Raw genomic sequence first — 52,388 nt, 5'->3', positions numbered from 1 at the left:
GCCGACATCGAGGTGCCAAACCTCGAACCTATCTACCTCATCGCATCCTGGGGCTGTAGTCGGTCCCAAGGGTTGGGCTGTTCGCCCATTAAAGCGGTACGCGAGCTGGGTTCAGAACGTCGTGAGACAGTTCGGTCCCTATCCGTCGCGGGCGCAGGAAATTTGAGAGGAGCTGTCCTTAGTACGAGAGGACCGGGATGGACACACCGCTGGTGTACCAGTTGTTCTGCCAAGAGCATCGCTGGGTAGCTATGTGTGGCCGGGATAAGTGCTGAAAGCATCTAAGCACGAAGCCCCCCTCAAGATGAGATTTCCCATTGCGCAAGCAAGTAAGATCCCTCAAAGACGATGAGGTAGATAGGTTCGGGGTGGAAGCGTGGCGACACGTGCAGCTGACGAATACTAATCGATCGAGGACTTAACCAATAACTGAAATGCGTTTCCATAATTCAATGTCGATTTATCCAGTTTTGAGCGAACAAGCTCAAACCAGTCCAGTGATGATGGCAAAGAGGCCACACCCGTTCCCATCCCGAACACGGAAGTTAAGCTCTTTTGCGCCGATGGTAGTTGGGGGGTTCCCCCTGTGAGAGTAGGACGTCGCTGGGCAAGTTGAAAGGCCGTTACCGGTTCATTCCGGTAACGGCCTTTTTTGTATGAAATCATTTTTATTTTTTCTGAAACAAGGTCTATTCCCTCTTGCATTCGCACTTTGATTGACCTAATATGAAATTTAATTGCGAAGGAAAGGGTGCAGAAATTGGATATTAACCCATGGTTGATGGTTATAATAATATTTTCTATCAATATTGTCTATGTCACGTTCTTTACAGTGCGGATGATTATGACATTGAAAGGCTTCCGCTATATGGCGGCGTTTGTCAGCATGATTGAAGTAGTTATCTATATAGTAGGTCTAGGTCTTGTGCTGGATAATTTAGATCAAATTCAAAATCTGATTGCTTATGCGATCGGCTATGGCTCTGGAGTTGTTATCGGTTCCAAAATTGAGGAGAAGATGGCGCTCGGCTATATAACAGTTAATGTTATTAGTAACGATGAAAGTGACGAGCTTCCCCAGAAGTTGCGTGAAAAAGGCTATGGAGTAACTGATTGGGAGGCAAATGGGAGAGATGGTGGACGTCAAGCCATGCAGATTTTGACTCCTCGGAAATGGGAATTGAAATTATATAAAACTATTCAGGAAATCGATCCAAAAGCTTTTATTATAGCCTATGAACCAAAAACAATTCATGGTGGATTCTGGGTAAAACAAGTGAAAAGAGGTAGATTATTTAAATGAGTAAAAAGACAATCTGGTTCGAAGTACAGGAAGATGAAACGATGGAAGACTGCCTGAACCGTATGGAACAAGAGGGGTACATGGCTGTTGGACGAAAAGAAGAGCCCTTATTTGAAGAAATTAATGGAGCGCCCGTACCTGTTCGCCAGATTATTAAGTTTAAAGGGAATAAAATCGAAAACTAGCAGAAGATGAGTAAAAAACACGAACGTTAAAAGGTGTGTTTTGGTTATTGTTCGACTTTACCATTGACGCATATGAATCATCTTGTTATGATTAATAAGGAAACCCCATATATGCAGAGGAATCGGCCTCTGCGTCTCTACCAGGACACCGTAAATGTCCGGACTATGCGGGAAAGCAACTTATGGTACTTATAACGGAGGATGTGCTTTTTTATGCCATCACGTATGTTTTCGTTGAATCAAAGTCCTTAAGTAAACTGCTTTTCACGTCATGTGAGCAGTTTATTTGAGGGCTTTTTACTTTTGAAAGAGAGGTTATTGAATGAATCCGCGAATCGGCATCATTATGGGAAGCTCGAGTGACTGGGAAACGATGAAACACGCTTGCGACGTGCTGGATGAATTAGAGATTGGTTATGAAAAAAAAGTGATATCAGCCCATCGGACTCCTGATTTAATGTTCAGTTATGCGGAGGAGGCACGTGCTAAGGGCTTGCATGTCATTATTGCAGGGGCTGGCGGTGCTGCTCATTTACCAGGGATGGTGGCAGCGAAGACTACCTTGCCGGTCATCGGTGTTCCGGTTCAGTCAAAAGCATTGAATGGAATGGATTCTTTATTGTCAATCGTTCAAATGCCTGGCGGTGTGCCAGTTGCAACTGTGGCAATTGGGAAAGCCGGTGCAGTCAATGCCGGACTTTTGGCTGCTCAAATTCTAGGGACGGTTGATCACGATGCAGCGGAAGCTTTGGAAGAACGACGCAAACGGACTGCAGAAACTGTTTTGGAAAGTTCGGGTGATTTGGTGTGACGAGAACAATTTTACCTGGTCAAACTATCGGGATTATCGGTGGAGGACAATTAGGCCGCATGATGGCGTTAGCTGCTAAGGAGGCAGGTTTTAAAATTGCTGTCTTAGACCCAGGCATGGACTCACCAACTGGGCAAGTTGCGGATATCCAAATTGTTGCTCCATTTAACGATTCGCAAGCTTTGGAAGAATTAGCGGAAGTGAGCGATGTCATCACATACGAGTTTGAAAATATTGATGTAGACGGGCTTCGCCACCTAGCTGAAATCACTTATGTACCACAAGGGGCTGAGCTGATTGGGGTCACGCAAAACCGGATTCTTGAAAAGCAGGCGATCCGTGAGGCTGGAGTTCCCGTAGCGAATTATATAGAAGCTTCTTCGTTCGACGAATTGCAAAAGCAGATCGCTCATTTGGAGTATCCCTTTGTCGTTAAAACGGCTAGAGGTGGTTATGACGGAAAAGGCCAGCAAATGGTAGAGAGTGAAAAGCAATTGGCAGCAGCTGAATCCTTATTTCAAAACGGAGATTGTGTAGCGGAAGCGTTTATAGATTTTACGATGGAAATATCTGTTGTGATTCAGCGCAATACACTAGGTGAAACGGCTATATTGCCAATAGGAGAAAATGTCCATAAAAACCATATATTGCATCAAACAATAGTTCCGGCACGTGTTAGCGAAGAAACGTTAACGAAGGCAAAAATTGCAGCAGAGGCGATAGCTGAGCATCTGCAAATGATCGGGACTTTGGCTGTCGAAATGTTTGTGCTGCCGAATGGGGAAATTCTGGTGAATGAATTGGCTCCACGCCCTCATAATTCGGGACATTATTCAATAGAAGCAACGAACATCTCGCAGTTTCATCAGCACATCCGCGCTATTTGCGGCTGGCCATTACGTGAACCGAAGCTGTGGAGCCCTGCTGTGATGGTGAATGTGTTAGGTGAACATGTAGCGCAGCTGACGACGAAAATCGCGCATTACCCGGACTGGTCAATTCATCTATACGGCAAAGACGAAGCGAAGCATAAACGCAAGATGGGGCATGTGACCATTTTGACAGAAGACATAAATCAGACATTACAAGAAATCGACGCATCCGGCATTTGGCCGGAATAATTGGAGGATATAGATTATGATCGCACGTTATACACGCCCGGAGATGGGTGCCATTTGGACAGAAGAAAACAAATACCAAGCATGGTTGGAAGTAGAAATCCTTGCATGTGAAGCTTGGGCAGAAATCGGCGATATCCCAAAAGAAGACGTGGCGAAAATCCGTGAGAATGCTGGTTTTTCTGTAGACCGCATCTTAGAAATTGAAGAAGAAACTCGTCACGACGTAGTGGCTTTTACTCGTGCTGTTTCAGAAACACTTGGGGAAGAGCGCAAATGGGTTCATTACGGATTGACCTCGACGGATGTTGTCGATACGGCGCTTTCCTATCTATTAAAGCAAGCGAACGAAATCCTGCGCAAAGATTTAACGAACTTTATTGATATTTTAGCGGTGAAAGCAAAAGAACATAAAATGACAGTGATGATGGGCCGCACACACGGTGTCCACGCAGAGCCGACAACATTTGGATTGAAATTGGCACTTTGGCACGAAGAAATGAAGCGTAACCTGGAGCGTTTTGAAGCGGCAGCAAAATCGATTGAAACTGGTAAAATGTCCGGTGCGGTTGGAACGTATGCAAATATCGATCCTTTCGTTGAAGAATATGTCTGCAAGAACTTAGGCATTGCTGCATCGCGGATTTCCACACAAACTTTGCAGCGTGACCGTCATGCGCAATATATGAGCACACTCGCATTAATCGCGTCATCGGTCGAAAAATTCGCGACGGAAATCCGCGGCTTGCAAAAGTCCGAAACACGCGAAGTGGAAGAGTTTTTCGCCAAAGGGCAGAAAGGATCTTCCGCAATGCCTCATAAACGTAATCCAATCGGTTCTGAAAATATGACTGGCCTCGCGCGTCTTATTCGCGGCTATATGATGACTGCTTATGAGAACGTATCGCTATGGCACGAACGCGATATCTCGCATTCCTCTGCAGAGCGCGTCATCTTGCCAGATGCGACGATTGCCTTGAACTATATGCTCAACCGCTTTGGTAATATCGTCAAAAACTTGACGGTGTTCCCAGAAAATATGAAGCGCAATATGGATTCGACTTTAGGATTGATCTACTCACAGCGTGTACTTTTGACATTGATCGATAAAGGCATGGCTCGCGAAGCGGCATACGATACGGTACAGCCTTGCGCGATGGAAGCATGGGAAACGCAGACGTCTTTCCGTAAAGTCGTCGAAGCGAATGACACGATCACATCACAGCTAACGAAAGAAGAGCTGGATGATTGCTTTGATTACAACCACCACTTGCAGCAAGTCGATATGATCTTCAACCGTCTCGAATTAAATTAAACGGAGGCATCAATCATGGAAAAAGCTCAGCTATTGTACGAAGGAAAAGCGAAGCGTCTGTATAAAACGGACGAGCAAGGCATTCTTTGGGTGGAATACAAAGATTCCGCCACTGCGTTCAACGGAGAGAAGAAAGAAGAGATTTCAGGCAAAGGGCGCTTGAACAATCAAATCACCTCTTTGCTGTTTGAGAAATTAAAAGCAAATAGCATCGCTTCCCATTTTGTGAAGCAGTTGTCTGATAGCGAGCAATTGGTGCGCGAAGTGAGCATCGTACCTATCGAAGTCGTCGTCCGCAATATCGTCGCCGGCAGCATGGCGAAACGCCTTGGGCTCGATGAAGGCAAAGAGATCGAAAAGCCAGTCGTCGAGTTTTACTTGAAAGACGATGAGCTTGGCGATCCGCTGATTACGGATGATCATGTCGCCATGCTTCAGCTTGCGACAGAGCAGGAAGTGGCGGTCTTGAAAGATAATGCGCGGAAGATCAATGATGTATTGATCGGCTTTTTCCAGGAAATCGGTGTCGATTTGGTCGATTTCAAGATTGAATTTGGCCGTGATGAAAACGGTGAAATCCTGTTGGCAGATGAAATTTCCCCCGATACGTGCCGCCTATGGGATAAGGAAACGAAACAGAAACTCGATAAAGACGTATTTCGCCGGAACCTCGGCAATTTGACGGATGCTTATGAACTCATTTTATCTCGACTGGGAGGACAAAACTGATGAAAAAAGTAAAAGTGTATGTGACATTGCGTGAAAGTGTACTCGACCCACAAGGATCTGCTGTGATGGGATCGCTCCATAAAATGGGCTATGACGAGGTCCAGGATGTCCGGATCGGCAAATATTTGGAACTGGTCATTGGAGACAGTGAACGTGATGTAGATGCTTTGGTCGATGAATTGTGCAACCGGCTGCTTGCGAATACAGTGATTGAAGATTACAGGTACGAAATCGAGGAGGTTGTCTCGCAATGAAATTCGCAGTGATTGTTTTCCCAGGGTCGAATTGTGACTTAGACATGTATCACGCCATCAAGGATGAACTTGGAGAAGAAGCGGAATATGTCTGGCATGATACGCACGACTTAAGCGGTTATGACGGAATCTTGCTTCCAGGTGGTTTCTCATACGGGGATTATTTGCGCGCAGGAGCGATTGCCCGTTTTTCAGGTGTCATGGACGAAGTACGCAAAGCGGCGGAAGCCGGCAAACCGGTTCTCGGCATCTGCAACGGGTTCCAAATTCTAACGGAAGCAGGATTGCTTCCGGGAATGCTTATGCGAAATAAGAATTTGAAATTCACTTGCGGAACCGTCAGTTTGAAAGTCGAGAACGCCCATACTTTATTCACGAATGAATATAAAGAAGGCGAAGAAATCCGCATTCCGGTCGCACACGGGGAAGGCAATTATTATTGCGACGATGCGACGTACCAGCATTTGAAGGACAATAACCAAATCGTTTTCACATACGCAGAGGATTTCAACGGCAGCCGTAATAATATTGCGGGTATCATCAACGAACGCGGCAATGTGCTCGGCATGATGCCGCATCCGGAGCGCGCCGTTTCCGACTTGATCGGCGGAACGGACGGCTTGCCATTATTCAGATCAATCGTTAAACAGTGGAGGGAATCGCATGTCAGTCACGCTTGAGCCGAACACACAGCAGATTAAAGAGCAGCAGCTTTATAAGCAAATGGGTTTATCGGATGCTGAATTCAAAATGGTCGAAGATATTCTCGGCAGAACGCCGAATTACACCGAGACAGGTTTGTTCTCTGTTATGTGGTCTGAACATTGTTCCTATAAAAACTCCAAACCGGTCCTATCGAAATTCCCCACCAAAGGCGACCACGTGTTGCAGGGCCCAGGAGAAGGCGCAGGCATCGTCGATATCGGCGACGGCCAGGCAGCTGTATTCAAAATGGAATCCCATAACCATCCGTCGGCCATTGAACCTTACCAAGGAGCAGCGACAGGCGTCGGCGGCATCATCCGCGACGTGTTCTCGATGGGCGCTCGTCCGATCGCGCTGTTGAACTCGCTGCGATTCGGCGAACTTGAAACACCGCGCGTCAAATATTTGTTCGAGGAAGTGGTCGCAGGCATCGCCGGCTACGGCAATTGCATCGGCATTCCGACGGTCGGAGGCGAAGTGCAGTTTGATGCATCGTATGATGGCAACCCGCTTGTCAATGCGATGTGCGTCGGCTTAATCGACCATAAAGATATCCAAAAAGGCGTCGCTAAAGGAACTGGCAACCCGGTCATGTACGTAGGCGCAAAAACAGGCCGCGACGGCATTCACGGTGCGACCTTCGCTTCAGAAGAGTTGACGGACGCATCCGATGAAAAACGCCCGGCTGTTCAAGTGGGTGACCCGTTCATGGAGAAATTGCTTCTTGAGGCATGCCTGGAACTCGTGAAATCCGATGCACTCATTGGCATACAGGATATGGGTGCTGCAGGACTCACTTCATCTTCAGCGGAAATGGCGTCAAAAGCCGGATCTGGAATCGAGATGGATTTGGATCATGTCCCGCAACGTGAAACTGGCATGACGGCTTATGAAATGATGCTATCGGAATCCCAGGAACGTATGCTGATCGTTGTCAAACAAGGGCGCGAACCGGAAATCGTCGAGCTGTTCGAAAAATACGGCCTTGATGCCGTGACAGTCGGACGGGTAACGGACGATTCCACATTGCGCTTGAAGCATAAAGGCGAAATCGTTGCAGAAGTGCCGGTCGACGCACTGGCAGAAGATGCGCCAGTCTATCACCAAAAATCGAGCGTGCCGGAATATTACCGCGAATTCCAAAGCTTGCCGAACGAAGAGCCGGAAGTGGAAGACCATCAGGCGACGTTGGTTTCATTATTAAAGCAGCCGACTATCGCTTCGAAAGAATGGATTTATAATCAATACGATCACCAAGTGCGTACTAGCACAGTCGTCTCGCCTGGCTCTGACGCTGCGGTAATCCGTGTGCGCGGAACGAATAAAGGCCTTGCGATGACAACGGATTGCAACTCCCGTTATATTTACCTTGACCCAGAAACAGGCGGCAAGATTGCTGTCGCAGAAGCGGCGCGTAACGTCATCGTCTCAGGCGGGCGCCCGCTTGCGATCACCGATTGCCTGAACTTCGGCAACCCGGAAAAACCTGAGATTTTCTGGCAGCTTGAAAAAGCGGCTGACGGCATGTCGGCAGCTTGCCTTCAATTGAACGCACCAGTTATTGGCGGAAACGTCTCTTTATATAATGAAACAAACGGCACAGCGATTTACCCGACGCCGACAATCGGACTTGTCGGGCTGGTCGAAGATTTGAAGCATGTCACGACGCAAGATGCGAAAAAGCAAGGCGATTTCGTCTATCTTGTCGGCGGCAGCATGACAGAATTCGGCGGCAGCGAATTGCAGAAAATGGTAGAAGGCCGTATTTTCGGAAAAGCGCCATCTATCGATTTGGACGTCGAAGCACAACGCCAATCCGCTATCCTTTCTGCCATTCAGCAAGGTTTAGTTCAGTCGGCTCATGACGTAGCGGAAGGCGGCGTCGCTGTCGCTTTGGCTGAGAAGACTTTCGGCAACGGGCTTGGCGTAGACGTAAGCCTTGCCGGTTCTAAGACAACCGCTTTATTCAGTGAAACACAATCGCGCTTTTTGCTGACGGTGTCGCCTGAACAGGCACAAGCGTTCGAGGAAACGGTGAAAGATGCACGGAAAATCGGTGAAGTCACGGGTGATCACATGATCGTCAAAGGGGAAGATGGAGCCGTATGGATCGATGAATCGGTCGAAACGCTCCGCTCCGCCTGGAAAGGGGCTATACCATGCTTGCTGAAATCAGAGGCTTAAACGAAGAATGCGGGATTTTTGGCATTTGGGGCCACACCAACGCAGCGCAACTTACGTATTATGGGCTTCATGCTTTGCAACACCGCGGCCAAGAAGGCGCAGGAATCGTTTCGACTGATGGAGAAGCTTTACGCGCTTTAAAAGGCGAAGGCATGGTCAGTGAAGTGTTCACTCCCGAGAAATTGGAGCAGATTACCGGTACTGCAGCAATTGGTCATGTCCGCTATGCAACAGCAGGCGGCAGCGGCATCGAAAATGTCCAGCCTTTGCTGTTCAACTCGACAACCGGCAGCCTGGCGATTTCGCATAACGGCAATTTGGTCAACGCAACTCAATTAAAAGGGCATTTGGAGCGTCAAGGAAGCATTTTCCAAACGACTTCCGATACAGAAGTGCTTGCGCATTTGATCAAACGCAGCGGTTACGAAAGCTTTGAAGAAAAAGCGAAAAACGCCTTGTCTTTGTTAAAAGGGGCATTTGCGTGTTTAGTTCTGACAGAAGAGGCCATGTTTGTGGCACTCGACCCGAACGGATTACGCCCTTTGTCAGTAGGGAAAATGGGAGATGCGTGGATAGTTGCTTCTGAAACTTGCGCATTCGATATTGTCGGTGCGGAACTTGTCCATTCGGTAGAACCTGGGGAATTCCTCATTGTGAATGATGACGGCATGCGCAAGGAACGTTTTGCTTATCCAGAAGAGCGTTCCATTTGCACGATGGAGTACGTCTATTTTTCCCGTCCGGACTCGGATATTGATGGCATCAATATCCACTCGGCAAGAAAACGGCTTGGCAAGCAATTGGCGAAAGAAGTTCACATCGATGCGGACGTCGTCACGGGTGTTCCTGATTCGAGTATCTCTGCCGCAATTGGCTTTTCCGAACAAAGTGGCATCCCGTACGAGCTCGGGCTCATCAAAAATCGCTATGTTGGCCGAACGTTCATCCAACCTTCACAGGAAATGCGGGAACGCGGCGTTAAGATGAAATTGTCTCCGGTCCGCCAAGTGGTCAAAGGCAAACGCGTTGTCATGGTGGACGACTCGATTGTTCGTGGAACGACTTCCCGGCGTATCGTCGCTTTGCTGAAAGAAGCGGGAGCGACGGAAGTTCATGTTGTGATTAGTTCGCCGCCGATCAAGAATCCTTGTTTTTATGGCATTGATATTAGCACATCGGGTGAATTGATTGCTGCGAATAATACAGTGGAAGAGATGCGCGAAATCATCGGAGCGGATTCACTGACATTTTTGTCGGTTGACGGGATGGTACAAAACATCGGCCGCACGGATCCAGGTTCGAAATGCGGCCATTGCCTGGCATGTTTCACTGGCGAATACCCAACAAATATCTATCCAGATACCGTGTTACCGCACGAAAAAGAAAAAGTGAAATAGGGGGAACCGAAGTGTCTAAAGCGTATGAAAAAGCAGGCGTCAATATCGAAGCAGGCTATGAGGCCGTCAAGCGGATGAAATCTCATGTTGAACGTACCGCACGTACCGGAATGCTCGGTGCATTTGGCGGATTCGGCGGCATGTTCGATTTGTCCGAGCTGAATTTGAAACAACCGGTTCTCGTCTCCGGAACAGACGGTGTCGGCACGAAGCTGAAACTGGCCTTTATGGCGGATAAGCACGATACGATCGGCATCGATTGTGTGGCGATGTGCGTCAACGATATCGTCGCACAAGGTGCGGAACCTTTGTTTTTCCTCGATTATATTGCTTGCGGCAAAGCGGTTCCCGAAAAAATTGAACAAATCGTCAAAGGTGTTGCGGATGGCTGCGTGGATGCAGGCGCCGCATTGATTGGCGGCGAAACCGCTGAAATGCCCGGGCTTTACGATGAGAATGAATATGACATTGCCGGCTTTGCGGTCGGCGCTGCTGAAAAAACGGATATCGTGACAGGCGAGCGCATCCAAGCGGGTGATGTGCTAGTTGGCCTCGCTTCAAGCGGCATCCACTCGAATGGCTATTCACTTGTGCGCCATATTTTATTCGGCGACCAGGAAGGTTCTTTGGATGAGAAAGTGGCGGGCTTTGAAGAGCTCGGCACGCTCGAAACCTTGCTGCTCGAGCCGACTAAAATCTACGCCAAGACGGTTCAGTCCATCCGCACGCAAGCTGACGTCCACGGCATGGCACATATTACGGGCGGCGGATTTATCGAAAACTTGCCGCGCATGATGCCTGATGGGCTAGGCGTTGAGGTCGAGCTTGGCTCTTGGCCGGTGCTTCCGGTGTTTGAGCTTTTGAAAACAAAAGGTGAACTGGCAGACCGTGATTTGTATTCAGTGTTCAATATGGGTATCGGATTTGCAGTGGCCGTTTCTGAAGCGGATGCTGGGGCAACGATTCAGGCAGCAGAAGCGAGCGGTGACAAGGCCTATGTGATCGGCCGCGTGACAGAAATAGAGGGTGTCCAGTTCCAAGGCAGTCAGGACGGGACTTTACATGAAAAATAGAACAAAAATGGCCGTTTTCGCTTCTGGAAACGGCTCTAATTTTCAAGCGCTTTACGAAGCAACTCAAGACGGAAGACTCGATGCGGACATCGTTTTGGTCGTGGCGGATAAACCGTCTGCGTTTGTATTGGAACGGGCAAAGCAGGCAGGAGTGCCGGCGTTGTCTTTTACACCGCGTGATTATGCGTCTAAACAGGCATATGAGTCGATGCTGGTGGAAAAATTAAAGGGAGCGGGTGTCGAGTGGCTCGTACTGGCCGGATTTATGCGGTTGATTGGCCCGGTTTTACTCGCTGCTTATGAAAACCGCATCGTTAATATCCATCCATCGGTGCTGCCAGCGTTTCCTGGAAAAGATGCCATCGGCCAGACGCTTAATGCAGGCGCGCAAGATGCGGGAGTCACCGTGCATTTTGTCGATGAAGGGATGGACACGGGAGCGATCATCGCACAGCGTTCGTTTGCGGTAGACGGTGCGGACCGTGAGACAGTAGAACGCAAAATCCATGAAATCGAACACCAATTATACCCTGAGAGTTTGAAGCAATTATTCAGCCGGCAGCAGTCGGTCTAGGAGGTCCATGAATGAAAAGAAGAGCATTGATGAGCGTATCGGACAAATCCGGCATTTTGGAGTTTGCCCGTGAATTAGTGAAGATGGATGTGGAAATCTTGTCGACAGGCGGCACGCGCAAGCATTTGGAAGACAATGGCGTTCCGACGACGGCAGTCGACGAAGTGACCGGATTCCCTGAAATTTTAGGTGGACGCGTGAAAACTTTGCATCCGCTGATCCATGGCGGTTTGCTCGCGAAACACGACGATAGCGAACACCAGCAGCAAATGAACGATAACGGCATCGCACCGATCGAATTTGTCTGCGTCAATTTGTACCCATTCCGCGAAACGATTTCAAAACCGGATGTGACAGTTGATGATGCCATTGAAAACATCGATATCGGCGGCCCGACGATGTTGCGTTCGGCGGCGAAAAACCACGCTTACGTGACGGTTATCGTCGATTCCGTTGATTACGAAGCGGTACTTGCAGAACTGCGCGAGGAGCAAACAACGAGCCCTGAGCTGCGCCGGAAACTCGCAGCGAAAGTATTCCGCCATACTGCGGCGTATGATGCGTATATTTCCAATTACTTAACGGAGCTGACGGATGAACAGTATCCGGAACAATTGACCCTTACATATGAATTGTCCCAAGCGCTGCGCTACGGGGAAAACCCGCACCAAAAAGCAGCGTTCTACAAGAGTGCGCTCGGTTCAGATTTCTCGATCGCACATGCTATGCAATTGCACGGCAAAGAGCTTTCCTATAACAATATCCAAGATGCTAACGCCGCACTTCAAATCATCAAGGAATTTACGATGCCGGCAAGTGTCGCGGTGAAGCATATGAACCCGTGCGGCGTCGGGACCGGTGCTACTCTTTTCGAATCGTTCAAAAAAGCGTATGAAGCGGATTCGACCTCCATTTTCGGCGGCATTGTCGCCTTGAACCGTGAAGTCGACCTCGAGACAGCTGAGCAATTGTCGCAGATCTTCCTCGAGATCGTCATCGCACCGGCATTTACAGAAGAGGCACTCGAAGAACTCGGCAAAAAGAAAAACATCCGCTTGTTGACGGTGCCGTTTGAAACAGAACGCCGCGACAAATGGAATACAGTGACTGTCGAAGGCGGCTTGCTCGTCCAGGAGCCGGATGCATTCGGCTATGAAGATGCAGATATCCGCGTCGTAACAGAAAGACAACCAACAGAACAAGAACTCAAAGCCTTGAAACTAGGCTGGAGCGTTGTGAAACATGTTAAATCTAATGCGATTGTCGTGTGCGACGAGTCGATGACTTTAGGCGTAGGCGCAGGGCAAATGAACCGCGTTGGGGCAGCCGCCATTGCACTTGAGCAGGCAGCTGAAAAAGCGCAAGGCGCAGCGATGGCATCGGATGCTTTCTTCCCGATGTCCGATACGGTGGAAGCCGCAGCGAAAGCCGGCATCAAAGCGATCATCCAGCCGGGCGGTTCGAAAAAAGATCAGGAGTCGATTAATGCGGCGAACGCGCACGGCATCGCGATGGTCTTTACAGGCGTCCGCCATTTCAAACATTAATCGGAGGTGCACGGCTATGAACGTATTGGTTATCGGTAAAGGCGGGCGCGAACACGCGCTTGCCCATCAATTCGCCATCTCGCCATCGGTCGCGAAAGTTTATGTGGCGCCTGGCAATGACGGCATGGAACAAGACGCACAGATCGTAGACATAAACGAGACGGATTTCGCAGCTTTGGCAGCGTTCGCTAAAGACAATGATATCGCCTTTACATTCGTCGGGCCTGAACAGCCGCTTTCAGAAGGCATCGTCGATTTCTTTGAAGCACGCGGCTTGAAGATCTTCGGTCCCGATAAAGCAGCTGCGCGCATCGAAGGCAGCAAAGCGTTCGCTAAGGAATTGATGAAGAAATACGCGATTCCGACCGCAGCTTATGAAAGTTTTATAAATACAGAAGAAGCTATAACATATATCAAGCAGCAAGGAGCGCCGATTGTCATCAAAGCTGATGGGCTCGCTGCTGGGAAAGGCGTTGTCGTCGCCCAAAGTGAACAGGAAGCAATCGATGTGGTAAAGGATATGCTGGATGGCCAGAAATTTGGCGACTCGGGATCGACCGTCGTCATCGAGGAATTTTTGGACGGGGAAGAATTTTCCTTTATGTCCTTCGTCCAGGATGGCAAGATCTATCCGATGGTCATCTCACAAGACCATAAGCGCGCGTTTGATGGCGATAAGGGGCCGAACACCGGTGGCATGGGTGCGTACTCGCCAGTGCCGCAGATTTCGGAATCGGTCGTGGATGAGACTTTCGCAAAAATCGTGCGCCCTACGGTAGAAGCGATGAGTAGTGAAGGCACTCCGTTCAATGGCATTTTATACGCTGGCATCATCTTGACGGCTAGTGGCCCAAAAGTAATCGAATTCAATGCGCGTTTTGGCGATCCCGAAACGCAAGTGGTCTTGCCTCGCCTTAAGACCGACCTTGGCGCATTTATCGCGGCCATTTTGGATGGAGGGGAAATGGAACTCGAATGGGACGTGCGCACTGTACTCGGCGTGGTCATTGCAGCGGACGGTTATCCGGGAACTGTGGAAAAAGGCGCGGTCTTGCCGGAGCTTGCGCAATTGCAGGGAGTGGCGGTGACTCATGCCGGCACGAAGCGTTCAGAAGGCCGCTTTACAGCAAACGGCGGCCGTGTATTGCTTGTCGCAGGCAGCGGAGAGACATTGGCAGACGCTCAAAAAACCGTCTATCAAGCACTCGGGAAATTGGAGTGGGACGGGTTATTTTACCGCACAGATATCGGTTGGCGTGCAATTTAAGTGAATAATTGTTATAATAGAATGGCACAATTTCATCGTGGAACTGTGTCATTTTATTTATGCAGCATCGCGCTGCAGAGGATTTTCAAAAGCCCACTTTTACCTCTTTTACTAAACTCCAATTTTTACCCATCAGTACCTCGGAACCAACAAAACCAGCAGGGCATTCAAACTCGGAAGGAGCAAAAATGATGAACTGGTATGAAAAACTGAATCAATATTTCCCAGTGGAGGAAATGAAATCGAAAGAACATATGGACACATTGCTGAAGGAAAAAGGCAGTGTCTACTACAAAGACGAGGGGCCGTATCACGTCTTGATGTATGCGGAATTCCCAAGCTTTTCGTTCGTCGACTATTTGTTTGTGTCAAAAGAATCGCGTGGCATGGGCATCGGCAAGAAAACTTTGCAAATGCTCAAGGATAAGGACAAGCCGATCATTTTGGAAGTCGAACCGGTCGATTACGAAGACACGGATTCCGAAAAACGCTTGCGCTTTTATGCACGTGAAGGTTTCGAACATGCCTCGTCAATCGGCTACTGCCGCCGTTCGCTAGCGACTGGCGAAGAAAACTCGATGGAAATTCTTTACTGGGCGCCGAACGGTGAAACCGAAGAAGAGATTTTCGAAGCAATGCAAAAAATGTATGAAGACATCCATACGTACAAAGACGAGCATTTTTACGGCGAGTCGTATGATCCGGTTTCGGACGTATTGACGAGAAAAGAGCAAGATCAGCAGGATATTCTGAAGCCTTTCAGCGATCCGGTCAATAAATAAACAAAAATCCACGTCACTGAGACGTGGATTTTTTATGTCCGATTCCGCATAAGAGGGGTACGTTTTCACGTCATTCTCTGTAAAAAAATGCATAATTATGCTAGTATACGATATATGGATATTGAATAGAGAGCAGGTGCCTTCGGATGGTAAACCCTTTATGGAGAAATACAGAAATACGGAAACAATTGAAGATTGTATCGAAAGAATTGTCCCCGGATCTTGTGCTGACGAATGCCACATATCTGCACGGGATATTTAAAAAATGGATGAATGGAAACATATGGATCAACGGAGACCGTATCATCTACGCAGGGCAAGACATGCCGAAAATCGATGATTCGACGGAAGTGGTAGATGTCAGCGGCAAGTGGATCGTGCCTGGCTATATCGAGCCGCATGTCCATCCTTATCAACTCTACAATCCCCAGCAATTCGCTGATTATGCTGCACAAGGTGGAACTACCGGGTTCATCTCAGACAACTTGCCATTATTTTTATCATTAGAAAACGAGAAAGCGTTTACATTGCTTGACCGCATGGCAGAGCTGCCGTTCACGTTTTATTGGTGGACGCGATTCGACTCTCAGACGGAACTTGTCGGGGAAGACCAAAAATTCACGTCGAAAGCGGTCGGCGAGTGGCTGGAGCGTCCGGATGTTATCCTTGGCGGTGAATTGACGGGCTGGCCGAAACTATTGGCTGGCGATGACCAGATGCTTTATTGGATCCAAAAAGCGAAAATCAGCTTGAAAAAGATTGAAGGACATTTCCCGGGAGCTTCAGAAAAGACTCTGGCGCGCATGAAGCTGCTGGGCGCTGACGGGGACCATGAAGCGATGACCGTCGACGAAGTGGAAATGCGTTTATTGCATGGCTATGGCGTAACACTGCGACATTCCTCGATTCGCCCGGATTTGCCGAAACTCTTGTCAGGGATTGTCGAGCGGGAATTGAATGTGTTCGATAAACTGATGATGACAACAGATGGCTCGACGCCGGTGTTCCATAAAGACGGCGTGATGGATTTGTGCATCCAAATCGCGCTTGACGCAGGCGTTCCGGCGATCGATGCCTATATGATGGCTTCTTATAATGTGGCACGCTATTACAACTTGACGAGCTTGCATGGCTTGATCGCGACGGGGCGCTATGCGAATTTGAACATCCTCGATTCGATCGACAACCCGGTACCAAGCGGCGTCATTTCAAAAGGGGTTTGGCTCAAGCGCGATGGGCAGAAAGTACGTTCGCTCGATAATGTGGATTGGTCGGTGCTGCCGGAATTGAACCTTGAGTTCGATTTGAGCGATGACGATTTCCAGTTCTCGATGCCTTTTGGCGTGGAAATGGTTAACGATGTCATCACCAAGCCGTATTCCGTGAGTGTCGATACGAACGTCGAACGCTTATCGAAAGAACATGGCGAAAGCTTTCTTATGCTCCTCGATAAAAATGGCAAATGGCGTGTCAATACTTTGGTCAAAGGCTTTGCGACCGAAGTCGATGGATTTGCTTCATCCTATACGAATACGGGAGACATCGTCTTGATCGGCAAAAGCCGAAAAGACATGTGGAAAGCGTTTGAAGAGGTGAAGCGCCTCAAGGGCGGTATCGTCTTGGTTGAAGGCGGCGAGACGATTTGTGAATTGCCGTTGCCTATTGGCGGCATCATGTCCGATTTGCCGATGGAGCCGTTGATGGAACAGGAAACTGCGTTGAAGAAGGCATTGAAAGAGCGCGGCTATGAACATGGCGACGCTGTTTATACATTATTGTTCTTGATGGCGACCCATTTGCCGTACGTCCGCATTACCCAAAAAGGGATATACGATGTGATGAATAAAACCATCTTATTCCCGGCATTCATGAGGTGACAGGGATGAAAAAATGGCTGATCTTGCTTGCTTTGCTGCTTGTTGCAGCTGTCTTGGTTTTTTGGCTGATCGGAAGGGAACAAGCGGGAGAGCAGGAAACGCCCGAAAATCCAGCAATCCCGGAGGCGCCTGAAGTGCCAGAGGAAGTGCTCACCACAGCCCCGTTCACAGGCATGCAAGAAGACGGGCCATACGACAGGCGGGCAGTGATGGCAGTCATCAATAATCATCCGGCGGCCCGGCCGCAAACGGGTTTGATAGAAGCTGATATGGTATTTGAGTTGATTGCTGAATACAATATCACGCGATTTTTGGCGCTTTATCAAAGCGAGTTTCCCGTGAACATCGGGCCTGTCCGCAGCGCGCGCGATTATTTTGTCGAATTAGCAGACGCATACGATGCGTTTTTCATCGCCCATGGCTACAGTCCGGAAGCAAAGCAATTGCTTGATTCGGGAGTGGTCGACCATATCAATGGCATGCAATATGACGGAACTTTGTTCAAGCGTTCATTGGACCGTGTGGCGCCTCACAATTCCTATATCACTTATGAAAATGTCGAACTTGCGATGGAGATGACTGGCGCTTCATCCAATTACCGTATGAAAGCACCTTATACTTTCTCTGCACCGGGCAGTAATGATAAACTAGGAGAACAAGCTGCTTCTATAGAAGTAACCTACGGTGGGGATCCGCTTTTTGCGAGCGCCTATACTTACGATGCTGAGTCGCAGCTTTACAGCCGGTCATCGGGCGGAACCGCGACTGCAGATAAGGAAACTTCACAGCGTATCGAAGTCGCTAATGTGCTGGTCATTGAAACTGCCCATGAAACAATCGATGCTAAAGGCCGCCAAGAGATCGATCTGACATCAGGCGGGCGAGCATTGTTGTTCCGTGATGGCCGTGTGCAGGAAATCATGTGGCGCGAAGAAGGTGGCATGCTTGTGCCAGTCGCAGTAAATGAGATAGCTGATTTGACGCAAGGAAAAACCTGGGTCCATATTATTCCGGATTCACCGGGAATTGGCCAGGCGGTTCAGTATAGCCCGTAACAGCGGGAACAATCGAAGAGCAATGAAAGGACGTTGAATGTGCATGCAAGTTGATAAGATAAGAGGACCGCAGACCGATCAATTGATCGAAGCGGTACTGGCATTGGAAAATAAAGAACAAGCCTATCGTTTTTTTGATGATTTGTGCACGATCAGCGAGATCCAATCGTTATCGCAGCGCTTTGAAGTGGCGCATATGCTGCGCTTGAAAAAGACCTACGAAAAAATCAAGAACGAAACGGGTGCGAGCACAGCGACGATTTCCCGCGTGCGCCGCTGCCTCAACTACGGCAATGATGCTTATGAGGAAATGCTTGATGTGCTCTATCCGGAAGAAAAACAAGTAGAACTACCAAAAGACTGACCAGCGAAAGCCGCTGGTCAGTTTTTTTATGCGCTAATTCGCTCATTTGTGGATGGATGGGAACGGAGTGTTGGCTGATCTTTTGTTATAATGGAAAGATGAAAACAAAAGTACAGTTAGGAGAATACCTGTGGACTTTCAAACATGGCGCCATGTCTTTAAATTAGACCCTGCAAAAGAAATTTCAGCTGGACATTTGGAACGAATTTGCGAATCCGGGACTGATGCCATCTTGATTGGCGGAAGTGATGATGTCACACTCGACAATGTCTTAGAATTGATGGCTCGCGTGCGTCGCTATTCGGTGCCGGTGGCGCTCGAAGTGTCGACGGTCGAATCGGTGACGCCAGGGTTTGATTATTATTTCATCCCGACGGTGCTCAATAGCAACGATCCGAAATGGATCAAAGGCCTCCATCACGAGGCGATCCGTGAATACGGCGAGATTATGGACTGGACGGAAATCGTGCCGGAAGGCTATTGCATTTTGAATCCAGACTGCAAAGCGGCAAGCTTAACCGGGGCGGATGCATCCTTGACAGAAGAGGATGTGCTCGGATATGCGCGCATGGCGGAGCATTTTTTCAAGCTGCCGATCTTTTATCTGGAGTACAGCGGCATGTTTGGCAATCCGGAACTTGTCCGGAAAGCCGCATCGGTGCTGTCTAATACACGGTTATTTTACGGCGGCGGCATCGATTCAGCGGAGCGCGCCAAGGAAATGGCAGGCATCAGCGACACGATCGTTGTCGGTAATATCATATACGAAGATCTAAACAAAGCGCTTGCGACCGTCAAGGCAGTTGCGGAAACGGCTGAGCAATCGTTATAATAAAAGGAACAAACGTTCGAGGTGGTGCACAATGGAATTAATCACAAAAAATCTGTTGCGGGGAATGAACCCCGAGCAGGAAGAAGCAGTCAAAACAACAGAAGGCCCGCTATTGATCATGGCCGGTGCGGGATCTGGGAAAACACGTGTGCTGACACATCGCATTGCATACTTGGTGCTGGAAAAACAAGTCTATCCGTCCAATATCCTGGCGATTACGTTCACTAATAAAGCGGCACGTGAAATGCGTAATCGAATCGATGGGCTGCTTGGCCACGGGACCGGCGACCGCATGTGGGTATCGACCTTCCACTCGATGTGTGTGCGCATCTTGCGCCGCAATATCGACCGGCTGGGCTTTTCGAAAAGCTTCTCGATTTTGGATACGACCGACCAATTGACGGTCATCAAAAATGTCTTGAAGCAGCAAAACCTGGATCCGAAAAAATACGAACCACGAACGATGCTGAACGCTATTTCTTCATCAAAAAATGAATGCATTGACGCGGAAACCTTCGCGGCCAATGCCAATCAATTTAACCCATATGAAAAAACGGTTGCGGAAGTGTTCACAGGCTACCAGAAGCGATTGCAGAAAAACCAATCGCTCGATTTCGATGATTTGATCATGATGACCTTGAGACTCTTTGAAACCGTACCGGATGTGCTGGAATATTATCAGGATAAATTTCATTATATCCATGTGGATGAGTATCAGGATACGAATAATGCCCAATATCAACTGGTGCAGCTAATGGCGAAGAAATTCAAGAACATTTGCGTTGTCGGCGATTCCGATCAGTCGATCTACCGCTGGCGCGGGGCGGATATTACCAATATCCTGTCGTTCGAAAAGGATTATCCGGATGCCAAAGTAATTATGCTCGAACAAAATTACCGTTCGACCAAACGCATTTTGAAGGCGGCAAACGACGTCATCCAGAAAAATACGAGCCGCTACCCGAAAGAATTGCGTACCGATAATGACGAAGGGCCTGCGATTACGCTCCATAAAGCAGGCGATGAGCGCCAGGAAGCCCAGTACATCGTCCAGACCATCCAAAACCTCATGCAGGAAGAAGGATACAAAACCTCTGATTTCGCCATTCTTTATCGGACCAATGCCCAATCGCGTATTCTAGAGGAAATGTTCGTCAAATCGAATATGAGCTATACAATCGTCGGCGGCACGAAATTCTATGACCGCAAGGAAATCAAGGACTTGCTCGCGTATTTGCGCTTGATTGCCAATAACGAAGATGACTTGTCGCTCGCGCGCATCATCAATGAACCGAAACGGGGCATTGGTGCAACGTCATTTGAGAAAATGGCGCGTTTTGCGATCGAACAGGACCGCACCATCATGGATTCCTTGCAGGAAGCGGATTTCATGGGCTTGACGGCGAAAACCGCACAGACTGCGCTTGAATTCCGGGCAATGATCGCCGGATTCACCGAAATGCAGGAATTTTTGTCGGTGACGGAATTGGTGGAAGAAGTGCTGAAGAAATCCGGCTATCGCCAGATGCTCCAAAATGACAAGACCATTGAAGGCGAAAGCCGCCTCGAAAACTTGGATGAATTCCTGACAGTGACGCAAGCGTTTGAAAAACAAAGCGACGATAAGTCATTAGTGGCGTTCTTGACCGATTTGGCTTTGATCGCGGACATCGATTCATTGGATGAGGAAGAAGAACAAGGCGATGGCCCGATCATCCTCATGACGATGCACGCAGCGAAAGGCCTGGAATTCCCGGTCGTGTTCATCGCGGGGCTGGAAGAAAACGTCTTTCCGCATTCGCGTTCGAATAATGACGAGGAAGAATTGGAAGAAGAACGGCGCTTGGCGTATGTTGGCATCACGCGCGCCGAGAAACGGCTGTATTTGACGCATGCTTCGTCACGGACGATTTTCGGCAAGAGCAATTTCAATATGCCGTCGCGCTTTATTTCCGAAATTTCGGAAGAGCTGATCGAACAAACCATTGCCAACCACCGTGCAGGCGCAGCGACAAGCTATAAGCAGGCGCCGAGACGAAAAGCGGTCATGAAGCCCTCTTACCAGCAATCCGGCGGCGACCGCTTAGGCTGGAAAACAGGCGACCGCGCGAAGCATAAAAAATGGGGCACAGGCACTGTCGTCAATGTCAAAGGCGACGGCGAACAAACAGAACTCGATATCGCCTTCCCGAGCCCGACAGGCATCAAACGCCTGCTCGCAAAATTTGCGCCGATCGAAAAAGAATGATCTGGAGGAACTTGAATGGACCGCATCAAAGCTGAAGAACGTGTAACCGAATTGAATGAATTGCTCCGGAACTACGGGCATGCCTATTATGTGCTCGATAAGCCAAGCGTGCCGGATGCCGTGTACGATCAATTGCTCAACGAATTGATCGAACTGGAAAATTTATATCCCGACTTGATTTTCCCGGACTCCCCAACACAGCGGGTCGGCGGGACACCCTTGTCGAATTTCGAGAAAGTCCGCCACGAGCGGCCGATGCTCAGTTTGTCGAATGTCTTCAATGAAGAAGATTTGCGTGATTTCGATAAACGTGTGCGCGGCGGTGCCGGGGACTCGGTGGAGTATGTGTGCGAACTGAAGATTGACGGCCTGGCCGTTTCGCTTCATTACGAGAACGGCAAATTCGTGCGCGGCTTGACGCGCGGCGACGGCCGTGTCGGGGAAGACATTACGGTCAACCTGCGCACAGTCCGCTCGATTCCGCTGAAATTAAAAGAGCCGGTGTCGATCGAAGTGCGCGGCGAAGTGTTCATGCCGAAAAAATCATTCCATGCACTTAACGAAGATCGCGAAGAGCGGGGCGAAGAATTATTCGCCAACCCGCGAAATGCCGCAACCGGTTCTTTGCGCCAATTGGATTCGAAAATTGCCGCCAAGCGCAATTTGGATGTCTTCATCTATGGCATTGGCGGAGACGGGGAAACTTACGGCTTAAACAACCATGACGAGTCGCTTCAATATTTGACGGATCTCGGTTTTAAAACGAACGGCGAGCGGAAAGTTTGCCGCTCGGTGGAAGAAGTGCTTGCATACATTGAACAGTGGACGGACGGGCGCAACCAGTTGAGCTATGAAATCGATGGCATCGTCATCAAAGTCAACCGCTTTCTCCATCAGCAAGATCTCGGATTTACGGCGAAAAGCCCGAAATGGGCAACCGCCTATAAATTCCCGGCAGAAGAAGTGATGACGACCGTACGTGATATCGAGCTGAGTATCGGCCGAACCGGCGTCGTCACGCCGACAGCCATTTTGGAACCGGTAGCAGTTGCGGGCACTACAGTGCAGCGTGCATCCCTCCATAATGAAGACTTGATTCGGGAGCGCGACATCCGCATCAATGATAAAGTCATCATCCGAAAAGCGGGTGATATCATTCCCGAAGTCGTCAAAGCGCTGATCGAAATGCGTTCCGGCGATGAACAGCCGTTTGAAATGCCGACCGAATGTCCAGCATGCGCAAGTGAACTGGTGCGCATTGAAGGGGAAGTGGCGCTGCGCTGCGTCAACCCGAAATGCCCGGCGCAAATCGTCGAAGGCATGATCCACTTTGTTTCGCGCAATGCGATGAACGTCGACGGCCTCGGCGAGAAAGTGATCGAGCAATTATATCGAGAAGGGCTTATCCAGGATATTTCGGACCTCTATGCTTTGACGAAAGAGCAATTGATGACTCTTGAGCGCATGGGCGATAAATCCGCGACCAACCTGATCGAGGCGATCGAAGCCTCCAAGAGCAATTCGATGGAACGGCTGTTATTCGGCCTCGGCATCCGCCACGTCGGTGAACGCGGTGCGCGCATCCTGTCGGAACATTTCGGCTCGTTGGATCAGTTGATGCAGGCAAGCCTGGAACAATTGATTGCCATCCATGAAATCGGCGATAAAATGGCAGATGCCGTCGTGACGTATTTTGAAAAAGAAGAAGTTTTGGCACTTGTGGAACGTTTACGCGAGCGCGGCGTCAATCTATCCTATACAGGTACGATCATTCGCGTGGAAGAAGGTGCCAATGCGTTTGCCGGCAAAAAAATCGTGCTGACCGGGAAATTGGAAAACATGACCCGCCAGGAAGCCGGCGCTCGGATCGAAGCGCTCGGCGGCAAATTGACAGGCAGCATCAGTAAGAAAACCGATTTGCTGATCGCCGGCGAAGAAGCCGGTTCCAAGCTCGACAAGGCACAAGATCTCGGCGTGGAAGTGTGGAATGAAGAACGCCTGCTTATGGAATTGAACGAATAAGGAGATTAGCATATGAAACGCATTTGGTGGATTCCGATCAGCATATTGCTGCTTTCGGGATGTGTCCCTTCCGGAAATGACGAGGCGGAAGTGATCAACACAGAACAAGAAGAGGCGGAAACAGCGATCATCCCGAGCATGCAATTGGATGATCAATATTACCGGACGCTGTTGCCTTATAAGCAAAGCGCCACCCGCGGAAAAATCGTCAGCCGCCTGAATTCGCGCTATGACATCAAAGAAGCGGAGCACGGCCTATTGCGCCTGTCACAGCAGCAGTTCTCACCGGATGATTATTATTTCCAGGAAGGCCAAAAAATCACCGATGAAGAAGCTTCGCTGTGGCTCCAACGCGAAAGCAAAGATAATCCTCAAGGGCTAAACCCGGAGGATGGCCGCAGCCAAGCGGAGACCGACGGGGGCGAACGCCCGCAACCGGAACTGCTGGCGCATATCCTTGAGCAAAATTACCTGGTCAAAACCGAGGAAGACAAAATCCGTCTCGGTGGGGTGTCCATCGGGCTTGCCATGAATACGGTATATTATAGTTCGACAGATAACATCCCTTATGAGGAGTCTATCCCCCAGGAACAAATCGTGTCAGAGGGCAAGCGGATGGCTGATGAAATTGTCAAGCGCTTAAGGGAGAAAGAAGGAATGGCGGATGTGCCGATCCTCGTCGCTTTATTTGCGCAAAATAGCCGCAACGCGATGACGCCCGGCACGTATTTCTCTTATGGCGCTTCCCCGAAAGGCGAGACGGAAGTGGCGAACTGGAATGATGTCGACGAAGAGTATGTCGTATTCCCGACTTCCGGGACGGACGAGCAATACCGGGATATTGATACGGCATTTCGCAATTTCAAGCAAGATGTCGAATTGTACTTCTCGAATTTCACTAGCGTCATCGGCAAAGGCTTTTATCAAAGCGGCCAATTGCAGGAGATGAAAATCGAAATCCCGATCCAGTTTTATGGCTCGGCTGAAGTGATCGGCTTTACGCAATATGTCACCGGCCTGATCTTGGATCATTTCCCGGACGATATCCAGATTGAAGTGAACGTCACGTCGACCAATGGCGCGGAAGCACTCATTTTACGGAAAGCCGGGGAAACGGAACCGGTTGTCCATATTTACGAGTAAGTGTGCAATTTAAAGGGGCAGCCAGCTGGCTGTCTCTATTCATTTTTTTAGAAAAATGGTATGATAGACCGTATGTTTATTGAATCCGGAGGTGTAGAAAATGGCGAAAATGACAAAAGAAGAAGTAATCGAAGTGGCCCACTTGGCGCGTTTAGCAATTACCGATGAGGAAGCTGTGCATTTTGCGGATCAATTGGAAGCGATCACCAATGCGATGGAATTGCTCAATGAATTGGATACGGAAAATGTAGAACCGACAACACATGTATTGCCGCTGGTCAATGTGATGCGCGAAGACAAGTCGATCGAAGGCTTGCCGCGTGAAACAGTAATGAAAAACGTAAAAGAGCACGAAGGCGGACAAGTGCGTGTGCCAACGATTCTAGACTGATTGTGAGGAGGAGAACAGATGAAGTTAGCTGATAAAACTGCAAACGAATTGCAGGAATTACTACATAGTAAAGAATTGTCGATTGCGGATTTGACGGAAGCGACATTCAAGCGCATCAAGGAATTGGACCCGAAAGTAGATGCCTTTTTAGCTTTGAATGAAGAGCAGGCGACAAAACAAGCGGCTGAAATGGACCAAGCGGATACGGGGGAACGCAGCCCACTTTTCGGACTGCCGATCGGCGTGAAGGATAATATCGTCACGGAAGGATTGGAGACGACAGCATCAAGCTTGATCCTGAAAGGCTTTAACCCGATCTACAATGCAACGGTTGTGGATAAATTGCGCGCAGCCGGCATGGTCATTGTCGGGAAATTGAATATGGATGAATTCGCCATGGGTTCTTCCAATGAAAACTCTTATTATAAAAATACGAAAAACCCATGGAACCTGGAAACCGTTCCAGGCGGTTCGTCGGGCGGTTCAGCTGCGGCTGTAGCAGCAGGCGAAGTTCCATTCACACTCGGTTCCGATACAGGCGGATCGATCCGTCAGCCGGCTGCTTTTTGCGGCGTCGTCGGCATGAAGCCGACATACGGGCGTGTTTCCCGTTTCGGGTTGATCGCTTATGCGTCATCATTCGACCAGATCGGTCCGATCACGCGCACTGTCAAAGACAATGCTTTGTTGTTGAACGCTATTTCCGGGCACGATGAAAAAGATTCAACGTCTGCTAACGTTGAAGTGCCTGACTTCACAGCGGCACTGACTGGCGATATCCAAGGCCTTCGCATCGGCGTGCCGAAAGAATATTTCGCAGAAGGCGTCAGCGAAGCATCGAAACAAGCTGTGAAAGATGCGTTAAAAGTATTGGAAGAACAAGGCGCAACATGGGAAGAGATTTCCTTGCCGCACTCCAAATACGCGCTTTCCACTTATTACATCTTGGCTTCATCTGAAGCATCGTCCAACTTGTCCCGTTTCGACGGCATCCGCTACGGCTACCGTACAGAAAAAGCCGGCAGCTTGCTTGAGTTCTATATGAACACGCGCTCTGAAGGCTTTGGCGACGAAGTGAAGCGCCGCATCATGCTCGGAACTTACGCACTCAGCTCCGGCTATTACGACGCTTACTATAAAAAAGCGCAAAAAGTGCGTACTTTGATCAAACAGGATTTCGATAAAGCCTTCGAAAACTTCGATGTTATCGTCGGGCCGACAACGCCGACGCCGGCATTCAAGATTGGTGAAATTATCGATGACCCGTTGACGATGTATGCAAACGACATCTTGACGATTCCTGTCAACCTAGCAGGCGTTCCAGCCATCTCTGTCCCTTGCGGATTTGACAACGGCTTGCCGCTGGGCTTGCAGATTATCGGCAATTATTTCGATGAAGAAACCGTCTACCGCGTCGCGGATGCCTATGAGCAGGCGACCGGATTCCATAAAGAAACACCGCAAACATGGGAGGGAGCCGCACAATGAATTTCGAAACGATTATCGGGCTTGAAGTCCACGTCGAACTGAAGACGGAATCCAAAATGTTCTCACCTTCCCCGGCACATTTTGGTGCTGAACCAAATACCAACACGAACGTCATCGACCTTGGCTACCCTGGGGTCTTGCCTGTCGTCAATAAAACGGCTGTCGATTGGGCGATGAAAGCGGCACTGGCTTTAAACTGCGAGATTACGCGCCACACCAAATTCGACCGCAAAAACTATTTCTATCCGGATAACCCGAAAGCTTACCAAATTTCCCAGTTTGATCAGCCGATCGGCGAACACGGCTGGCTAGAAATCGAAGTGAACGGCGAGAAAAAACGCATCGGCATTACGCGTCTTCATATGGAAGAAGATGCCGGCAAGTTGACACATACGGGCAATGGCCATTCTCTTGTCGATTTTAACCGCCAAGGCACGCCATTGATCGAAATCGTTTCGGAGCCGGACATCCGCACGCCGGAAGAAGCGTATGCGTATTTGGAGAAAATCAAATCGATCATCCAATACACAGGCGTTTCCGATGTGCGCATGGAAGAAGGCTCGCTACGCTGCGACGCGAATATCTCCTTGCGCCCATACGGCCGTGATGAATTCGGCACAAAAACTGAGCTGAAGAACTTGAACTCGTTCAACTTCGTTAAAAAAGGCTTGGAGCACGAACAGATCCGCCAAGAGCAAGTATTGCTTGCAGGCGGCATCATCGAGCAGGAAACACGCCGCTATGATGAATCAACTGGCAAAACCTTGCTGATGCGCATCAAGGAAGGTTCGGATGATTACCGTTACTTCCCGGAACCGGACCTGGTTGATATCGTCATCGACGATGCATGGCTCGAGCGCGTGCGCGCAGAAATCCCTGAACTTCCGGATGCCCGCAAAGCCCGCTACGTATCAGAACTTGGCTTGTCGTCTTACGATGCCATGGTATTGACTTTGCAGAAGCCGATTTCCGATTTCTTCGAAGCGACTGTCAAAGCTGGAGCCGATGCGAAACTGGCATCGAACTGGCTGATGGGCGAAGTGTCCGCTTACCTCAATGCACAGAATAAAGAGCTAGAGGATACGGAACTGACGCCAGAAGGACTTGCCGGCATGATCAAATTGATCGGCGAAGGCACGATTTCTTCGAAAATCGCCAAAAAAGTCTTTAAAGAATTGATCGAAAAAGGCGGCGACGCGAACAAGATCGTCAAAGCACAAGGCTTGGTGCAGATCTCGGACGAAAAGGTATTGCTCGAGTACGTCACCAATACTTTGGATGCCAATCCGCAGTCGATCGAAGATTATAAGAACGGGAAAGACCGCGCAATCGGCTTCCTCGTCGGGCAAATCATGAAAGCGACAAAAGGGCAGGCCAACCCGCCGCTCTTAAACAAAATCCTCCTAGAGGAAATCGCGAAACGTTAATCAAAAAAAGGATGGCTCACTCAGCCATCCTTTTTTTGTGGTTTATTTTAGTGAAGTGGATTCGGGAAGTTCGAAGTTTAATGAGGAATATTATTGATTAAGATTCCGCTTTAAGGGGACGCTTTCCGGAGGGCTAAACCCTTGTGCTCCCACATCTGCATACAGATGCGTCGCAAATGAATGGACTCGGTTCACCTCGCTCATTCATTCATTGAGCCGCTTCGATCGCTATGCAAAACCAGGCCTGCTCAACTCTCACGATGTTCGAGCTTCGCAAACGAATCCGCTTAATGCCTTTCGCGTATTCGCTTGCAGGGTCTCAATTGTCTCGCTAATCCTCCCGGAGTCGCCCCTTTCCGCTCCATCTCCAGGTATAGAATGGAAAAAATGTTTTCTGCATTGAAATTATATGAACAGTTTTGATATGTTCTATAAATGAGTGGAAAAGATGAATCATCCTTAATATTAAGTCTAGCTAGGCGTCTTCACCAATGGATGCTGACAATCAACAGCGATACTTGCTCGCACACAACATCCAATGAAATCTAAAAGCCGAACCGCGCACAAGGGCGAGCCGAAGCAATGAGACAAGCGTTCTTCTTGGCTTATTGCAAGAGGCCAGCCCAAAGCGGGAGGCGGCTGCTTTACGATGAAATAATCAATGGACGATTCATTTCGCTATCAAGTCCAGCTAAGCGTCGACACTAGCGGATAAACACGATCAACAGCGATACTTCCTCGCACACAACATCCAATGAAATCCAAAAGCCGAACCGCGCACAAGGGCGAGCCGAAGCAATGAGACAAGTGTTCTTCTTGGCTTATTGCAAGAGGCCAGCCCCAAGCGGTAGGCGGCTATCTCGTGATGAAATATACTATGGATTATTCATTTCGCTCACTTGTCCAACTCAAGTCTCGACATTCTGTTCCGAAAACAGCAGATAGCAAAGAAATGTAGCGTTAATTGGAACAATTCCATAGCTTTTTGCTTAAAAGTTTGCCGCAAAGGGAAAAGAACAGGTAAACTGTTTTGTAAGGAGACGTGATAGAATGATGACGGAACTGGAATATTTTGAGCACGCCATCACGCTAGAGAAATATATGGCGCAGATGGAATCCAATCAGGAAAAAACTTACGCAATCTATGAAAAATTCGAACTGCCGGACGATCCGGAATTTATCGATATGCTGAAACAGCAGGAATTGAATATCTTGGCGATTACCGAAGATTGGTGCGGTGATGCGATGATGGTCAACCCGATTCTCCGGAAGTTGGCGGAAGCAGCGGATATGGAAGTCCGCTGCGTTTACCGCGACGATAATCCGGAGCTGATGGACCGCTATTTGACGAACGGAGGCAAATCGATTCCGAAATATATTTTCCTTTCAGAGAATGGAGAAGTGAAGGGATCTTGGGGGCCGCGTTCGCCGAGAGTTCAGCAGATGGTCGACGAAAAGAAAGCGAAACTTCCTGAAAAAGAAGATCATCAATACGAATTGCATTGGAAAACCACCATTGGGGAAATATCGGACCGTTTCACGTCCGATCCAGAGCTCTGGCAAGATACGTACGAAGACATTCGCAAGAGCTTGCAAAAAAGTTTGGCGTAACACTATACAGACAGTTGGCTGCAGAATGCCCGTCCGCGGGAACTTTCTGCAGCCCTGTCATGTCCTGTTTCTATAGAATGGTCCAGAAAGGCTGAATCCGATGAAACGAGCACGCATAATTTATAACCCGACATCCGGCAGGGAACTGTTCCGCCGCCACTTACCGGAAGTGTTGGAAAAAATGGAGATTGCAGGATACGAAACGTCCTGCCATGCAACCACATGTGAGGGGGACGCTGTGAAAGCGGCAGAGCATGCGGTCGAGCGCAAATTTGATCTGGTGGTAGCAGTCGGTGGGGACGGGACACTTAATGAAGTCGTTTCCGGCATCGCCAAATATCCCGAACGACCGAAAGTGGGCCTGATTCCTATGGGCACAACCAATGACTTTGCACGGGCTGTGCGCATTCCACGCGACATCAACCGAGCTGTCGATATCATCATCAAAGGCGAATCGATTCCTGTCGATATCGGGGTTATGAACGATGACCGCTATTTCGTCAATATTGCCGGGGGCGGGCGCTTGACGGAGTTGACATATGAAGTTCCGAGCAAGCTCAAAACGGTGCTTGGCCAGTTGGCGTATTATTTGAAAGGCATCGAGATGATTCCTTCGATTCGCTCTTCCCGTGTCCGCATCGAATACGATGGGCAAGTGTTTGACGACAAAGCAATGATGTTTTTAATCGGCTTGACCAATTCCGTCGGCGGTTTTGAAAAATTGGCGCCGGACGCCAGCATCAACGACGGCAAATTCACCTTGCTCATCCTGAAGGAATTGAATATGGCGGAATTTATCCGTGTGGCATCACTTGCGCTTCGCGGAGAGCATTTATCCGACCCGCATGTGTTGTATGTAAAAGCGAGCAAGATTTCGGTGACTTCCAATGAACGCGTATTGTTGAACCTAGATGGCGAGTTCGGCGGCATTTTGCCGGCTACCTTCGAAAATCTGGAGCGCCATATTGAAATGTTCGTGCCGCTGGAGTACATCAAAGAAAAAGACCGCAAATAAAAAGCGAACCGCTCAACCCGGATGGGGATGAGTGGTTCGCTTTTTTTGAATAGATCAGTATTCCAGCAATTCGATGGCTTCGTCCTGGTCAGCTGCAAGTTTCGGCAAGCCTTCAATTGGCTCCCAGCGGTACTGTACGACAAGGCCATTATCGCGCCCCTTGCTTTTGATGGTATGTTCGAATTGGTCGATTTTTTCGCCGGTGTATTCAAAATGGAAGATGTTGCGCTCGTACGCTTTGTCTTTATGCGCCGGGTAGTAATTGTATTTGTGGATTTTCCCGACGAATTCCAGCACATCGCGCGGCAGGCCGGTCTCTTCTTTTACTTCGCGGTATAGGGCATCAATCAATAATTCGTCTTCCCCAATCGTTCCGCCGGGCACTTGCAGTCCAACTTCGGGTTCGCCTTTATACTCGAATACGAGCAATTCTCGGTTGTGTTCTTCGCCTCTAGTGATATAGGCAAATACCTTTCTGCTTGTTTCCATATGAATCATCCTTTTCTTTTGTTCATTATAGAATACTAAAAATTCAGCAAAATTTCAATGGAGATGTTTTCATTTTGTCACAGCTTATTCAAACATCGCGCGGAATCGGATGCCTCGCAGAAGTTTATAGGGGGGGCTTTGAGGTACAATAAGACATATAACGGGCAGTACAATTGCCCAAGTAAAGGGGACGAGAAATTTGGGATTTGAAGATACGGCCTTAATGAGCCGGATACTGACCTTGATGACCCTATCTTTCCACATCATTTACGCGACGATCGGTGTAGGGGTCCCGCTCATGATCATGATCGCCCAATGGGTCGGGATCAGAAAAAAAGACGAACATTACATTCTCCTAGCACGGCGCTGGGCGAGAGGATTTGTTATCACGGTAGCGGTCGGGGTCGTAACCGGCACCGCAATCGGGCTGCAATTATCATTATTGTGGCCGAACTTTATGCAAATGGCAGGGAACGTCATTGCGCTTCCGCTGTTCATGGAAGTCTTCGCGTTTTTCTTTGAAGCGATTTTCCTCGGAATCTATTTGTATACGTGGGACCGTTTTGAAGACCAGCGCAAGCATTTTCTATTGCTGATTCCGGTTGCGCTCGGAGCGGCTGCTTCCTCGGTATTCATCACTATTGTCAATTCATTCATGAACGCGCCGCAAGGATTTGACGTGTTGAACGGGGAGTTGGTCAACGTGAGCCCATTGCTCGCGATGTTCAGCCCGGCCGTGCCGACGAAAGTGGCACACGTCCTGTCGACCGCGTTCATGACGAGCGCGTTCATATTGGCGTCAATCGCAGCTTTCCGTTTGCTGCGTGGCTCGAATCATATTTACCACAAAAAAGCATTGTTCCTGACAATGAAGCTCGCGCTGGTCTTTTCAGTTGCGACCGCCATCATCGGCGACTTTTCAGGGAAATACTTGGCCGAGTATCAGCCAGAGAAACTGGCAGCTGCTGAATGGCATTTTGAAACAGGATCTGAAGCCGAACTAGTGCTGTTTGGTGTGTTGGATGGCGAAGAGCCGAAATACGCGATCCGCATTCCATACGCGCTGAGTATTTTGGCGCACGGGGTACCGAGCGGTGAAGTCATCGGTTTGAATGATTTCCCGGAAGATGAAATTCCGCCGCTGTGGATCCATTACCTCTTCGATACGATGGTCACACTCGGCATGTGGCTTGCGTTCTTCTCCTTCGTATACGTTGTCGGAGCGTGGCGCGGCTGGTCCATTGTCACGAAACAATGGTTCCGTTGGCTGACCATGCTGAGCGGGCCGCTTGCCATGCTCGCGATACAGGCCGGCTGGTGGTTCACGGAAGTCGGCAGGCAGCCGTGGATCTTGCGCGGCTACATGAAGACCAGTGAAGGGGCCACGACAAGCGGGCAAGTCGATTTGATGATCGTGTTGTTCGCCGGCCTCTATGTCATTCTCGGGATTGGGACGGTTGTCGTCTTGTCACGCATGTACAAACGCAATCCGGTCGAGAAGGAATTGGCACAGCGTGAATCCGTAAAAGGCGGTGGTGAATAATGACACTCGAGATTATCGGGATTTCCGTTCTCTGGCTGTTTTTGTTCCTTTACGTTATCGTGGCGTCGATTGACTTCGGCGCTGGATTCTTTAACGCCTATAGTGCTTTTTCCGACAAGCAGCATATTCTGACAGGCATCATCCAGCGCTATCTGTCGCCGGTATGGGAAGTGACGAACGTCTTTTTCGTGTTCTTCTTCGTCGGCATCATCGGGTTCTTCCCGCAGACAGCGTTCTATTACGGTACGACATTGCTCGTTCCGGCGAGTATCGCGCTTATTTTGCTGGCAGTGCGTGGTTCTTATTATGCGTTCGCTACTTACGGCGCGAAGATTGACCACCGCGGCTATATCTATATGTACGGCTTATCGGGGCTGATGCTTCCGGCGGCGCTGTCGCCGGTGCTGGCCATTTCAGAAGGCGGCTTCATGCGCCTTGAAGGCGGCCAGCCTTCGCTTGATTACTGGGCACTTTTTACAAGCCCGTTGATGTGGAGCATCGTCGTCTTGAGCATTGCAGCGGTGCTTTATATTTCCGCTGTGTTCTTGACATGGTATGCACACAAAGCGGGAGACATAAAGGCGACTCAATTGGTGCGGAAATACGCATTAGTGTGGGCAGGCCCGACGATCGTCACTGCGACCGGCATCATCTTCGAACTTCGCGGGCATAACCCGGAACATTACGCGAGCTTGCTCGATCTGTGGTGGATGTTCGCGCTATCGTTCCTGTTGTTCCTCGGCACCGTATTTTTGATCTGGAAAAAGCGCAATTACGGCTTGGCGTTCATCTTGCTCGTCGGCCAGTTCTTTACCGCGTTTTTTGCCTACGGAGCGTCGCATTACCCGTATTTGTTGTATCCGCATTTGACGATTTACGATAGCTTCACGAATGAATCGATGGCGATCGCCTTGATCATTGCCTTTATCGCTGGGCTTGGGCTATTGTTGCCGTCGCTTTACCTATTATTCCGCTTGTTCTTGTTTGACAAAGATTACGTCAAAGGGAAATCGGATTATCATGCCTAAGGAGGCTGTGAAAGATGAATGATTTCTTCATTTTCTATGCGCCGTTTCTGGTGATCATCCTGGCGATTGCCGTTGGTTTCTGGATATCGCTGAAAGATGGCCCGGTAACGAAAGACAAAAAATAAAGCTGTGGCGGGAATTCCCGCCGCAGTTTTTTACTGCTTAAAAAGCGGATATGGTACAATGAATCAATGTGAAATGGAGTGAACGTAATGAAACCAGTAACGAAAAATGACCGCTTGTCGGTCTATGTTGAAGACTTGACGCATGACGGCGCCGGCGTCGCTAAAGTGGACGGCTATCCGCTGTTTATCAAAGAGGCATTGCCTGGCGAGACGGTCACAGTACATGTGCTGAAAACCTTGAAATCCTACGGCTTTGCGAAACTCATCTCGATTGAAGAGAAATCCGCAGACCGTATCGACGCGCCGTGCCCGGTATTTGAGATTTGCGGCGGCTGCCAATTGCAGCATCTTTCCTACGAGGGCCAATTGAAATACAAAGAAAAAGTCGTACGCGATGCGATGGCGCGTCTTGGCAAACTGCCGGATGTGCCGGTCCATCCGGTCAAAGGCATGGACAATCCGTGGCGCTACCGCAATAAATCACAGATTCCGTTCGGGCTTGATGACGGCCGTGTCGTCGCCGGTTTTTACCAGCCGCGCTCACACCGCATTGCCGATACCGATATCTGCTTGATCCAAACGCCGGAAGCGGATGTTTTGATGGCGTCGCTCAAGCGCAATTTGCAGGACATGGGCATCGAGCCTTATGAAGAAAAGACGCATCGCGGCATGCTGCGCCATGTGGTCCTGCGCAAAGGGCGTGTGACGGGCGAATTGATGGTTGTATTGGTGACGAAGAAGCAGAAATTCCCGCAAGCAGAGCGCGCAGTGGAAGCGGTCCGTGCGGCATTGCCGGACGTGACGTCGATCATGCAGAACGTCAACCCAGAAAAGACCAATGTCATTTTCGGGAATGAAACGATCAATCTATGGGGCAAAGACATCATCGAAGACCGCATTGGCGATGTGCGCTTCGAGATCTCTGCGCGGTCATTCTATCAAGTTAATCCGGAACAGACAGAAGTGCTGTACGGGCAGGCGCTTGATTACGCGGGGCTGACAGGAACGGAAACGGTGATCGATGCGTATTGCGGCATCGGCACGATTTCGTTGTTCCTTGCACAGCGCGCAAAATTCGTCATGGGTGTCGAGATCGTCCCGCAGGCGATCGAAGACGCCAAACGCAATGCCGATTTGAACGGCTTCACGAATACTTTATTCGAAGCAGGTCCCGCCGAAGAAGTCATTCCGCGCTGGTATAAAGACGGGAAAGAAGCCGATGTGCTTGTCGTCGACCCGCCGCGAAAAGGTTGCGATGAAGCGCTCTTGCAGACGATGCTTGAACAGAAGCCAGAGCGCATCGTCTACGTCTCCTGCAATCCGGCGACGCTGGCTCGCGATTTGCGCATCTTGGAAGATGGCGGCTACCGGACGCAGGAAGTCCAGCCTGTCGATATGTTCCCGCAGACGACCCATGTCGAATGCGTTGCTTGGCTGACAAGAAGCTAATTTTTATTGATAAATGGAATTAAATGTAAAAAAATATAACCCCCTAATGCTTGTTCTTTGAACAGCATTGGGGGTTTTATTATGGAAGAGGAAAACGAAACTAGGGACTTTAGGTGGAAGGAATAGACTAGGAGGCAAAGAAGTAGTCAAGCAATGAGTGATGAAGCATCAAAAGCAAGTGGCAGATGCTTCATCGAAGGAGGGAACGGTATGAAAATCGGGGTAATCGCGCATTCCCAGACCGGCCACACTTTGCTTGTCGGTGACCGGCTTCGTGAAAAGTTGCAAGCCGGGGACACGAAGCGCGGGTGATGAGGATGCAAAATCTGAAAGGGACAAATCCGGAAAAACCCGACAGATGTACAATTGGATTCACTGCCGCAAACAGCAGGGTTTGATGCTTTGATTTTTGGGGCCTTGGTACAGGGATTCACGCTATGTCTGGGGTTTATAACGTACGTGGGAAAAATTCCAGATATTAGGCATGCGCAGGCGCCATGCTTCTTGACGCAGCAATTTCGCTATAAATGGCTGGGCGGCAATAGGGCAATATTAGAAATGACAACATTGCTTGAAGCGAAAGGGGTAGTCGTTAATTCCACTGCGATCATCAATTGGTCCAATAAAAAAAGGCAACAGCAGATCGAGGAATTGGTGGAACGCTTCAGCGGCCCATACGAGGGTTAGGAAATGGCAAGTCAGCGTGTGACATCGCAAAGGGAGTGGGAGACATGTCGAACATCCAATTTAAACGGCTGGCCAGTGATACTCAGTCGCTGGAGCAATTCAGGGAATTGAATGCTTTGTTTGCGGATGCCTTTGAGGAAAAAGAGACGTATCTTGGAAATCCGCCGTCTGATAGCTACCTCCTATCGTTATTGGCAAAGGAACATGTCTTGGTATGCACCGCATTGTCCGGTGGCGAACTTGCAGGCGGGCTTGTCGCATACGTGCTGGATAAATTCGAGCAGCAGCGGAAGGAAGTATACATCTATGATTTAGCAGTGGCTACCAAATATCGCAGGAGAAAAATCGCGACCGGGCTGATTCAGTTTGTCCAAGCCGAAGCGCAGGATCTAGGCGCATGGATCGTATTTGTCCAGGCGGACCCCGTGGACACGGCTGCCGTGAAACTGTACAGTTCACTCGGCACGCGGGAAGACGTTTTTCATTTTGATTTCAAGCTAGAGGAAAATGAATGAGCAGCCGCCTCCTTTTGCTAGCGTTTCGTGCGAAAACAGGACAATAGGCGTTGCGCAGAGAAGTAGGGTGGAGAGCTTAAAGGAGGAGATCTGGAAATGTACGAACAAAAAACGAAAGAGCATGAAGGCAGTGTCATCGAATTTATCGAGTCGGTCGAAAAGCCGTCAAAAAAAGAAGATGCTTACCGGCTGCTGGAAATTTTTGAACAAGCGACCGGCCATCCAGCGAAGATGTGGGGAGACAGCATCATCGGTTTCGGTTCTTATCATTATCGCTATGCGACCGGCCATGAAGGCGATGCACCGCTCGCTGGATTTTCCCCGCGCAAAGCGAAAATCAGCTTATACCTGACAGGCTGTGCAGAAAAAGAGCCGGATGCGCTTGAGCGTCTGGGAAAATGTACAACAGGAAAATCCTGCATCTACATCAATAAGCTCAGCGATATCGATCCGGAAGTGCTGAAAGAATTAATCCGCAATGCAGTAGCGTATTTGCAGGAGCGCTATCCAGACAAAGCATGAATTGAAATTTGTCGAAACGAGGACGACGAAAAAAATTATCGGCAGTTTTTCTTTTGGCAGGTTTTAGGCTGTGATCGTTTCGGGTATAGAAATAGTGATACTATCTGCAAGGAGAGAAGAAGCACGATGGAACACATACCCGCGTCGAAATTCGAAGACAAACGGTCGATGGTCATTGATGAGCTCGTTTCAAAGAATGTCTTCAAGATCAACGGCAGGCAGCTTTATGAACTGTCCTTATATGAACTGTTAAAGGAATATACCGATAAAAGCCTAAGCTCATGAGCTCAGGCTTTTTTAGATATCTATGGCCCTGCAAAATGGGCTTATTTTGCACCATGTGGGAGGAACAGGCATGCATCATCAGAAACTGGAAAACTACCGCGAAAATAAGCTTGACGAAATGACGATTGCCCAATTGCAAAAAGAAATGGAAACAGGCAATCTGACGTCGGAAGAACTCGTGCTCATGTACAAAGAAAATATTTCGCTGCGCGATAAAAATACTTATGCCGTGCTCGAGATCAATCCGGACGCCTTGCTCACTGCACAAGCATTGGATTTTGAGCGAAAGCATAAAGGGCCGCGCTCGAAACTACATGGCATCCCTCTATTAGTGAAAGACAATATGGACACCGGCGACAAAATGCACACAAGCGCAGGGTCGTTCGCGATGGCAGATCATTATGCGCTGCGCGATGCGAAAATAGTGGAAAATTTACATGCGGCTGGCGCAATCATCCTCGGAAAAACGAATATGACCGAGTGGGCAAATTTCATGAGCGATAAAATGACCAACGGCTATAGCTCGCGCGGCGGCCAAGTGAAAAACCCTTATGGTGCCTTCGATGTCGGTGGATCGAGCTCAGGATCGGCAGCTGGAGTGGCTTCGAATTTGGCTTCCGCTGCGGTCGGGACGGAAACTTCCGGGTCAATCATCAACCCGGCGGCCCAGAACAGCCTAGTCGGCATCAAACCGACGATCGGGCTCATCAGCCGCACAGGCATCATTCCCTTATCACATACGCAAGACACGGCCGGGCCGCTTGCACGTACGGTAGAAGATGCAGTGGCAGTATTCGCGGCGTTGATCGGAACAGACCCAGAAGACGAAATTACACGGTTTGCTGAACAGTTCAAGGACTATAATTGGCAGCAGCATTTGAAAGAAGACGGGTTGTCTGGCGCTGTATTCGGTGTGGATCGTCAATTGTATACGGATATAACGGACGAGCAGTCCGAAGTATTTGAAAAAGCAATAGAACAATTGCGTGCATGTGGCGCTGTTATCAAGGAATTCGACCTTGGCGCCGATCAGGAAGATCTCGGTTTTGCGGTGCTGCTCCATGAATTTAAGGCAGACTTGAATGCCTATTTGGCGCGCTCGAACCCCAACCACCGGATCCGTTCGATGAGTGACATCATTTCATACAATAAAGAGCATGCGGAACGGATGTTGAAATTCGGCCAGAATCTACTAGAGCAAGCTGATGGCATGAGCGGAAACTTGACGGAGCGAGAATATGTCGAGGCGCTCGAACGCAACCGCTTCCTAGCGGCTGAACAAGGCATGAATAAGCATCTTCAGCAAGCCGGCGTCGATGCTCTTCTGCTGCCTAAGGATTTCGGATGCAATATCGGGGCAGCGGCCGGGTTCCCTTCGATCACGGTGCCTTCGGGATTGACGGCCTTAGGTGAACCGTTCGGCATCACGTTTGCCGGACAGGCATTCGATGAACCGAAGCTAATCGAATATGCATATGCTTTTGAACAAGCAACAGCGGGGAGGAGGCGCCCCAAATAAAAAAATCCCCTTCCCTTGTAAAAAACTTGGGAAGGGGATTTTTTTATTTGATTTGGCGCCACACTTGTTCAAGCAATATCTGCAGTTCTGCCTCGGACTCTGTATTTTTGCCCAATGAAGTCAGCACACTGTCAAGAATGGCGTTGCGCGGGTGTTCAGCTTTCAGTTCATGGACGAGGAATGTCAGCAATTGTTTGACGTCGTCATTTTCCGCCTGTTCTGCGAATGCTAGCAATTGATGGGCGCTGTCAGATAAGGTCGGCTGTTGCTGGTGCTGGGCCAATAGGCCGTCAGAGAGAAATCGCTTGCCATCTTTCAATTGAATCTCAACCGCTTGTTTCATGCGGTGCACAATATAGACGGTCAGTTCTTCGAGCGGCAGCTGCTGTTCAGTGCCAAAGCGCCATACGTGCATTAATTGTTGGAGTGCACCATTTGCGATAGCGGCGTTTTCAAGTGCATAGGGCCGCGCTTTGTCGCCGAATAAATCGATGATCCGGCTGCTTAACCACTGCAATTCCAGAATATACTGGCTTTTTCCAAAAGCTTTCAATTCCTCATCTTGTGAGTAGAAAATGCTTTCATACAAAGAAAACAAGTTCTTCTCGTGATTCATGCGGATGCGGATAGCGAGCTGTTTGGCGAAAAGATCGGGGTCGCTCGGGGACTCCCCAAAAGCGATAGAGATGCGCGCTGCCCGGATATCTTCAGCGATTGACTCCATTAAAGCGATGAGACATTCCGATTTTGAAGTGAAATAATTATAAAAAGTGCCTTTAGAAATGCCAGCTTCATCCAGAATGTCTTGTATGGACGAGGCGTTATACCCTTTCTTGATGAACAAATGATGGGCGGCACTGATGATTTGTTGTTTTTTAGGATTCATAATATCCCCTTTTTGGACTGATAGTATAGCAAAAGCATACCGTCAAAAGCTCATGAAATCAATGTTCCAAACTTATTGTCCGTTCTCAGTCCGTCATTCTTGTAAAAACTATACCATGAGTATAAAATATGTCGATAGAGTATAATTAGCCGAATCAAATCGGCGAGACGGAGGAAAGAAACATGAAAGAAAAAACAAAACCACCTTATGCAATCATTGCCATTTTGTTCACCGGAGCATTTGTGGCGATTTTCAACCAAACCCTTTTGAATATTGCCCTTCCGGAAATCATGATCGATCTTCAAGTTGACGCTGCAACAGCCCAATGGCTTGTCACAGGTTATATGCTGGTTAACGGCATTCTGATTCCGGCGAGCGCTTATTTGATCCAACGCTATTCAAACCGGGCCATCTTCATTGTCGCGATGTCCTTATTCTCGCTCGGAACCTTGCTCGCGGGAGTGGCGCCGACCTTTGCTGTCCTATTGATCGGCCGCATGGTCCAGGCATCAGGCGCTGCACTCATGATGCCTTTATTGATGAATGTCATGCTCGCTGCGTTCCCGGTCGAAAAAAGAGGGCAAGCGATGGGCGTCTTCGGGATGGTCATGGTCGTCGCGCCGGCAATCGGCCCGACGCTCTCGGGCTTTATCGTCCAAACCTACTCCTGGAGAGTATTGTTTTTCATCGTATTGCCGGTAGCCTTGATCCCGTTACTGCTTGGGATCTTCAAATTAAAAAATTTGACGTTCCAAAACCGCGAGCTATCGCTTGACCCATTGTCTCTTGTTTTATCAAGCCTAGGGTTCGGGGGATTGCTTTACGGATTCAGTTCGGCCGGCTCGCTCGGCTGGGAAAATCCGGCTGTTTATTTAACGATAGCGGTCGGCCTGTTGTCCTTAACAGCCTTTGCATTCCGCCAAATGAAGCTTAAAGAGCCGCTATTGGAACTGCGCGTCTATAAGCATCCGATGTTCGCATTGTCTTCGGTCATTTCAGTCACTTTGTCGATGGCAATGTTTTCGGCCATGATCCTCATGCCGATCTACATCCAGACCATTAAAGGCATCTCGCCAATCCAATCCGGTTTGATGATGCTGCCCGGCGCGCTCGTCATGGGGGTCATGTCCCCGATTACCGGACGAATTTTTGACCGATACGGTGCTAAAGTGCTGGCACTTCCTGGCTTGGCCCTTGTGGTCATCACCACCTATTTGTTCAGCAATCTGACGCTTGATACAGGTTACTATGAAATCATGGCAATATATACATTGCGCATGTTCGGCATTTCGATGGTCATGATGCCAGTCATGACCAATGGGCTCAACCAATTGCCAATGAAATCTTATCCGCACGGCACAGCCATCAACAATACCTTGCAGCAAGTTTCCGGCGCGATCGGTTCTGCGTTTCTCGTGACCTTGATGAATACGCGCACCGAAGCGACTGTCCAAGACCTGGTCGCTTCCGGCACAAGCCCGCAGGAAGCGACCATCCCTGCCATGCTTGAAGGCATCAATTTCTCGTTTACGGTATCGACTTATATCGCGCTCGCTGCGTTTCTGTTGGCGTTATTCATTAAAAAGCCCGATCAGAAAGTAACGGAAACAGAGAAAAAACGTGTGTACAAACAGCGTTATGCCAAATGATGGAGGAGGCGGTTCCTGAAAAAGGAGCTGCCTTTTTCACTTGCCGAAAAAGGCGATGGAGAGCCGAATATGGTACACTTAAGGCATCGAAAAGAAGGTGGAATGGCACATGAATTTTACAGAAGAATTAAGTCCTGTCTGGCAGGAAAAATGGAAGCAAACTGGATTTACCGAGGCGATGCCGATTCAGGAACAGATGATTCCGGAAATGCTCGCAGGAAATGATATTGTAGCGGAATCTCCGACGGGATCTGGGAAAACCTTGGCATATCTGTTGCCGATCTTGGAACGCGTCGACCCGAAAAAACCGAATACGCAGGCGATGATTATCGCACCTTCACAGGAACTCGCGATGCAAATCGTCAACGTCTTGCGTGAATGGACAGCGGGGACGGACGTCACTGTCACACCGTTGATCGGCGGCGCCAATATTCAGCGCCAATTGGACAAGTTAAAGAAAAAACCGACAATTGTTGTCGGCACACCAGGACGCTTGAATGAACTGGTCAAGACCAAGAAACTGAAGATGCACGAGGTGCGCATCATGGTGCTTGATGAAGGCGACCAATTGATGGCTCGTGAACACCGTGGCATCATGAAGGACTTGATTGAAAGAACACAGCAGGACCGTCAGTTGGTGTTGGTATCTGCGACCATTACAGAAGAAATCGAATTGGTGGCGGAGCGTTTGATGAAGCAGCCGACGCGCTTGCAAGTATCGGCTGAACAGTTGCCGAAACAAGGCAAAGTAACGCACTCGTTTGTCAAAGTCGATGAACGCGACAAAACTGATTTGCTTCGCAGCTTGTCGCATATAGAAGGCATCAAGGGCTTGGCGTTCGTCAATAACCTGGACCAAGTACTGATGAAGGAAAGTAAGCTGAAATTCCGCGACGCAAAAATCGCGACTTTGCATTCCGAAATGAAAAAAGAAGAACGCAAGAAAGCGCTGGACGATTTCCGCAAAGGCGAAACGGCCGTATTGATCGCAACCGAAGTAGCGGCACGCGGCCTTGATATCGACCAATTGACGCACGTCATCCATGTCGATGCGCCGATGACTCTGGAGCAATACTTGCACCGTTCTGGCAGAACCGGGCGTGCAGGCGCTGATGGGGAAGTATTGACGCTACTTGCGTATGCGGATGAAAAGCATTACAAAAAACTAACGAAAGAATTGCCGAATAAGCCCGTGCAGAAAATCATGCATAGCGGCGCATTGATCGAAGGCAATAGCAAAACCGTTTCAGCAAAGGGGAAAAAATGATGAGCTTTCACGAAAAATTAGCGCAATATGCAGAATTGACAGTTCGTGTCGGCGTCAATGTCCAGCCAGGGCAGGAGCTGTTGATCGCAACGACAACAGATACCGTGGAATTCACGCGCTTGGTCGTCGAGAAAGCCTATGAAGCGGGCGCTAAGCAAGTCCATGTAGCGTTTACGGATCCGTCAGTGGCACGAACGCATTACGAATTGGCACCGGACGCCGCGTTCCACGAATTTCCGGATTGGGTCGTCAAACAGCGTGACGCTATCATCGACCATAAAGGCGCGTTTTTGTGGATCGATGCGGAAGATCCGGATTTACTGACCGGCATTCCAGCAAAACGCTTAAGTGATGCCCAGAAATCGGCGGGAAAAGCATTGGAACGTTACCGCCAGGCTGTCGGATCAGATAAGATCGCTTGGTCGATCGTCGCAATCCCTTCTGAAAAATGGGCACAAAAAGTGTTCCCGGACGAACAGGATCAAATGGCTGCTTTATGGCAAGCGATTTTCCAGACCGTGCGTATCGGAAATGGCGATGCAGTTGCGCTGTGGCAAGAGCATATCGCCAACCTGGAACGGCGGGCGGCCGCATTGAACGAACGGCGCTACCAGAAATTGCATTACCGTGCGCCAGGCACCGATTTAACGATCGGTTTGCCGAAGGGCCATATGTGGATGAGCGGGGCTTCCCGGACACCGGGCCATGTGCCGTTTATCGCCAATATGCCGACAGAGGAAGTGTATACCGTGCCAGCTAAAATGGAAGTCGAAGGTACGGTGTGCAATACGAAGCCGCTCGTCTACCAAGGGAATATTATCGATGGCTTCACGTTGCGCTTTGAAAAAGGCCGTATTGTGGAAGCACAAGCGGAAGTCGGGCAAGAACTATTGGATGAATTAATTTCAGCTGATGAGGGCGCAGCATACCTTGGGGAAGTGGCGCTTGTGCCGGTTGAATCGCCGATTTCAGCTTCCGGCATTCTATTCTATAACACGCTATTCGACGAAAATGCATCGAACCATTTGGCAATCGGCGATTCCTACCCAACTTGCCTCGAAGGCGGAAAAGACTTAGAACGCAATCAATTGCAGGATTATGGATTGAATACCTCGATCGTCCATGAAGATTTTATGATTGGGTCGAGCGAAATGGATATCGATGGTATTACAGAAGCCGGCAAAACCGAAGCGATTTTCCGACAAGGAAACTGGGCATTCTAACGAGGTGAGCATATGAAAAAGATCATGAGTGCAGCAGCAGTGGGGCTGTTGCTGACGGCAATGGCGAATACGGTATTTGCGGAACCACAAATTCCGGCCGCGTATGTGGCCATCGGCGATTCACTGGCAGCAGGCCAAACGCCGAACCGGGCAATCGACAGCGGTTATGCGGATTTGATTGCACAGGAATTGACGCGCAACCAGCCGCTTGCGTTCTATTCGAAGGATTTGGCTTTTCCGGGATTCACTGCAAGTGATGTCCTCGAAAGCATCGAGTCGGATGAAGCAAAAGAGCTGCTGGGCTCAGCGAACATCATCACGGTTTCTGCCGGCGCAAATGATTTGCTGCGCCTCGTGCAAGCAAATGCAGCTGAAGGGGCTTTGAGCTTTGAGGAGATACCGGCAGATTATGCGCTGAACGCGGCCCGTAAAAATGTGGAAAAGATCCTTTCTGAGCTGGAGGAGCTTGCGCCTTCAGCAGATGTCTACGTAATGGGCTATTATTTCGCTTATCCACATGCACGGGATAGCCAAAAGCAAGGCACGGCGAAGCAGCTGGAGCAACTAAACGCTATTCTAGAACAGGAAGCGGAACAGGCAGGCGTGACATTTGTCGACGTAGCCGGCCGTTTCGGTGAGGATGCGGTGGACCTCGTCCCGAATTCTGGAGACGTCCATCCGAATTTGGATGGCTATCAGGAGATGGCGAACGCATTCTTCGAGCAATACGGGGGAGAGTTGAAAGTGGAAGATACAGAACTTCCTGAACCGGCGCCTGTAACTTTCGAAGAAATCCAGCAAATGCAGGAAGAGGAACAGCCTTCAGGTGAAGCGGATGAAGCACAAGAAGAGCCTGCCAAGGAAGATACTTCAGATAATGATTCTGCCGCCAAGCCATTTGAAGGCGAGAAACTTGATTATCTAGCGATTCGCCAGGCATTACCGCTCATTTAAAAAGTTCAACCATATAAAAAAGGCCGGAGAAAATGAATCATTTTCTCTGGCCTTTAATCATTTAGCGGCTTTTTTGCGAATCGCTGCGGTTGCGTGCGTCGTTTTCATTGTTTGTGTTGTTCTTTTTGCGGTTGTTCATCACTTTACGGATGATTGGGTATGCAATCGGCCCATACTTAATCGCAGATCTGACAAGTCTTCCAATAGCCATATTTATCGCTCCATTCATTTTTTCGTATTGAGGTTTGATAAAGTATTCCCGATTTCAGGCTTTATTAAACATCAGTCGGGGCAATGGCGTGGGCAATCAAAATATCCTTATAAGAATGGACGCTTGAAATGGAGACATATTCTGCGTTGCCGTGCCAGTCATCTCCACTCGGCCCGAACTCGATGGCGCCTTGCCCGCCGATCTTCTCGGCATAATAACGGGTGTCGGCAGCGCCGTGCTGGCCGAACAGCACCGGCTGTTCAGAAAGCGTCGACTCGACTGCCTTCATCAAGGTTTGGATGTACGGATGGTCATCCGTCGTCGTCAAAGCCGGGGTGGAACCGCTCGCTTTAAACTCCATGTCAACATCGAGCGTTTTGGCCAGCTGTTCCATCTGGCGGACAATCTCCTCTTTATCTTGACCTGGCATAAAGCGGATATCGTAGGACATCTTGCAAATTTCCGGCACGACGTTATAGCGATCGCCTGCGTTGATGATTGGCAAGTTGACAGAAGGTTGCTCATAGTAGTCTGTCGATTCTTTGCGGAACGGCAAATCTTTCATACCGGCATGGAATTTCATGGCTGATTCGATGGCGTTGATGCCTTCCCATGGTCGTGAGCCGTGGGCAGGTTTACCTTTGAACGTCAAATCCATTCTTAATATGCCTTTCGATTGCAAGCCGATCTTCAAATGGGTCGGTTCGCCGCAAATGACAAAATCGCCGTAATGGCCTTGCTCGACCAGCCATTTCGACGTATTGCGCCCTCCGATCTCTTCATCAGTGACGATGTGTAGACGCACTTGGCGCGGTAAAGCGGCAGCATCAAGGTCGATAAATGCCTGCATCATCGCGGCCACGCCCGCTTTCATATCGGCCGACCCGCGGCCATACAATTTGTCGCCTTCTTCGATTGGGGAAAATTGCTCTTTATGTCCCGGTACGACATCAACATGGCCGTTCCAGATAATCTTTTCTGCGCCTTGCCCTTTTGCTGCAGTGAGCATGAAGTAACCATCGTTATCATGGACTTCGACTTTTTCGCCTCGCTCTTGGAGCCATTCTGAGCAGAACAACAACGCCTTATTTGCCCCTTCTTTTGTATCGCTTTCAATTTTAATTAAATCCTTCAATAAATCAATCATTAATCCGGCAGTTTTCAAACTGCCTCCACCACCTTCCACAAAGTTTGCTAGTTTCTAACTACCCTAATCCGGTGGGCTGAAACGGCTTGCAAGCCAAGTGTGCGTTGTGTACAATACACATAATAGCGAAATAATTGTATACACCACAAGGGGAGCTTTGGCTGAGAGTGAACGAGTAAGTTCTTACCCTTCGAACCTGTAAGTTAACACTTGCGCAGGGATGTGGATGGAAAACCGGCCCGAGCGGCGCCAGGATCTATCCTGGCGTCGTTTTTTTATTGTTCTGTAAAAAACGGCCCTTCTGGTGATGTGCAAATCCAAAAGGAGGCAGTTTGAATGAGAAATAAACGCGTATTGTTAATGGTCGAGATTGCGATTTTTGCAGCTCTCGGCTTTGTATTGGATTTTATCGCCTTTCGCATGCCGCAAGGGGGATCGGTCAGCTTGGTCATGATTCCGATTGTGCTGATGGCATTTCGCCGGGGCATTGCAGCCGGTGTTGTGACGGGGCTATTGGTCGGCTTGCTGCAGATTGTTACGGGAGTCATCTCGGTTGCGCCGCTGTCATTTGGCTTTGTCGTCATGCAAGTCATATTGGATTATTTGCTGGCATATGGCGTGGTCGGATTGGCCGCAATGGTGCGCGGCCGTTACTTGGAAGCTGTGAAGGCGAAAAAGACCGGAAAAATCATTGTCATAGTAGCACTTGGCGTGTTGATCGGTTCTTTTCTCCGCTATGTCATCCATGTCATTACTGGCATTCTGTTCTTCGGCATGTTTGCTGATGGCAACGTCTTCGTCTATTCAGCGGTCTATAACGCTACTTACATGATTCCTGTTGCGATCGTCGCGGCGATTGTTTGCTCTCTACTGTTTATCACAGCTCCGCGTTTGACACAGCCAGACGCATGATGAAAGCCGCCTAGCGATAGGCGGCTTTTTTAGCTTGGTAAATCAATTGATTATAGTTTATTTGGGTATTTATGGTAAAATTTCGAACGATAGGAGAGGCGAGAGCGGCTTCTTCTATGTTATAATGCTCAAATAGAATAGTTTGAAAGAAGGGTCAGTATGATAGCGATTAATGAAAAAGATATTGAAGGATTGAAAAAAGCCGGACAGATGGTAGCGGAAATCCGTGAAACGATGAAAGCGGCCACGAAGCCCGGCATTACGACGAAAGAACTCGATGAATTGGGCGGCCGCCTGTTCAAAGAATGGGGCGGCGTCTCTGCTCCGAAATCGGAATACGATTTCCCTGGTTATACGTGTATCAGCGTCAACGAAGAAGTGGCGCACGGGATTCCAGGTAAGCGCATCATAAACGACGGTGATATCGTCAATATTGACGTGTCCGGATCATACGGCGATTATTTTGCTGATACCGGCATTTCATTCGTGGTTGGTGAAGGCCATGAAGCGAAAGAAAAGCTTTGCCAAGCAGCGGAATCCGCATTCGAACGTGCCATGATGAAAGTGAAAGCCGGAGCCAAACTGAATCAGATCGGCAAAGCAGTCGAACGCGAAGCGAAAGACCAAGGCTTGTTCGTCATCAAGAACTTGACAGGGCATGGCGTCGGAAAATCGCTTCACGAGGCGCCTCAGTACATCCTTAATTATTACGATGCATGGGAAACGACGATCTTGAAAGAAGGCATGGTGCTTGCAGTCGAGCCGTTTATTTCCCAGAAGGCTGAACATATCATCGAATCAGGCGACGGCTGGACCTTCATCACGCCGGACCAATCGCTCGTCGCACAAATCGAACATACCGTACTCGTCACAAAAGGCGAACCGATTTTGCTGACGAAACTCGAAAAATAAAACCATCGAATATAAAAAAACAACCATCGGCCGATGGTTGTTTTTTTATGGCGTCATATCCGCTTTTGCCGGCTTTTTCTTGATTAACAGAATACCGGTCAATAAAACGCCGCTCAAGAATAAAGCTGCCGTACTGACCAGCATCTCGTCCATGCCATGGCGGACGGCAATCGCGACGAATGCCCAAATGAAGACCAAAGTCAGCGGGATGTCCGAATGGTGGAAGCGTATATGAAGCGCAAGTGCGGTCGCTACGGTCAGCATGATGACCGTCCACAATTGATCGCTCAGCCCCCAGCCGCTCCAGCTGTAGAAAGTCAAAACATAGCTAATATTGGCGATGGTCGCGACACTGATCCAGCCAAGATTGACCGAGACCGGCAAACGTTCCGTAAAGCCCCGTTCGTCGTTTCCGTATTCCAAGTACAAAGCGATCAGCGACAATAGATAGGCAATCATTGCAGCGATCGACCAAATAAAGAACTCATAATGCCAGCAAAGCAGCCAGGCGATATTGAAAACAGCACTCAAGATGAAATACAATGACACCTTCGCTGATGGATGCACTCCTTTTTTCAAGCGCAGCCAAAAGCCGATGATCCAGATAGCCAATAAAATATATATAACGGACCAGATGGAAAATGCATAACCGGCCGGCGTAAAGAGGACCGGCACACGGTCGGAGATTTCACCGGTAGTCTGACCGTTGATCGGCAGTATATTCGCCAAGGCATTCATGGTGACGACGGCGATAAATGCCAGCGTCATCAGCAGTACGCGAATCATATGAAATCCCTCCTCAATTATCAGTATAAACTTGCGAGCCCGCTCGACCAACAAGAAAGTGCAGGAAGTTTTTGAAAAATGGCGATATCGTGAAAAGTGGCAGGCAGTCGCCGTTCCCGTTATATGAAGGAAGATGTTATACTTATTCATGTATTTTGAAAATTCGTGACTGCAGGGGGAATAGAGATGACGAATACATATCCGGAAGTATGGGAGCTCGATAGTTTATTTGCAGGGGCAAGTGATTCAACTGAATTGAGAACGCATTTAGAGGCAACAGAGGATAAGCTTGCCAATTTCGAACAAAACGCTGCAACTTTCGAAGTTCCGCAACAGACAAGCGACGCAAAAGGGATAGCAGGTTTTCTGGAGCAGACGAGTGACGTATCCGTGGACATTCGCCAAGCCGGTGCATTTATTGGCTGTTTAATGGCACAGAACACCGAAGACAAAAAAGCGGCCTTGCTGCAAAGCGAAGTCGGGCTTATGAGATCCCGCTTCCAAAGCGCTTTTTTGAAATTCAAACAGGCGCTTATGGAGACGGATCCGAATGTCTGGTCAGAGCTGCTTTCGACTGAGGACTTGAAGGAATTCGCCTTTATCTTGGACGAATGGCGCAAAGAAGCGAAACGGCTGTTGTCCGAACAAGAGGAAGGGCTTATTACATCACTCAGCATTGATGGCTACCACGCGTGGAGCGAATTATACGATTTGCTGATTGCCTCCGTTTCGGTTCAAGTGGATGTAGATGGTGAAGAGAAAACGCTGTCCGTGGGGCAAGCGAATAACTTAAGCTCCCACCAAAACAGCAAAGTGCGCAAGGAAGCGTATGACAAGCTAGAAGCGGCATGGGGCGAAAAAGAAGAGCTGTTTGCGAAGACCTTGAACTCGCTCGCAGGCTTCCGGCTACAGATGTACAACAAGCGCGGAGTCGACAATGTGCTAGAAGAGCCGTTGCAGATGAACCGCATGAAGCAGGAAACTTTGGACGTCATGTGGCAGGCCATCAGTGAACACAAACAGCCGTTTGCGGATTATCTGGCGCGCAAAGCGCAACTTCTCGGTAAAGAACAGCTTGCCTGGTATGATGTCGATGCACCTGTCGTAGAAAACGTTCAGCAATTCGATTACGAGCAAGGTTCTGAGTTCATCATCCGCCATTTTGGGGAATTTGGCCCGGAATTGCAAGAATTCTCGCGCTACGCATTAGAGAATGGTTGGGTGGAAGCAGAAGACCGGGCGCATAAGATGCCGGGCGGCTTTTGCACTTCACTTCCGAAAAGCGAGGAATCGCGCATCTTCATGACCTATAGCGGGTCGATGTCCAATGTCGCGACACTCGCCCATGAATTGGGGCATGCTTTCCATACGCATGCATTGCGCCCGGTGCATGATTTGAACCGCAGCTATGCGATGAATGTAGCCGAAACGGCCTCGACGTTTGCGGAAATGATCGTAGCAGACGCAGCGGTCAAGAATGCTGTGACCAAAGAAGAGAAAATCTCCTTGCTAGAAGACAAAATCCAGCGCAGCGTGGCATTTTTCATGAACATCCATGCCCGCTTCCTCTTTGAGACGAGATTCTATGAAGAGCGCAAGAGCGGTGTGGTTCCGGCGAGCCGCCTGAATGAATTGATGGAACAGGCCCAAGAGGAAGCATTTGCCGGCAGTTTATCGGAAGGGCATCCGCATTTCTGGGCATCGAAACTGCATTTCTATATCACCGATGTGCCGTTCTATAATTTCCCATACACCTTCGGATACCTCTTCTCGCTCAGTGTTTACGCGAAAGCGTTGGAAGAAGGAGAAGGATTCGAAGAGAAATATATGGCCTTGCTCCGTGATACGGCGATTATGAGTACAGAAGAACTGGCGATGAAGCATCTCGGGGAGGACATTACCGAAAAAGAATTCTGGGAAAAGGGAATTGCTGTATGTACGAAAGATGTCGATGAATTCATCAAATTGACTGCAGAAGAGGGATAAGATGAACCTGCTTTTTGAAGGGAAAACGTGTTATCTTCGTACGCTGACCGTGGAAGATGCTGAAGACATGGTACGGATCCTGGTTAAAAACCGTGATTATTGGGCGATTTATGAGCCGAGGCATCGCGATAGTTATTTCACGATTGCCGTACAGCGAGAGAAAATCCGTGAATCCATTTACCAAGCGAGAGAAAACCGGGAATACAGTTTTGGGATTTTCTCACACGACAGCAATCAGCTAATTGGCCATATTTCCATTTACAGCATCAAGCGTTTGCCGTTCCTTAGCGCCTTGGTCGGCTACTCGATGGACGAAAAGTTTATCGGTCGCGGCATTGCCAGCGAAGCGGTCCGCTTGATTACGGCTTTCGGATTTGAGGAATTGCGCCTCCACCGCGTGGAAGCGTATGTCGCCCCGGATAATGTCGGTTCACTGCGCGTACTCGAAAAAGCGGGATTTGAAAAGGAAGGCTTGCTCAAGCAATTTCTGTTCATCAATGGGGTATGGAAAGACCATTATTATTACGCATTGCTCGAACAGGATTTTTGAAAGGGCAAGGCCGCCTATCTGAGATGGTGGAAGGATATGCGGAGATGGTTTGAAAATTGAGGAAGGGAGAGGATGCTATATGGATCCCCAGAAATTATTTGCCTATCACCAATGGGCAAGCCAAAAGGTACTGCAATTGGTGGAAGACTCAGGCGAAGAGTATTACACGAAAGCGGGCCAGAATTCATTCCCATCGATCCGTGAAACGGTCGCCCATGTCATTGGTGTCGAAAAGATGTGGTTCAAGCGGATGAATGGGGTCAAGAGCCCGGAATTTGAACATTTCGATGTCGATACGGTCGAGAAAGCGAAAAATGCCTTGCTCTTGCTTCATGCGGAGATGGAATTGTATTTCGCCTCACTATCAAAAGAAAGCTGGCAAGAAGAGCTGGATTACCGCAATATGAAAGGCAACGAGTTCCGCCACAGCCGCGAAGAAATGCTCTTCACTGTCGTCAATCACGCGAGCTACCACCGGGGGCAGATCACTTCTTTATTGCGCCAGTTTGGAAAAGCCGGAATCCCGCTGGATTATATCTATTTCCAAAAAGAAAACCGCTGAGATTCCTCAGCGGTTTTCGCAGGCTGTCGAGAAACCTCGGCAGCTTTTTTGCGTTTCGCTCCAGCCGGACGCTTTCCGCGGGCACGGCCTCAGCCGCTTCGTCGCTGGCGCTCCTGCAGGGTCTTCGGCTCGCGCTGTTCCCGCAGGAGTCGCCGGCTTCCGCTTCACTGTCGGTTTTTTTGACTACTCAATTCCAGCGAACCGGCGTATACTGACAAAAAGAAAAGGAGTGAGCGAACCATGTTGGGTTCGACGGGCGTCCATTATCGGTACAGTAATAGGGCGTCGTAATCCGTTCAATGAAGGAGAAATCGATTAACTCGTCAACGGTCCGAAGGAAGTGATCCCGTGGCACTAGCTCATCAATGGACACCGTGGTTTGGTCATGACGATGAAGTAATATTCCCTATGATGGATTTCATTAAAAAATACGAAGTAGAACATTTTATATCTTCACATGAACC

Annotated in this window: 51 protein-coding genes, 2 rRNA genes and 2 riboswitches; of the genes, 47 read left to right on the top strand and 6 right to left on the bottom strand. The window is 49.1% G+C overall.

Going from position 1 to position 52,388, the window contains the following annotated elements:
- From KTG14_RS15965 to KTG14_RS15825, 29 genes are all read left to right on the top strand, one after another.
- Positions 1-426: ribosomal RNA gene (locus tag KTG14_RS15965) — 23S ribosomal RNA — on the top strand; the annotation flags it as partial.
- A gap of 67 nt (positions 427-493) precedes the next feature.
- Positions 494-609, top strand: a 5S ribosomal RNA gene (gene rrf / locus KTG14_RS15960).
- A gap of 172 nt (positions 610-781) precedes the next feature.
- Complete coding sequence (locus tag KTG14_RS15955; RefSeq protein ID WP_216971827.1) at positions 782-1,303, top strand: DUF2179 domain-containing protein; 522 nt, start codon at positions 782-784, stop codon at positions 1,301-1,303.
- On the top strand, positions 1,300-1,488 hold the full coding sequence (locus tag KTG14_RS15950; protein ID WP_216971825.1) for an NETI motif-containing protein: 189 nt from the start codon (positions 1,300-1,302) through the stop codon (positions 1,486-1,488). Before KTG14_RS15955 ends, KTG14_RS15950 begins: the two co-directional genes overlap by 4 nt.
- An 85-nt stretch (positions 1,489-1,573) precedes the next feature.
- Positions 1,574-1,674, top strand: a riboswitch (purine riboswitch).
- 136 nt (positions 1,675-1,810) lie between these two features.
- A complete protein-coding gene (gene purE / locus KTG14_RS15945) occupies positions 1,811-2,299 on the top strand; it encodes a 5-(carboxyamino)imidazole ribonucleotide mutase (RefSeq protein WP_216971824.1) in 489 nt (162 codons plus the stop codon).
- Positions 2,296-3,420 carry a 5-(carboxyamino)imidazole ribonucleotide synthase gene (purK, locus tag KTG14_RS15940; protein ID WP_216971823.1) on the top strand — a complete coding sequence of 375 codons (1,125 nt, stop codon included), beginning with the start codon at positions 2,296-2,298 and terminating at the stop codon, positions 3,418-3,420. The genes purE and purK overlap by 4 nt, the downstream gene beginning before the upstream one ends.
- Positions 3,421-3,436: 16 nt before the next feature.
- Positions 3,437-4,732 (top strand): adenylosuccinate lyase, encoded by a 1,296-nt coding sequence (gene purB, locus KTG14_RS15935; protein WP_216971822.1) that lies wholly within the window; start codon positions 3,437-3,439, stop codon positions 4,730-4,732.
- A 15-nt stretch (positions 4,733-4,747) separates the two neighbouring features.
- Positions 4,748-5,461: a phosphoribosylaminoimidazolesuccinocarboxamide synthase gene (gene purC, locus KTG14_RS15930; protein WP_216971821.1), complete on the top strand. Its 714-nt coding sequence runs from the start codon at positions 4,748-4,750 to the stop codon at positions 5,459-5,461.
- Positions 5,461-5,715 carry a phosphoribosylformylglycinamidine synthase subunit PurS gene (gene purS, locus KTG14_RS15925; protein ID WP_101189854.1) on the top strand — a complete coding sequence of 85 codons (255 nt, stop codon included), beginning with the start codon at positions 5,461-5,463 and terminating at the stop codon, positions 5,713-5,715. Before purC ends, purS begins: the two co-directional genes overlap by 1 nt.
- Entirely contained in the window at positions 5,712-6,395 is a 684-nt protein-coding gene (gene purQ / locus KTG14_RS15920) for a phosphoribosylformylglycinamidine synthase subunit PurQ (protein WP_216971820.1), read from the top strand. The genes purS and purQ overlap by 4 nt, the downstream gene beginning before the upstream one ends.
- Positions 6,379-8,604, top strand: coding sequence for a phosphoribosylformylglycinamidine synthase subunit PurL (gene purL / locus KTG14_RS15915; RefSeq protein WP_216971819.1), 2,226 nt, complete (start codon positions 6,379-6,381; stop codon positions 8,602-8,604). Before purQ ends, purL begins: the two co-directional genes overlap by 17 nt.
- The gene (purF, locus tag KTG14_RS15910) at positions 8,580-10,001 is read left to right on the top strand and encodes an amidophosphoribosyltransferase (protein WP_216971818.1); all 1,422 of its coding nucleotides are present in this window, start codon (positions 8,580-8,582) and stop codon (positions 9,999-10,001) included. Before purL ends, purF begins: the two co-directional genes overlap by 25 nt.
- Positions 10,002-10,012: 11 nt before the next feature.
- The gene (gene purM / locus KTG14_RS15905) at positions 10,013-11,074 is read left to right on the top strand and encodes a phosphoribosylformylglycinamidine cyclo-ligase (protein WP_216971817.1); all 1,062 of its coding nucleotides are present in this window, start codon (positions 10,013-10,015) and stop codon (positions 11,072-11,074) included.
- Entirely contained in the window at positions 11,064-11,648 is a 585-nt protein-coding gene (gene purN, locus KTG14_RS15900; RefSeq protein ID WP_216971816.1) for a phosphoribosylglycinamide formyltransferase, read from the top strand. The genes purM and purN overlap by 11 nt, the downstream gene beginning before the upstream one ends.
- Positions 11,649-11,659: 11 nt before the next feature.
- A complete protein-coding gene (gene purH, locus KTG14_RS15895) occupies positions 11,660-13,195 on the top strand; it encodes a bifunctional phosphoribosylaminoimidazolecarboxamide formyltransferase/IMP cyclohydrolase (protein WP_216971815.1) in 1,536 nt (511 codons plus the stop codon).
- Positions 13,196-13,211: 16 nt separating this feature from the next.
- Positions 13,212-14,462, top strand: coding sequence for a phosphoribosylamine--glycine ligase (gene purD / locus KTG14_RS15890; RefSeq protein ID WP_216971814.1), 1,251 nt, complete (start codon positions 13,212-13,214; stop codon positions 14,460-14,462).
- A gap of 191 nt (positions 14,463-14,653) precedes the next feature.
- Positions 14,654-15,244, top strand: coding sequence for a GNAT family N-acetyltransferase (locus KTG14_RS15885; protein WP_216971813.1), 591 nt, complete (start codon positions 14,654-14,656; stop codon positions 15,242-15,244).
- A gap of 146 nt (positions 15,245-15,390) precedes the next feature.
- Positions 15,391-17,121, top strand: coding sequence for an adenine deaminase C-terminal domain-containing protein (locus KTG14_RS15880; protein WP_216971812.1), 1,731 nt, complete (start codon positions 15,391-15,393; stop codon positions 17,119-17,121).
- 5 nt (positions 17,122-17,126) lie between these two features.
- Entirely contained in the window at positions 17,127-18,176 is a 1,050-nt protein-coding gene (locus KTG14_RS15875) for a DUF3048 domain-containing protein (RefSeq protein ID WP_216971811.1), read from the top strand.
- Positions 18,177-18,219: 43 nt separating this feature from the next.
- Positions 18,220-18,540, top strand: a complete 321-nt coding sequence (locus tag KTG14_RS15870) for a YerC/YecD family TrpR-related protein (protein WP_216971810.1) — start codon at positions 18,220-18,222, stop codon at positions 18,538-18,540.
- 130 nt (positions 18,541-18,670) lie between these two features.
- Positions 18,671-19,372 (top strand): heptaprenylglyceryl phosphate synthase, encoded by a 702-nt coding sequence (gene pcrB, locus KTG14_RS15865; RefSeq protein WP_216971809.1) that lies wholly within the window; start codon positions 18,671-18,673, stop codon positions 19,370-19,372.
- A 31-nt stretch (positions 19,373-19,403) separates the two neighbouring features.
- Positions 19,404-21,620, top strand: a complete 2,217-nt coding sequence (pcrA, locus tag KTG14_RS15860; RefSeq protein WP_216971808.1) for a DNA helicase PcrA — start codon at positions 19,404-19,406, stop codon at positions 21,618-21,620.
- A 15-nt stretch (positions 21,621-21,635) separates the two neighbouring features.
- Positions 21,636-23,642, top strand: coding sequence for an NAD-dependent DNA ligase LigA (gene ligA / locus KTG14_RS15855; protein WP_216971807.1), 2,007 nt, complete (start codon positions 21,636-21,638; stop codon positions 23,640-23,642).
- 12 nt (positions 23,643-23,654) lie between these two features.
- On the top strand, positions 23,655-24,785 hold the full coding sequence (locus KTG14_RS15850) for a CamS family sex pheromone protein (protein ID WP_216971806.1): 1,131 nt from the start codon (positions 23,655-23,657) through the stop codon (positions 24,783-24,785).
- 100 nt (positions 24,786-24,885) lie between these two features.
- Positions 24,886-25,176, top strand: a complete 291-nt coding sequence (gene gatC / locus KTG14_RS15845; protein WP_216971805.1) for an Asp-tRNA(Asn)/Glu-tRNA(Gln) amidotransferase subunit GatC — start codon at positions 24,886-24,888, stop codon at positions 25,174-25,176.
- An 18-nt stretch (positions 25,177-25,194) separates the two neighbouring features.
- Positions 25,195-26,664 (top strand): Asp-tRNA(Asn)/Glu-tRNA(Gln) amidotransferase subunit GatA, encoded by a 1,470-nt coding sequence (gene gatA, locus KTG14_RS15840; protein WP_216971804.1) that lies wholly within the window; start codon positions 25,195-25,197, stop codon positions 26,662-26,664.
- Complete coding sequence (gene gatB / locus KTG14_RS15835; RefSeq protein WP_216971803.1) at positions 26,661-28,091, top strand: Asp-tRNA(Asn)/Glu-tRNA(Gln) amidotransferase subunit GatB; 1,431 nt, start codon at positions 26,661-26,663, stop codon at positions 28,089-28,091. Before gatA ends, gatB begins: the two co-directional genes overlap by 4 nt.
- Before the next feature lie 1,050 nt (positions 28,092-29,141).
- Positions 29,142-29,702 (top strand): thioredoxin family protein, encoded by a 561-nt coding sequence (locus KTG14_RS15830; protein ID WP_216971802.1) that lies wholly within the window; start codon positions 29,142-29,144, stop codon positions 29,700-29,702.
- Positions 29,703-29,802: 100 nt separating this feature from the next.
- Positions 29,803-30,717, top strand: coding sequence for a diacylglycerol kinase (locus tag KTG14_RS15825; RefSeq protein ID WP_216971801.1), 915 nt, complete (start codon positions 29,803-29,805; stop codon positions 30,715-30,717).
- A gap of 54 nt (positions 30,718-30,771) precedes the next feature.
- On the opposite strand, the gene KTG14_RS15820 is transcribed toward KTG14_RS15825, so the two are convergent.
- The gene (locus KTG14_RS15820) at positions 30,772-31,206 is read right to left on the bottom strand and encodes an NUDIX hydrolase (protein WP_216971800.1); all 435 of its coding nucleotides are present in this window, start codon (positions 31,204-31,206) and stop codon (positions 30,772-30,774) included.
- Between the two features lie 199 nt (positions 31,207-31,405).
- Between KTG14_RS15820 and KTG14_RS15815 the strand changes: the two genes are divergently transcribed.
- The 9 genes from KTG14_RS15815 to KTG14_RS15780 all read left to right on the top strand — a co-directional run bounded on the left by KTG14_RS15815 (position 31,406) and on the right by KTG14_RS15780 (position 38,879).
- Positions 31,406-32,749 (top strand): cytochrome ubiquinol oxidase subunit I, encoded by a 1,344-nt coding sequence (locus KTG14_RS15815; protein ID WP_216971799.1) that lies wholly within the window; start codon positions 31,406-31,408, stop codon positions 32,747-32,749.
- Positions 32,749-33,777 (top strand): cytochrome d ubiquinol oxidase subunit II, encoded by a 1,029-nt coding sequence (locus KTG14_RS15810; RefSeq protein WP_216971798.1) that lies wholly within the window; start codon positions 32,749-32,751, stop codon positions 33,775-33,777. Before KTG14_RS15815 ends, KTG14_RS15810 begins: the two co-directional genes overlap by 1 nt.
- A gap of 14 nt (positions 33,778-33,791) precedes the next feature.
- Positions 33,792-33,902 carry a cytochrome bd oxidase small subunit CydS family protein gene (gene cydS / locus KTG14_RS18120; RefSeq protein WP_374703198.1) on the top strand — a complete coding sequence of 37 codons (111 nt, stop codon included), beginning with the start codon at positions 33,792-33,794 and terminating at the stop codon, positions 33,900-33,902.
- 87 nt (positions 33,903-33,989) lie between these two features.
- Entirely contained in the window at positions 33,990-35,351 is a 1,362-nt protein-coding gene (gene rlmD, locus KTG14_RS15805; protein ID WP_216971797.1) for a 23S rRNA (uracil(1939)-C(5))-methyltransferase RlmD, read from the top strand.
- A gap of 504 nt (positions 35,352-35,855) precedes the next feature.
- Entirely contained in the window at positions 35,856-36,038 is a 183-nt protein-coding gene (locus KTG14_RS15800) for a hypothetical protein (RefSeq protein WP_216971796.1), read from the top strand.
- 44 nt (positions 36,039-36,082) lie between these two features.
- The gene (locus KTG14_RS15795) at positions 36,083-36,553 is read left to right on the top strand and encodes a GNAT family N-acetyltransferase (protein ID WP_216971795.1); all 471 of its coding nucleotides are present in this window, start codon (positions 36,083-36,085) and stop codon (positions 36,551-36,553) included.
- 96 nt (positions 36,554-36,649) lie between these two features.
- Positions 36,650-37,075, top strand: coding sequence for a DUF1801 domain-containing protein (locus KTG14_RS15790; RefSeq protein ID WP_216971794.1), 426 nt, complete (start codon positions 36,650-36,652; stop codon positions 37,073-37,075).
- Between the two features lie 126 nt (positions 37,076-37,201).
- On the top strand, positions 37,202-37,360 hold the full coding sequence (gene fbpA / locus KTG14_RS15785; protein WP_216971793.1) for a Fur-regulated basic protein FbpA: 159 nt from the start codon (positions 37,202-37,204) through the stop codon (positions 37,358-37,360).
- Between the two features lie 70 nt (positions 37,361-37,430).
- Positions 37,431-38,879 (top strand): amidase family protein, encoded by a 1,449-nt coding sequence (locus KTG14_RS15780; RefSeq protein ID WP_216971792.1) that lies wholly within the window; start codon positions 37,431-37,433, stop codon positions 38,877-38,879.
- Positions 38,880-38,922: 43 nt separating this feature from the next.
- On the opposite strand, the gene KTG14_RS15775 is transcribed toward KTG14_RS15780, so the two are convergent.
- Complete coding sequence (locus tag KTG14_RS15775) at positions 38,923-39,765, bottom strand: TetR/AcrR family transcriptional regulator (protein WP_216971791.1); 843 nt, start codon at positions 39,763-39,765, stop codon at positions 38,923-38,925.
- Between the two features lie 182 nt (positions 39,766-39,947).
- Between KTG14_RS15775 and KTG14_RS15770 the strand changes: the two genes are divergently transcribed.
- The 4 genes from KTG14_RS15770 to KTG14_RS15755 all read left to right on the top strand — a co-directional run bounded on the left by KTG14_RS15770 (position 39,948) and on the right by KTG14_RS15755 (position 44,858).
- Positions 39,948-41,414: an MDR family MFS transporter gene (locus KTG14_RS15770; RefSeq protein ID WP_216971790.1), complete on the top strand. Its 1,467-nt coding sequence runs from the start codon at positions 39,948-39,950 to the stop codon at positions 41,412-41,414.
- Positions 41,415-41,523: 109 nt separating this feature from the next.
- Entirely contained in the window at positions 41,524-42,681 is a 1,158-nt protein-coding gene (locus KTG14_RS15765) for a DEAD/DEAH box helicase (RefSeq protein WP_216971789.1), read from the top strand.
- The gene (locus KTG14_RS15760; protein WP_216971788.1) at positions 42,681-43,904 is read left to right on the top strand and encodes an aminopeptidase; all 1,224 of its coding nucleotides are present in this window, start codon (positions 42,681-42,683) and stop codon (positions 43,902-43,904) included. The genes KTG14_RS15765 and KTG14_RS15760 overlap by 1 nt, the downstream gene beginning before the upstream one ends.
- Positions 43,905-43,916: 12 nt before the next feature.
- On the top strand, positions 43,917-44,858 hold the full coding sequence (locus KTG14_RS15755) for an SGNH/GDSL hydrolase family protein (protein ID WP_216971787.1): 942 nt from the start codon (positions 43,917-43,919) through the stop codon (positions 44,856-44,858).
- Positions 44,859-44,919: 61 nt separating this feature from the next.
- Here KTG14_RS15755 and KTG14_RS15750 read toward each other — a convergent pair whose 3' ends face one another.
- Both KTG14_RS15750 and KTG14_RS15745 read right to left on the bottom strand, forming a co-directional pair.
- Entirely contained in the window at positions 44,920-45,069 is a 150-nt protein-coding gene (locus KTG14_RS15750; protein ID WP_216971786.1) for a hypothetical protein, read from the bottom strand.
- 64 nt (positions 45,070-45,133) lie between these two features.
- Entirely contained in the window at positions 45,134-46,216 is a 1,083-nt protein-coding gene (locus tag KTG14_RS15745; protein WP_216971826.1) for a M20 family metallopeptidase, read from the bottom strand.
- A 138-nt stretch (positions 46,217-46,354) separates the two neighbouring features.
- Positions 46,355-46,454: riboswitch (TPP riboswitch) on the top strand.
- Between the two features lie 98 nt (positions 46,455-46,552).
- Here KTG14_RS15745 and thiT point away from each other — a divergent pair.
- A complete protein-coding gene (gene thiT, locus KTG14_RS15740) occupies positions 46,553-47,128 on the top strand; it encodes an energy-coupled thiamine transporter ThiT (protein WP_216971785.1) in 576 nt (191 codons plus the stop codon).
- Positions 47,129-47,287: 159 nt separating this feature from the next.
- Positions 47,288-48,040: a type I methionyl aminopeptidase gene (map, locus tag KTG14_RS15735; RefSeq protein WP_216971784.1), complete on the top strand. Its 753-nt coding sequence runs from the start codon at positions 47,288-47,290 to the stop codon at positions 48,038-48,040.
- A 45-nt stretch (positions 48,041-48,085) separates the two neighbouring features.
- Here map and KTG14_RS15730 read toward each other — a convergent pair whose 3' ends face one another.
- A complete protein-coding gene (locus KTG14_RS15730) occupies positions 48,086-48,826 on the bottom strand; it encodes a tryptophan-rich sensory protein (RefSeq protein ID WP_216971783.1) in 741 nt (246 codons plus the stop codon).
- A 186-nt stretch (positions 48,827-49,012) separates the two neighbouring features.
- Between KTG14_RS15730 and KTG14_RS15725 the strand changes: the two genes are divergently transcribed.
- From KTG14_RS15725 to KTG14_RS15715, 3 genes are all read left to right on the top strand, one after another.
- Positions 49,013-50,812, top strand: coding sequence for a M3 family oligoendopeptidase (locus KTG14_RS15725; RefSeq protein ID WP_216971782.1), 1,800 nt, complete (start codon positions 49,013-49,015; stop codon positions 50,810-50,812).
- Between the two features lies 1 nt (position 50,813).
- Positions 50,814-51,362, top strand: coding sequence for a GNAT family N-acetyltransferase (locus KTG14_RS15720; RefSeq protein WP_216971781.1), 549 nt, complete (start codon positions 50,814-50,816; stop codon positions 51,360-51,362).
- Between the two features lie 79 nt (positions 51,363-51,441).
- Positions 51,442-51,924, top strand: coding sequence for a DinB family protein (locus KTG14_RS15715; protein ID WP_216971780.1), 483 nt, complete (start codon positions 51,442-51,444; stop codon positions 51,922-51,924).
- A gap of 187 nt (positions 51,925-52,111) precedes the next feature.
- Here KTG14_RS15715 and KTG14_RS18050 read toward each other — a convergent pair whose 3' ends face one another.
- On the bottom strand, positions 52,112-52,327 hold the full coding sequence (locus tag KTG14_RS18050) for a transposase (protein WP_483313508.1): 216 nt from the start codon (positions 52,325-52,327) through the stop codon (positions 52,112-52,114).
- Positions 52,328-52,388 lie beyond the last annotated feature (61 nt).

This window comes from Planococcus sp. CP5-4_YE (assembly GCF_019042655.1).
GTDB lineage: Bacteria > Bacillota > Bacilli > Bacillales_A > Planococcaceae > Planococcus.
The sequence above is the reverse complement of the archived record's forward strand: the minus strand, read 5'-3'. Positions and strand labels throughout refer to the sequence as shown.

Excerpts from the sequence above, each read along its gene's own strand:
- KTG14_RS15955 (WP_216971827.1), top strand. The coding sequence starts at position 782 with ATGGTTATAATAATATTTTCTATCAATATTGTCTATGTCACGTTCTTT.
- KTG14_RS15950 (WP_216971825.1), top strand. The coding sequence starts at position 1,300 with ATGAGTAAAAAGACAATCTGGTTCGAAGTACAGGAAGATGAAACGATG.
- purE (WP_216971824.1), top strand. The coding sequence starts at position 1,811 with ATGAATCCGCGAATCGGCATCATTATGGGAAGCTCGAGTGACTGGGAA.
- purB (WP_216971822.1), top strand. The coding sequence starts at position 3,437 with ATGATCGCACGTTATACACGCCCGGAGATGGGTGCCATTTGGACAGAA.
- purC (WP_216971821.1), top strand. The coding sequence starts at position 4,748 with ATGGAAAAAGCTCAGCTATTGTACGAAGGAAAAGCGAAGCGTCTGTAT.
- purS (WP_101189854.1), top strand. The coding sequence starts at position 5,461 with ATGAAAAAAGTAAAAGTGTATGTGACATTGCGTGAAAGTGTACTCGAC.
- purQ (WP_216971820.1), top strand. The coding sequence starts at position 5,712 with ATGAAATTCGCAGTGATTGTTTTCCCAGGGTCGAATTGTGACTTAGAC.
- purL (WP_216971819.1), top strand. The coding sequence starts at position 6,379 with ATGTCAGTCACGCTTGAGCCGAACACACAGCAGATTAAAGAGCAGCAG.
- purF (WP_216971818.1), top strand. The coding sequence starts at position 8,580 with ATGCTTGCTGAAATCAGAGGCTTAAACGAAGAATGCGGGATTTTTGGC.
- purN (WP_216971816.1), top strand. The coding sequence starts at position 11,064 with ATGAAAAATAGAACAAAAATGGCCGTTTTCGCTTCTGGAAACGGCTCT.
- purH (WP_216971815.1), top strand. The coding sequence starts at position 11,660 with ATGAAAAGAAGAGCATTGATGAGCGTATCGGACAAATCCGGCATTTTG.
- purD (WP_216971814.1), top strand. The coding sequence starts at position 13,212 with ATGAACGTATTGGTTATCGGTAAAGGCGGGCGCGAACACGCGCTTGCC.
- KTG14_RS15885 (WP_216971813.1), top strand. The coding sequence starts at position 14,654 with ATGAACTGGTATGAAAAACTGAATCAATATTTCCCAGTGGAGGAAATG.
- KTG14_RS15880 (WP_216971812.1), top strand. The coding sequence starts at position 15,391 with ATGGTAAACCCTTTATGGAGAAATACAGAAATACGGAAACAATTGAAG.
- KTG14_RS15875 (WP_216971811.1), top strand. The coding sequence starts at position 17,127 with ATGAAAAAATGGCTGATCTTGCTTGCTTTGCTGCTTGTTGCAGCTGTC.
- KTG14_RS15870 (WP_216971810.1), top strand. The coding sequence starts at position 18,220 with ATGCAAGTTGATAAGATAAGAGGACCGCAGACCGATCAATTGATCGAA.
- pcrA (WP_216971808.1), top strand. The coding sequence starts at position 19,404 with ATGGAATTAATCACAAAAAATCTGTTGCGGGGAATGAACCCCGAGCAG.
- ligA (WP_216971807.1), top strand. The coding sequence starts at position 21,636 with ATGGACCGCATCAAAGCTGAAGAACGTGTAACCGAATTGAATGAATTG.
- KTG14_RS15850 (WP_216971806.1), top strand. The coding sequence starts at position 23,655 with ATGAAACGCATTTGGTGGATTCCGATCAGCATATTGCTGCTTTCGGGA.
- gatC (WP_216971805.1), top strand. The coding sequence starts at position 24,886 with ATGGCGAAAATGACAAAAGAAGAAGTAATCGAAGTGGCCCACTTGGCG.
- gatA (WP_216971804.1), top strand. The coding sequence starts at position 25,195 with ATGAAGTTAGCTGATAAAACTGCAAACGAATTGCAGGAATTACTACAT.
- gatB (WP_216971803.1), top strand. The coding sequence starts at position 26,661 with ATGAATTTCGAAACGATTATCGGGCTTGAAGTCCACGTCGAACTGAAG.
- KTG14_RS15830 (WP_216971802.1), top strand. The coding sequence starts at position 29,142 with ATGATGACGGAACTGGAATATTTTGAGCACGCCATCACGCTAGAGAAA.
- KTG14_RS15825 (WP_216971801.1), top strand. The coding sequence starts at position 29,803 with ATGAAACGAGCACGCATAATTTATAACCCGACATCCGGCAGGGAACTG.
- KTG14_RS15820 (WP_216971800.1), bottom strand. The coding sequence starts at position 31,206 with ATGGAAACAAGCAGAAAGGTATTTGCCTATATCACTAGAGGCGAAGAA.
- KTG14_RS15810 (WP_216971798.1), top strand. The coding sequence starts at position 32,749 with ATGACACTCGAGATTATCGGGATTTCCGTTCTCTGGCTGTTTTTGTTC.
- cydS (WP_374703198.1), top strand. The coding sequence starts at position 33,792 with ATGAATGATTTCTTCATTTTCTATGCGCCGTTTCTGGTGATCATCCTG.
- rlmD (WP_216971797.1), top strand. The coding sequence starts at position 33,990 with ATGAAACCAGTAACGAAAAATGACCGCTTGTCGGTCTATGTTGAAGAC.
- KTG14_RS15795 (WP_216971795.1), top strand. The coding sequence starts at position 36,083 with ATGTCGAACATCCAATTTAAACGGCTGGCCAGTGATACTCAGTCGCTG.
- KTG14_RS15790 (WP_216971794.1), top strand. The coding sequence starts at position 36,650 with ATGTACGAACAAAAAACGAAAGAGCATGAAGGCAGTGTCATCGAATTT.
- fbpA (WP_216971793.1), top strand. The coding sequence starts at position 37,202 with ATGGAACACATACCCGCGTCGAAATTCGAAGACAAACGGTCGATGGTC.
- KTG14_RS15780 (WP_216971792.1), top strand. The coding sequence starts at position 37,431 with ATGCATCATCAGAAACTGGAAAACTACCGCGAAAATAAGCTTGACGAA.
- KTG14_RS15775 (WP_216971791.1), bottom strand. The coding sequence starts at position 39,765 with ATGAATCCTAAAAAACAACAAATCATCAGTGCCGCCCATCATTTGTTC.
- KTG14_RS15770 (WP_216971790.1), top strand. The coding sequence starts at position 39,948 with ATGAAAGAAAAAACAAAACCACCTTATGCAATCATTGCCATTTTGTTC.
- KTG14_RS15765 (WP_216971789.1), top strand. The coding sequence starts at position 41,524 with ATGAATTTTACAGAAGAATTAAGTCCTGTCTGGCAGGAAAAATGGAAG.
- KTG14_RS15760 (WP_216971788.1), top strand. The coding sequence starts at position 42,681 with ATGAGCTTTCACGAAAAATTAGCGCAATATGCAGAATTGACAGTTCGT.
- KTG14_RS15755 (WP_216971787.1), top strand. The coding sequence starts at position 43,917 with ATGAAAAAGATCATGAGTGCAGCAGCAGTGGGGCTGTTGCTGACGGCA.
- KTG14_RS15750 (WP_216971786.1), bottom strand. The coding sequence starts at position 45,069 with ATGGCTATTGGAAGACTTGTCAGATCTGCGATTAAGTATGGGCCGATT.
- KTG14_RS15745 (WP_216971826.1), bottom strand. The coding sequence starts at position 46,216 with ATGATTGATTTATTGAAGGATTTAATTAAAATTGAAAGCGATACAAAA.
- thiT (WP_216971785.1), top strand. The coding sequence starts at position 46,553 with ATGAGAAATAAACGCGTATTGTTAATGGTCGAGATTGCGATTTTTGCA.
- map (WP_216971784.1), top strand. The coding sequence starts at position 47,288 with ATGATAGCGATTAATGAAAAAGATATTGAAGGATTGAAAAAAGCCGGA.
- KTG14_RS15730 (WP_216971783.1), bottom strand. The coding sequence starts at position 48,826 with ATGATTCGCGTACTGCTGATGACGCTGGCATTTATCGCCGTCGTCACC.
- KTG14_RS15725 (WP_216971782.1), top strand. The coding sequence starts at position 49,013 with ATGACGAATACATATCCGGAAGTATGGGAGCTCGATAGTTTATTTGCA.
- KTG14_RS15720 (WP_216971781.1), top strand. The coding sequence starts at position 50,814 with ATGAACCTGCTTTTTGAAGGGAAAACGTGTTATCTTCGTACGCTGACC.
- KTG14_RS15715 (WP_216971780.1), top strand. The coding sequence starts at position 51,442 with ATGGATCCCCAGAAATTATTTGCCTATCACCAATGGGCAAGCCAAAAG.